This is a genomic window from Variovorax sp. KBW07 (assembly GCF_003852515.1).
In the GTDB taxonomy this organism is placed as follows: domain Bacteria; phylum Pseudomonadota; class Gammaproteobacteria; order Burkholderiales; family Burkholderiaceae_C; genus Variovorax.
On sequence record NZ_QAJK01000143.1, the window covers coordinates 1 to 56,869 of the forward strand.

The 56,869-nt window shown below is 69.1% G+C and carries 44 protein-coding genes; 27 read left to right on the forward strand and 17 right to left on the reverse strand.

The window, feature by feature from the left end:
• Positions 1-165: 165 nt before the first annotated feature.
• Positions 166-798, reverse strand: a complete 633-nt coding sequence (locus DBV14_RS26180) for a cysteine hydrolase family protein (protein WP_124463637.1) — start codon at positions 796-798, stop codon at positions 166-168.
• A 111-nt stretch (positions 799-909) separates the two neighbouring features.
• Between DBV14_RS26180 and DBV14_RS26185 the strand changes: the two genes are divergently transcribed.
• A complete protein-coding gene (locus tag DBV14_RS26185; RefSeq protein ID WP_124463639.1) occupies positions 910-1,911 on the forward strand; it encodes a GlxA family transcriptional regulator in 1,002 nt (333 codons plus the stop codon).
• Between the two features lie 45 nt (positions 1,912-1,956).
• Here DBV14_RS26185 and DBV14_RS26190 read toward each other — a convergent pair whose 3' ends face one another.
• From DBV14_RS26190 to DBV14_RS26200, 3 genes are all read right to left on the reverse strand, one after another.
• Positions 1,957-3,945: an ATP-binding protein gene (locus tag DBV14_RS26190; RefSeq protein ID WP_260397236.1), complete on the reverse strand. Its 1,989-nt coding sequence runs from the start codon at positions 3,943-3,945 to the stop codon at positions 1,957-1,959.
• Entirely contained in the window at positions 3,942-5,030 is a 1,089-nt protein-coding gene (locus DBV14_RS26195; RefSeq protein WP_260397237.1) for an ABC transporter substrate binding protein, read from the reverse strand. Before DBV14_RS26195 ends, DBV14_RS26190 begins: the two co-directional genes overlap by 4 nt.
• Positions 5,031-5,243: 213 nt before the next feature.
• Positions 5,244-7,145: a hybrid sensor histidine kinase/response regulator gene (locus tag DBV14_RS26200; RefSeq protein WP_124463641.1), complete on the reverse strand. Its 1,902-nt coding sequence runs from the start codon at positions 7,143-7,145 to the stop codon at positions 5,244-5,246.
• 161 nt (positions 7,146-7,306) lie between these two features.
• Here DBV14_RS26200 and phnD (DBV14_RS26205) point away from each other — a divergent pair, with 161 nt between their 5' ends.
• The 24 genes from phnD (DBV14_RS26205) to DBV14_RS26320 all read left to right on the forward strand — a co-directional run bounded on the left by phnD (DBV14_RS26205) (position 7,307) and on the right by DBV14_RS26320 (position 42,219).
• Complete coding sequence (phnD, locus tag DBV14_RS26205) at positions 7,307-8,359, forward strand: phosphate/phosphite/phosphonate ABC transporter substrate-binding protein (RefSeq protein WP_124463643.1); 1,053 nt, start codon at positions 7,307-7,309, stop codon at positions 8,357-8,359.
• Positions 8,360-8,572: 213 nt separating this feature from the next.
• Positions 8,573-9,625, forward strand: coding sequence for a phosphate/phosphite/phosphonate ABC transporter substrate-binding protein (gene phnD / locus DBV14_RS26210; protein WP_124463645.1), 1,053 nt, complete (start codon positions 8,573-8,575; stop codon positions 9,623-9,625).
• 154 nt (positions 9,626-9,779) lie between these two features.
• Positions 9,780-11,111 (forward strand): type VI secretion system baseplate subunit TssK, encoded by a 1,332-nt coding sequence (tssK, locus tag DBV14_RS26215; protein WP_124463647.1) that lies wholly within the window; start codon positions 9,780-9,782, stop codon positions 11,109-11,111.
• 35 nt (positions 11,112-11,146) lie between these two features.
• Entirely contained in the window at positions 11,147-12,523 is a 1,377-nt protein-coding gene (locus DBV14_RS26220; RefSeq protein ID WP_124463649.1) for a DotU family type VI secretion system protein, read from the forward strand.
• On the forward strand, positions 12,520-16,122 hold the full coding sequence (gene tssM / locus DBV14_RS26225) for a type VI secretion system membrane subunit TssM (RefSeq protein ID WP_124463651.1): 3,603 nt from the start codon (positions 12,520-12,522) through the stop codon (positions 16,120-16,122). Before DBV14_RS26220 ends, tssM begins: the two co-directional genes overlap by 4 nt.
• Positions 16,119-16,799, forward strand: a complete 681-nt coding sequence (tagF, locus tag DBV14_RS26230; RefSeq protein WP_124463653.1) for a type VI secretion system-associated protein TagF — start codon at positions 16,119-16,121, stop codon at positions 16,797-16,799. The genes tssM and tagF overlap by 4 nt, the downstream gene beginning before the upstream one ends.
• On the forward strand, positions 16,796-18,832 hold the full coding sequence (locus tag DBV14_RS26235; RefSeq protein ID WP_124463655.1) for a serine/threonine-protein kinase: 2,037 nt from the start codon (positions 16,796-16,798) through the stop codon (positions 18,830-18,832). The genes tagF and DBV14_RS26235 overlap by 4 nt, the downstream gene beginning before the upstream one ends.
• A gap of 55 nt (positions 18,833-18,887) precedes the next feature.
• Positions 18,888-20,474, forward strand: coding sequence for a murein transglycosylase A (locus tag DBV14_RS26240; RefSeq protein ID WP_124463657.1), 1,587 nt, complete (start codon positions 18,888-18,890; stop codon positions 20,472-20,474).
• A 31-nt stretch (positions 20,475-20,505) separates the two neighbouring features.
• Positions 20,506-21,255, forward strand: coding sequence for a hypothetical protein (locus DBV14_RS26245; RefSeq protein WP_124463659.1), 750 nt, complete (start codon positions 20,506-20,508; stop codon positions 21,253-21,255).
• 27 nt (positions 21,256-21,282) lie between these two features.
• On the forward strand, positions 21,283-22,458 hold the full coding sequence (locus tag DBV14_RS26250; protein WP_124463661.1) for a hypothetical protein: 1,176 nt from the start codon (positions 21,283-21,285) through the stop codon (positions 22,456-22,458).
• A gap of 128 nt (positions 22,459-22,586) precedes the next feature.
• Complete coding sequence (locus DBV14_RS26255) at positions 22,587-24,635, forward strand: caspase family protein (protein WP_260397238.1); 2,049 nt, start codon at positions 22,587-22,589, stop codon at positions 24,633-24,635.
• 49 nt (positions 24,636-24,684) lie between these two features.
• Positions 24,685-25,242 carry a type VI secretion system tube protein Hcp gene (locus DBV14_RS26260; protein WP_124463665.1) on the forward strand — a complete coding sequence of 186 codons (558 nt, stop codon included), beginning with the start codon at positions 24,685-24,687 and terminating at the stop codon, positions 25,240-25,242.
• A gap of 18 nt (positions 25,243-25,260) precedes the next feature.
• On the forward strand, positions 25,261-26,067 hold the full coding sequence (locus tag DBV14_RS26265; protein ID WP_124463667.1) for a type VI secretion system accessory protein TagJ: 807 nt from the start codon (positions 25,261-25,263) through the stop codon (positions 26,065-26,067).
• Positions 26,060-26,575, forward strand: a complete 516-nt coding sequence (gene tssE, locus DBV14_RS26270; RefSeq protein WP_124463669.1) for a type VI secretion system baseplate subunit TssE — start codon at positions 26,060-26,062, stop codon at positions 26,573-26,575. The genes DBV14_RS26265 and tssE overlap by 8 nt, the downstream gene beginning before the upstream one ends.
• Before the next feature lie 7 nt (positions 26,576-26,582).
• The gene (tssF, locus tag DBV14_RS26275; RefSeq protein WP_124463672.1) at positions 26,583-28,475 is read left to right on the forward strand and encodes a type VI secretion system baseplate subunit TssF; all 1,893 of its coding nucleotides are present in this window, start codon (positions 26,583-26,585) and stop codon (positions 28,473-28,475) included.
• Positions 28,472-29,512: a type VI secretion system baseplate subunit TssG gene (gene tssG, locus DBV14_RS26280; protein ID WP_260397239.1), complete on the forward strand. Its 1,041-nt coding sequence runs from the start codon at positions 28,472-28,474 to the stop codon at positions 29,510-29,512. Before tssF ends, tssG begins: the two co-directional genes overlap by 4 nt.
• 78 nt (positions 29,513-29,590) lie before the next feature.
• Positions 29,591-32,338 (forward strand): type VI secretion system ATPase TssH, encoded by a 2,748-nt coding sequence (gene tssH / locus DBV14_RS26285; RefSeq protein WP_124463676.1) that lies wholly within the window; start codon positions 29,591-29,593, stop codon positions 32,336-32,338.
• 24 nt (positions 32,339-32,362) lie between these two features.
• Positions 32,363-34,735, forward strand: a complete 2,373-nt coding sequence (locus DBV14_RS26290; RefSeq protein WP_124463678.1) for a type VI secretion system Vgr family protein — start codon at positions 32,363-32,365, stop codon at positions 34,733-34,735.
• Between the two features lie 19 nt (positions 34,736-34,754).
• A complete protein-coding gene (locus DBV14_RS26295) occupies positions 34,755-37,397 on the forward strand; it encodes a DUF2169 domain-containing protein (protein WP_124463679.1) in 2,643 nt (880 codons plus the stop codon).
• Positions 37,398-37,422: 25 nt separating this feature from the next.
• Positions 37,423-38,487 (forward strand): pentapeptide repeat-containing protein, encoded by a 1,065-nt coding sequence (locus DBV14_RS26300; protein WP_185546132.1) that lies wholly within the window; start codon positions 37,423-37,425, stop codon positions 38,485-38,487.
• 27 nt (positions 38,488-38,514) lie between these two features.
• Complete coding sequence (locus DBV14_RS26305) at positions 38,515-39,150, forward strand: DUF3540 domain-containing protein (RefSeq protein WP_124463683.1); 636 nt, start codon at positions 38,515-38,517, stop codon at positions 39,148-39,150.
• Positions 39,151-39,187: 37 nt separating this feature from the next.
• Complete coding sequence (locus tag DBV14_RS26310) at positions 39,188-39,583, forward strand: DUF4150 domain-containing protein (RefSeq protein WP_124463685.1); 396 nt, start codon at positions 39,188-39,190, stop codon at positions 39,581-39,583.
• 152 nt (positions 39,584-39,735) lie between these two features.
• Complete coding sequence (gene tagH / locus DBV14_RS26315; RefSeq protein ID WP_124463687.1) at positions 39,736-41,424, forward strand: type VI secretion system-associated FHA domain protein TagH; 1,689 nt, start codon at positions 39,736-39,738, stop codon at positions 41,422-41,424.
• A 15-nt stretch (positions 41,425-41,439) separates the two neighbouring features.
• Positions 41,440-42,219: a PP2C family serine/threonine-protein phosphatase gene (locus DBV14_RS26320; protein ID WP_124463689.1), complete on the forward strand. Its 780-nt coding sequence runs from the start codon at positions 41,440-41,442 to the stop codon at positions 42,217-42,219.
• An 11-nt stretch (positions 42,220-42,230) separates the two neighbouring features.
• Here DBV14_RS26320 and DBV14_RS26325 read toward each other — a convergent pair whose 3' ends face one another.
• From DBV14_RS26325 to tssA, 5 genes are all read right to left on the reverse strand, one after another.
• On the reverse strand, positions 42,231-43,190 hold the full coding sequence (locus DBV14_RS26325) for a peptidoglycan-binding protein (protein WP_124463691.1): 960 nt from the start codon (positions 43,188-43,190) through the stop codon (positions 42,231-42,233).
• A 172-nt stretch (positions 43,191-43,362) separates the two neighbouring features.
• Positions 43,363-43,842: a type VI secretion system tube protein Hcp gene (locus DBV14_RS26330; RefSeq protein ID WP_124463693.1), complete on the reverse strand. Its 480-nt coding sequence runs from the start codon at positions 43,840-43,842 to the stop codon at positions 43,363-43,365.
• Between the two features lie 167 nt (positions 43,843-44,009).
• Positions 44,010-45,506: a type VI secretion system contractile sheath large subunit gene (tssC, locus tag DBV14_RS26335; RefSeq protein ID WP_124463695.1), complete on the reverse strand. Its 1,497-nt coding sequence runs from the start codon at positions 45,504-45,506 to the stop codon at positions 44,010-44,012.
• A 39-nt stretch (positions 45,507-45,545) separates the two neighbouring features.
• Positions 45,546-46,061 (reverse strand): type VI secretion system contractile sheath small subunit, encoded by a 516-nt coding sequence (gene tssB / locus DBV14_RS26340; RefSeq protein WP_124463697.1) that lies wholly within the window; start codon positions 46,059-46,061, stop codon positions 45,546-45,548.
• A gap of 51 nt (positions 46,062-46,112) precedes the next feature.
• Entirely contained in the window at positions 46,113-47,159 is a 1,047-nt protein-coding gene (gene tssA, locus DBV14_RS26345) for a type VI secretion system protein TssA (RefSeq protein WP_124463699.1), read from the reverse strand.
• A 71-nt stretch (positions 47,160-47,230) separates the two neighbouring features.
• Here tssA and tssJ point away from each other — a divergent pair, with 71 nt between their 5' ends.
• Positions 47,231-47,743: a type VI secretion system lipoprotein TssJ gene (gene tssJ, locus DBV14_RS26350; protein WP_124463701.1), complete on the forward strand. Its 513-nt coding sequence runs from the start codon at positions 47,231-47,233 to the stop codon at positions 47,741-47,743.
• A gap of 29 nt (positions 47,744-47,772) precedes the next feature.
• Here tssJ and DBV14_RS26355 read toward each other — a convergent pair whose 3' ends face one another.
• A complete protein-coding gene (locus DBV14_RS26355; protein WP_124463703.1) occupies positions 47,773-48,984 on the reverse strand; it encodes a type VI secretion system protein in 1,212 nt (403 codons plus the stop codon).
• Positions 48,981-50,306 carry a DotU family type IV/VI secretion system protein gene (locus DBV14_RS26360; protein WP_124463705.1) on the reverse strand — a complete coding sequence of 442 codons (1,326 nt, stop codon included), beginning with the start codon at positions 50,304-50,306 and terminating at the stop codon, positions 48,981-48,983. The genes DBV14_RS26355 and DBV14_RS26360 overlap by 4 nt, the downstream gene beginning before the upstream one ends.
• A gap of 239 nt (positions 50,307-50,545) precedes the next feature.
• Here DBV14_RS26360 and DBV14_RS26365 point away from each other — a divergent pair, with 239 nt between their 5' ends.
• Complete coding sequence (locus DBV14_RS26365; protein WP_124463707.1) at positions 50,546-51,226, forward strand: response regulator transcription factor; 681 nt, start codon at positions 50,546-50,548, stop codon at positions 51,224-51,226.
• A gap of 1 nt (position 51,227) precedes the next feature.
• On the opposite strand, the gene DBV14_RS26370 is transcribed toward DBV14_RS26365, so the two are convergent.
• The 6 genes from DBV14_RS26370 to DBV14_RS26395 all read right to left on the reverse strand — a co-directional run bounded on the left by DBV14_RS26370 (position 51,228) and on the right by DBV14_RS26395 (position 56,663).
• The gene (locus tag DBV14_RS26370; RefSeq protein ID WP_124463709.1) at positions 51,228-53,570 is read right to left on the reverse strand and encodes a TonB-dependent siderophore receptor; all 2,343 of its coding nucleotides are present in this window, start codon (positions 53,568-53,570) and stop codon (positions 51,228-51,230) included.
• A gap of 104 nt (positions 53,571-53,674) precedes the next feature.
• Positions 53,675-54,703 carry a FecR family protein gene (locus DBV14_RS26375; protein WP_124463711.1) on the reverse strand — a complete coding sequence of 343 codons (1,029 nt, stop codon included), beginning with the start codon at positions 54,701-54,703 and terminating at the stop codon, positions 53,675-53,677.
• Entirely contained in the window at positions 54,700-55,200 is a 501-nt protein-coding gene (locus DBV14_RS26380; protein ID WP_124463723.1) for a sigma-70 family RNA polymerase sigma factor, read from the reverse strand. The genes DBV14_RS26375 and DBV14_RS26380 overlap by 4 nt, the downstream gene beginning before the upstream one ends.
• A gap of 76 nt (positions 55,201-55,276) precedes the next feature.
• On the reverse strand, positions 55,277-55,621 hold the full coding sequence (locus DBV14_RS26385) for a hypothetical protein (RefSeq protein WP_124463713.1): 345 nt from the start codon (positions 55,619-55,621) through the stop codon (positions 55,277-55,279).
• 23 nt (positions 55,622-55,644) lie between these two features.
• Positions 55,645-56,298: a hypothetical protein gene (locus DBV14_RS26390; RefSeq protein WP_124463715.1), complete on the reverse strand. Its 654-nt coding sequence runs from the start codon at positions 56,296-56,298 to the stop codon at positions 55,645-55,647.
• Between the two features lie 92 nt (positions 56,299-56,390).
• The gene (locus DBV14_RS26395; RefSeq protein WP_124463717.1) at positions 56,391-56,663 is read right to left on the reverse strand and encodes a hypothetical protein; all 273 of its coding nucleotides are present in this window, start codon (positions 56,661-56,663) and stop codon (positions 56,391-56,393) included.
• Positions 56,664-56,869: the final 206 nt, after the last annotated feature.

Genomic DNA, 56,869 nt, shown 5'->3' on the forward strand with positions numbered 1-56,869 from the left:
TGGTGTACCGCTGATCAACGACCACTCTGATGACGCTCACGCGGATGGTGTGCTCTGCGCAGCGAAATAAAGGAGGAGCGAAGCGGGGGACATTCGCGGAGCAGAGCACACCGTCGGCGTGGGCGTCGCCCTGAACGTACCCCACTCAGACGGCGAACAGACGCCTCAAACGCCCCGAGCGCGCCGGTTGGACATGACCACGTTGTCCTTCGCAATGGTCAGGCCTTCCTGCATCGCAGTGATCCAGGCAGCCGTCGACGTCACCGCCGCGAAGTTGCTGTGGAACACCACGCTGAACACGCGATGGATTTCTTCCGCCGTCACCTTGCCCGCTGCGTTCTCGTACGGCAACGCACCACTCGCGTCAGACAGGAACTCCACGTTCAGCCCCCGGTGCATTGCCTCGAAGACAGTAGACGCGTCGCAGTTCTGCGTCATGTAGCCCACCACGCTCAACGTGTCGATCTCGTGGCGCGACAGCCACTCGGCGAAGTCGGTGCCCGTGAACACGCTCGGGAACGTCTTCGTGACCAGGTGGTCGCGCGGGCGCTTCGCGATCTCGGGGTGCAACTGGCCGTTGTGCGTGTCGGCCTGGAACACCGGAGCGCCCTTGGGGGCGTGGTGCTGGACCACCACCACCGGCGTTCCGGCTGCGCGGGCCGCGTCCATTGCCCTGGTCACGTTCGGCAGCGTGTCCAGGATGGGCGGGTATTCGATCGGCAGGCCGCCGCCTTCGAAGTATTCGTTCTGCACGTCGATCACGACGAGGGCGCGGCGCGGGGCGGGGGTGTTGCTCATGGTCTTCTGGCTCCTTCTTCTCTGGTTGTGTGGTGGGTATGGGCTCTATTCTTTGCTTTTCACCCATCCCTCGAAAGTGGCCCGATAGCCAATCATCGATAAGATCGGGCCATGGCCACTTCAGCTTCCATCTCCGCTTCCAATCCTGCTGCAGAAACCATCGCCGTCGTTGCCTTCGACGGCATCAGTCCCTTTCACCTGTCCGTGCCCTGCATGGTCTTCGGCGAAGACCGCACCGAGACGGGGGCGCCGCGTTTTCGCATGCGGGTGTGCGCGCCGGAGCCGGGGCCGCTGCAGACCAACGCGGGCTTCACGCTGGTGGTGCCGCATGGCCTGGAGGCGATCCGCCGGGCGCAGATCGTGGTGGTGCCCTCGTGGCGCGACGACGGACGGCCCGCGCCGCCGGCGCTGATCCGTGCGCTGCAGGCCGCGCACAAACGAGGCGCCACGGTGGTCGGGCTGTGCCTGGGCGCCTTCGTGCTGGCCGAGGCGGGGCTGCTCGACGGGCGACCGGCGACCACGCACTGGCACCTGGCACCGGCGTTCGCGAAGCAGTACCCGAAGGTGAAGCTGCAGCCCGAGGTCTTGTATGTCGACGACGGCGACGTGCTCACTTCAGCCGGCACGGCCGCGGGCATCGACTGCTGCCTGCACCTGCTGCGCGTGCGCTATGGCGCCGAGACGGCCAACCGCGCGGCGCGGCGCATGGTGGTCGCGCCGCACCGGCAGGGCGGGCAGGCGCAGTACATCCAGCAGCCGGTGCCCGCCACCGCCGAGCGCGATCGCCTCGCGCCGCTGCTGGAGTGGCTGGGCGAGCACCTCGACGTGCCGCACGAGCTCGATGGGCTGGCCCGGCGCGCGCTGATGAGCCGGCGCACCTTCACGCGGCGCTTTCGTGAATCGACGGGCACGACGGTCGGGCAGTGGATACAGAACCAGCGCCTGGCACTGGCGCAGCGGCTGCTGGAAACGACGGACCATCCGGTCGAGCGCGTGGCGACCGGCGCGGGCTTCGGCTCGGCGGTGTCGCTGCGCAAGCATTTCCTGTCGGCGTTCAAGGTGTCGCCCACCGTGTACCGCAGGCAGTTCTCGCGGGCCGAAGAAGTGGCCTGAAGCGCGCGTGCGCGGCGATGCGATGGCGCAAGCGGTGCGCGCGGATCAGGCCGCGTGCGCGTGCCGCCGCGTGGTCAGCAGCGCGCGCAGCTTGGCCGGTGCCACCGGCTTGGTCAGCAGCATCACGCCGCCGTGGCGCAGCCGCTGCAGCACTTCGGGCCCGGTGGCGCCCGACACCAGCACCGCCAGTGCATCGGGCTGCAGGCGCTTGGCGGCTTCGATCAGGTCGACACCATCGCCATCGCCCGCCAGTTGCAGGTCGCAGAGCACGGCGTCGTAGTGCAGGTCGCCGGTGCCCAGCCGCGCGATGGCCTCGGCGCCGGTGGTCACGCATTCGACCTGGCAGCCCCATTGCTCCAGCAGCGAGCGGCTGCCGTCGAGGATGGCCGGGTCGTCGTCCACCACCAGGCAGCGCAGGCCGGCCAGCGGCGCGGGCGCCAGCGGCGGCACTTCGGGCGGCGCGGTGTCGGTGGTGCGCGCGGCGGGCAGCGTGAAGGCGAAGGTGCTGCCGGCCTGCAGCGCCGAGCGCACGGTGATGCGGGTGCCCAGCAGGGTCGCGATGCGCGCGCAGATCGCCAGGCCCAGGCCGAAGCCGCGGCGCCGGTCGCGCTCGGTGTTGGCCACCTGGTAGAACTCTTCGAAGATGCGGCCCTGGTGAATGGGCGCGATGCCCACGCCGTTGTCGCGCACCTCGATGCGCACGCCGGCCGGGCTGCGCCGCGCGGCCACCAGCACGGTGCCGCCATCGGGTGCATGGCGCAGCGCATTGGCCACCAGGTTGCCGACGATGCGCTGCAGCATGGCCGCGTCGGTGCGCACGGCCAGGCCGCGGTCGCTCCAGCGCAGGCGGATGCGCGCCTCGATGGCGCTGGCGGCATGCTGCGCATCGAGCTGGTCGAACAGCGCCGCGAGCGGCACCTTGGTGATGGCCGGCGTCAGCACCTGCGCATCGAGCCGCGAAATCTCGAGCAGATCGTCGAGCAGCACGCCCATGAACTCGGTGCTTTCCTGCAGCCGCAGCACGGCCGGGCGCTGCGTGGCCGAGGCACCCGGCAGCAGCCCGTCGATGAACAGGCCCATGGCATGCAGCGGTTGCCGCAGGTCGTGGCTCGCGGCCGCCAGAAAACGCGCGCGCGACAGCGCGGCCTGCTCGGCCTCGGCCATGCGCTGCAGCGCCACGGCGGTGGCTTCGCGCACGCGCTCTTCGCTGATCTGGCGGTTGCGCTGCAGGCGTTCGGCCAGGCGGTCGATGTCGTGCGCCAGCACCGCCAGTTCGTGCTTGCCGCGCGTGCCGCCCGCCACCACGTCGCAACGCATCTCGAAGTGCCCGGCCTCCAGCGCGGCCACCGTGCGCGACACGCGCCGCAGCGGCCGTGCCACGGTGCGCGCCATGTGGCGCACCGAGGCCCAGGCGGCCAGCAACGCGACCAGCGCGATGCCGATGCCCGCAATGAGCGAGCGGCTGCGCTCGCGCGTGTAGGCCGTGGTGTCGCGGAAGGTCTGCACCAGTCCGATGGGCGTGTCGCCCGCCGCGGTGGAGCCCGCGGGCGCGAAGGCGCTGGCGCGCGAGGCCTCGCGCAGCGTGACCGGCGAAGTGAACATGCGCAGCTGCGCGAGCGATGCGGTCTTGGGCCCGGCCGTGACGTACACGCCGGCGCTGTTGCTGATCTCCACGCGCGTCACCTGGCCGCCGCGCAATGCCGCGTTGGCCACGTTCTGCAACGCGGGCAGGTCGCCGGCATACAGGCTCAGGTCGGACATGGCCGCCACCTGGCGCGCAACGGCCTGGCCTTCGGCGTCGAAGGCGGCTTCGAGCGTTTGCAGCCGGCTGTGCGTGAACCACCCCGTGAGCGCGAGCGCCACTGCGGCGCACGGCACCACGCCCAGGCGGAACAGGTCGCGCTGCAGGTTGCCGCGCATGACCAGCGTGTGGGTCGAGGGGTTGCCGCGCGCCTGCGCATCGGGCGGCATGGGCGCATGGTCGCCCGCGGCCCCGGCGCGTGCCGGGTCTGGGGGGGCGAGTTCGGTGTTCATCGCGGTGCCGCGAGTCGTTCGGTCAGTTCCCGTTCTTCCGGCAGGCGCAGGCCGAGTCCGCGTGCCACGGTGGCGTTGACGCGCACGGTGGCCGGCGTGGCGGCCTCCACCAGCGGTGCGCCGTTGCTGCCGCCAGCGGCTGTACTGGCACTGGCACTGGCACTGGCGACCTTCTGCCCCAGCAGGCGGGCCTGCTGCGCGAGCTGCGACGGCGTGGACACCGCGGCGGCCAGGCCGCCCGAGCGCACCAACCCTTCGCTGGCGCCGAACACCGGCAGGCCGGCACCCGCGCCGGCGCGCAGCACCGACAGCGTGGCCGCCTGGTTGTCCCCGATGAGGTCGGGCAGCACCATCAGCGCATCGCTTTGCGGCACCACGACGCGCAGCGCGGCGGCGAGCGAGCGCGCATCGGGTGCGTATTCCACGCGCACGTCCCAGGCCGGGTTGGCGCCTTGCGCCGCGCGCTGCAACTCGCGCACCAGCGGTTCCGATTCAGGCGTGGCGACCACGCCGATGCGGTGCTTCTGCGGCAGCACCGCGTTGATGAGCGCCAGCTGGTCGGCCATGGCCGGGTCGCGCAGCAGCACGCCCACGCGCCGGTCGCCACGCCGCAGCGCGGGGCTGCCGGCCTTGAGGGCTTCGTAGTCGAGCCGGCTCAGCATGGCCAGCACCAGCGGTTCCTGGCCCGGCCGTTCGACGGCGGCGCGCGCGGCGGCCGGGCCCACCGCCATGGTGAGGCCCGCATCGGCCGTGCGCAGGCTGCGCGTGCGCACGCCGGCATTGGCCGCGCGCTCGGCCTCGGTGCCGGCTGCGGTGCTTGCGCTGTCCGCCGACAGCGGCGGCTCGGTGCCGCCGGGCGAGAGCCGGACCAGCTCGAAGCGGCTGCCCGGTTCCTGGTCCGCGCGCAGCTGCTGCACGAACTCCGACGACGCCGCGATGTCGTCGCCCATCAGCACCGTGAGGCTGGCCGCCGATGCGGCGTGGCCGGCCAGCGTCAGACCCAGGCACAGCCCAAGGCACTGCAGGGCCCGTGCCACCGGGCGAGGGCACGCGCGTGCGCTGACGAACGGAAAAGGGTGTTTCAAGGCAACGAACATCGACTGCTTTCGCAGCAAGGGGCAATGATCCAATGTAAGGACGGGCCCTGCTTCGCGCGATAAGGCGGAGGGCTTATGTCAGCCGCCGCGACGGCCTGCCCGCGTGACGGAATACGCACCCCGGCGGCCGCTCGGCCTATGTCCGATGGACTACCCGGACACCTACCCCGAGCTGTTGCTTGGCCTGCTTCCCGGCCCGCTTCAACCGGCCTCGCCGGCCAGTTGCAGCGCGGCCAAGCGCTGTGCCTGTATGGCCTGGCGCAGCACGCGCGGCGACACCGGCTTGTAGAGCACGGTAATGCCCGCGCTGGCCACTTCGCGCAGGCGGTCGGGCTTGGTCTCGCCCGTGACCAGCAGGCGCGCGGTGCCGGGGCCGATGCCGCGCGGATGCCGCTCCAGCGCGGCGATGACCTCCAGCCCGTTGTCGCCGCCCTGCAGCAGCAAGTCGCTCACCACCACGTCCGGCGGCTCCGCCCAGGTGTCGGCCAGCGCCAGTGCTTCGGCGCGGGTCTGCGCGGCCATCACCTGCGCGCCCCAGTTGGCGAGCACCACGGACAGGCCTTCGAGAATGGTGCGCTCGTCGTCGATCACCAGAATGCGCAGGTTCGCGAGGCTGGTTTCTTCTTCCTCGATGCCGGCGGCCGAGGCGGGCGTGCTCGCCGGCGCGGGCAGGGCGGCCGGCGCCGAGCGCACCAGCACCCGCACGCAGGTGCCCTTGTGCAGCCTGGATGTGAGCTCGACCCGCGTGTTGAGCAGCTCGGCCAGCCGCTGCACCGTGGCCAGGCCCAGCCCCATGCCGCGTGCGCCGCGCGCCGCCTGCCGGCCCGTGGGCTCCACCTGGTAGAACTCTTCGAACACCCGCGCCTGATGCTGCAGCGCGATGCCCACGCCGGTGTCGAGCACGTCGATGCGCACGCCACGGCCGCGCCGCCGCGCGCCGATCAGCACGCCGCCTTCGATGGTGTGGCGCAGCGAATTCGACACCAGGTTGTTCAGGATGCGCGAGAGCATCACGTAGTCGCAGCGCACCCACACGTCGGTCTTGCGAACCACCAGCCGCAAGCCCTGCTGCTCGGCCACCGGGCGGAAGTTGCGGCTAATTTCATCGAACAGCCGGTCGAGCGGAAAGTCGGCCCACTGCGGCTGCAGCACGCCCGCGTCGAGCTGCGACAGGTTGAGCAGCTCCGAGAACAACCGGTCCAGCGAGTCCACGCATTCGCGGATGTGGCCGATGCGCTGCAGCTTCACCGGGTCGGTCTCGCCGTTGGCCAGCCCGTCCGAGAACAGCGTCAGCGCGTGCAGCGGCTGGCGCAGGTCGTGGCTGGCGGCGGCCAGCAGGCGGGTCTTGGCCTGGCTCGCCACCTCGAGCTGCGCGTTCTTGCGCGCCAGCTCGGTCGTCGCCTCGTTGATGCGGCTTTGCAGCAGGCTGCGGCTTTCGGCCAGCGCGCGCGCCGCCTGGTTGAAGCCGTGTTGCAGGTGCCGCACTTCCGAGGTGCCCTCGATGGTCACCCGCGCGTCTTCGCCCGCGCCCAGCCGGTCGACCGCCTTGCCGAGCGCGCGGATCGGCGCGCTGATGCGCCGTGCCGCCCACCAGCCCGCCAGGCCCACGCCGATGAGGCTGATGGCCAGCACCAGCACCACGTTGAGCCACACCGAGCGCCGGGCCTTCTGCACCGCGCCGAGGCCGATCTCGACCATCACCTTGCCGTTGTGGCGGCCGTCGTCGCTGACGATCGGCACCACCACCTGCAGGCCTTCGCCGCGCACGCGGTCGACGGTTTCGGAGTTGGCCACGATCTCGCCGTCTTCGGTCCAGATCTGCACCTGCTGCACATGCGGCTGGTACGTGCCCGACTGGGCCGTGCGAGCCAGCGCACGCCGGTCCATGCGCGCCAGCGGCGCCTGCGCCACCGTGGCCACCTGCATCGCCACCGTCTGCGCATTGGCGCGCATCAGCTCGGTGAGGTTGCCCAGGTGCTGCCGCGTCAGCACGGCAATGGCGGCCAGCGTGGCCAGCGTGGCCGGCACCAGCGCCAGCAGGATCAGCTGCTGGGCAAAGGTCAGGCGGGCAAGCCCGCGGAGGACGCGGAAGTTCCAGTTCATGAGGGCCAGGCACGCATGGAGGCCGAGCTTAGGGGCCCCGGCCAGAACATGGAAGGCTGGAAAAACATCACAAGAAATACTCGCATTTGATATTTAATGGCGTCCGCAAGCCCATGTTAGACCCGCTGTTCCGCGGCGGCCCCATGTCTTCCGGTACCACTATGCAGGTTTTCTTGCGCCGATTTGCCGATGTCCAGGGTGCCCTTCGAATGGCAGCGCTGGCCTTGCTCATGGGCCTGCCGCTGGTGGCCGCGGCCCAGGGCAGCGGCAGCAACACCACCGGCCCGCAAGAGGCGCCGGTGCGCTTCGGCATCCTGCCGCTCGGCGGCGCCTTCGAGTCGCGCAGCGACTGGGACCCGCTGCTGGCCGAACTCAGCCGCGCCATCAACCGCCCGGTGAGCGTGCTGTCGGTCAACTCGTACGAGGCGCTGGAGCAGGCGATCCAGCGCGATGAGGTCGACATGGCGTTCCTGTCGGGAAAAATGGCGCTCGACGCCGTGACCCAGCGCCGCATGAAGGTGGTGGCGCAGGTGGTGCGGCACGACGGCCTGCCCGGTTACCGCGCGCTGCTGCTGGCGCGCAAGACGCCGCCTTTCAACACGCTGAAAGACCTGCTGGCCCAGCCCGAGCGCTGGCGCCTGGCGCGCGGCGAAAAGCAGTCGGTGTCGGGTTTCATCGTGCCGCAGCTGCAGCTCTTTCTGCCGAACCACATCGTGATGGAGACGCGCTTTCTGAGCGAGACCGTGGGCACGCACCAGACGAACGCATTGGCCGTGGCGAACAGCGAGGCGGACGTGGCCACCAACAACTCGGCCGATTTCGAGCGCTTCAAGCAGCGCTTTCCGGCGGAGACGCAGCGGCTGCAGATCCTGTGGGAGTCGGACCTGATTCCGCATGCGCAGATCGTGGTGCGGCGCGAGTACCCGGCGGCGTTGCGCACCCGTGTGCAAACCTTCCTGGTCAACTACGGCCGAAGCAAGGGGCCGCGCGGCGACGCGGAGCGGATGGTGCTGAAGTCGCTGCACGACCTGGCGGGCTTCGTGGCGGCCGACAACACGTCGCTGCAACCTGCCGCCAAGCTGGCCTACCAACTGGCACGCCAGAACGCGATGACGGCCCAGTGGGTGAACGACGCCGCGCGTGAGGCGCGGCTGCAGCGCATCGACAGTGGCTATGCCGAGCAGGTCGGTGTGCTGAAAGACGTTACGCCTTGAGCCTTGTGATGAACGCGCTTGCTGTCCGTTGCGTTGTTCCTTTGGTGCGTGACTTGCGTTGTTCAGGGCGACGCCCGCGCCGACGGTGTGCTCTGCTCCGCGAATGTCCCCCGCTTCGCTCCTCCTTTATTTCGCTGCGCAGAGCACNNCATTCGCACGCGCCCCGAATGTTTCTGCCCCGAGCAGCCGCAGCGCCAGAACAGAGCCACTGAAATGCCCCCAAGACTCAAACGATTGCTGGCAGCAACATTGCTCTTCAGCGCAGCCGTTGCAGGACTGCTTTCACCGGCCTCGGCACAAACTGCAGCAACAGCACCCGAGAAGAACCAGCAAGCCATCCGCTCCATCCGCTTCGGCGTGCTCCCCCTCGGAGGTACCGTTGAATCCCGGGCTTTGTGGACCCCGCTCATGGCCGACATGAGCCGTGCTCTCGGCATTCCCGTCAGTTCCTATTCCGTCCCGACCTACGAAGAGCTCGACCGTGCCATCGGCCGCGACGAGATCGACATGGCTTTTCTCTCCGCCAAGATGGCGCTCGACGCCGTCATGCAGCGGCGCATGAAAGTCGTCGCGCAGATCGCGCGGCGCGCCGGCATGCCCGAGCACCGGGCCGTGCTGCTGGCCCGCAAGACAGGGCCCTTCAACACCCTCGAAGGCATGCTCGCCCAGCCCGAGAAATGGCGCCTTGCGCGTGGCGACAGCCGCTCCGTGACCGGCTTCGTCGTGCCGCAGAGCCAGCTCTTCCTGCCCAACAACATCGAGATGGAAACGCGCTTTCGCAGCGAATTCGTCGGCACCCACCAGGCCACCGCGCTCGCCGTGGCCAATGGCGATGCCGACGTGGCCACCAACAACACCACCGACTTCGAGCGCTTCAGGCAGCAGTTTCCCGTCGAGGCCGAAAGACTGCAGGTCATCTGGGAATCGGAGCCGCCGCCCGGCGCGCCCATGGTCGTGCGGCGCGACTACCCGCCCGAGTTCCAGGCGCGGCTGCAGAACTTCCTGACCAGCTACGGGCAAGGCAAGGGCGCGCGCGCCGATGCAGAGCGCGAAGTGCTGAAGTCGCTGCGTGCGGCCTACGGCTACGTCGCGGCCGACGACAGCGCGCTGCTGCCCGAGGCCAGGCTCGAATACCAGCTGGGCAAGCAGCGCGCCATGGCCGCCTCGTGGGTCAACGAGGCCGCGCGGACGCAGCGGCTGCAGCGCATCGAGAAGACCTACAACGAGCAGGTCGAGACCTTGCGGGCACTGGCCGCGGGGCGCTGAGCGCCCAGCGGCGGCCGTTGCCAGGCCCCGCGTCTACTCCCTTCGCCGTACCTCCAAACCCCTCCGTCTAGACCATTAGGCGGATTTGCCATCCGCCCTGCGCGCCGGAAACTTCGTGTTTCTTTCAGGCACCCTTGCCGTTGACGGAGTGCGGATGAGTTGGCGAACAAAAGTGGTCTGGAGCGAGGGGATGCTGTTGCAGCCTCAGCACCTGCAGCAAAGCGAGCGCCATGCCGATCATGCGCGGCATGTGCTGTTGCGCATGACCACCCCCTACGCCTGGGGCTTTGCCGAGCTTGAAATCGACGCGGCCGCGCTCACGCTCGGCAAGCTGGCGCTGGTGCGCGCGGTCGGGGTGTTCGGCGACGGCACGGTGTTCGACATGCCGGCGGTCGATCCGCTGCCCGAGCCCATCGACATTCCTTCCTCGATGCGCGACGAAGCGGTGGTGCTGGCGCTGCCGCTGCGCCGCGCCGGTGCGCGCGAAGCCGATGCGGAAGACTATGAAGAGCTGGTGCGCCACCGCGTGCTCGAATCCGAAGTGCCCGACTCCAACACCGCCGGCGAGCGCACGGCGATGCTGCAGCTGGGGCAACTCCACACGCGCCTGATGCGCGCCAGCGAAGCCACCGACGCATGGACCACGCTGGGCGTGGCCCGCGTGGTCGAGCGCCGCGTCGACAACCAGGTGCAGCTCGATCGCGCCATGCTGCCGCCGCTGCTCGACGTGGCCGGCCATGCCGTCATTCGCGCCTGGCTCGACGAACTGCTGGGCCTGCTGCGCCAGCGCGGCGAGGCGCTTGCGGGGCGCATGACGCAGGGCGGCACCGGCGGCGTGGCCGAGATTGCCGACTTCATGCTGCTGCAGGCGGTCAATCGCAACGAGGCCCTCTTTGCGCACCTCGCCAAGAGCGCGATGCTGCACCCGCAACACTTCTTCGAGCATGCGCTCGGGCTGGCCGGCGACCTTGCGAGCTTTCGCGATTCGCGCCGCGTGGCGCACTTCGGTCCCTATATTCATGACGACCTGGCACTGAGTTTTCGCCCGGTGATGGACGACCTGCGCCGCAGCCTGTCGATGGTGTTCGAGCAGTCGGCCATTCGCATCGAGCTGCACGACCGCAAGCATGGCGTGCGCGTGGCGGTGGTGACCGACGTGGAGCTGCAGCGCAAGGCGACCTTCGTGCTGGCGGTGAACGCGAACATGCCGAGCGAAGCCCTGCGCGCGCGCTTCCCCACGCAAGTGAAGATCGGTCCGGTCGAGCGCATTCGCGACCTCGTCAACCTGGCATTGCCGGGCGTCACGCTGACGCCGATGCCGGTGGCGCCGCGGCAGATTCCGTTTCACACGGGCGCGAATTATTTCGAACTCGAAACGCGCAACAGCGACCTGTGGCGGCAGCTGGAGCAATCGGGCGGCATCGCGATGCACATCGCCGGCGACTTTCCCGGCCTGGACCTCGCGTTCTGGGCCATTCGTTCCTAGCAGCCCCGCGCGGCCGACGGAAACGGAACACCATCATGAGCACACCTCCCGACCCCTTCGCGGCCTTCGAGTCGGAGCGCACGGTCATCAAGCCCAAGCCGCGCACGCCGGGCGGCGCGCCGCCGGCGCCTGCACCCGCACCGTTCTTTGGCGGCCCTGATCCGACACCCGCGGCCGAGGTCGGCGAGCTGGGCCTGCTCAATCCGCTGGTGTCCGCCGCGGGCAAGCTGCTGGTGCTGATCGGCAAGCTGCGCAACCTGGCGCAGCCGCCGAACGTGCCGGCGCTGCGTGCCTCCACCGCCGATGCCGTGAACCAGTTCGATGCCAACGCGCGCCGCGCGGGCGTGAGCAATGAATCGGTGCTGGCTGCGCGCTACGTGCTGTGCACCGCGCTCGACGAAGCCGTGGCCAACACGCCGTGGGGTGTGCAGGCCGGCTGGAACAAGCAGAGCCTGCTGGTGCAGTTCCACAACGAGACCTGGGGCGGCGAGAAAGTGTTCCAACTGCTGGCCAAGCTCGCGCAGGACGTGCCCACGCACCGCCAGTTGCTGGAGCTCATCTACAGCGTGCTGGCGCTCGGCTTCGAAGGCCGCTACCGCGTGGTCGACAACGGCCGCGCGCAGCTCGACTCGGTGCGCCAGCGCCTTGCCGACCTGATCGCCAAAGACCGTCCGCCACTCGAAGCCGAGCTGTCGCCGCACTGGCGCGGGCAGGGCGCGGGCACGGTGCGGCTGCGCGAGTCGCTGCCGCTGTGGGTGTTCGCGGCGGGCTTTGCGCTGCTGCTGGCGCTGGCGTGGTTCGGCCTGCGGCTCACGCTCAACTACCGCTCCGACACCACCTACTCGGCGGTGTCTGGCCTGCGCGTGCCCAACCTGCAGATCGCGCCGCCCGCCGCGCCGGCCAAGTCGCCGCGTCTGGCGCGCTTTCTCGAACCGGAGATCAAGCAGGGCCTGGTCACGGTGACCGACGAGGCCGACCGCAGCGTGGTGCGGCTGCGCGGCGATTCGTTCTTCGGCTCCGGCAGCGCCGAGCCGATGGCGTCGTCGCTGCCGGTGCTGCGCCGCATCGGCCAGGCGCTGGCCGAGGTGAAGGGCGACGTGCTCATCACCGGCCACTCCGACAACCAGCCGATCCGCTCGCTGCGCTATCCGTCGAACTGGCACCTGTCGGCCGCGCGCGCCGACGCGGTGAAGGGCGCGCTCACCACGCTGGTCGACCCAGCGCGCATGCGCGCCGACGGCAAGGCCGACGCCGAGCCGGTGGCCGCCAACGACACGCCGGCCAATCGCGCGCGCAACCGCCGCGTCGACATCGTGTTGCTCACCGAACCCGACCGGCTCGTTGCGGCGGCGCCGGTGGCTCCCACTGCCCCGGCTGCTCCCGTCGTTCCCGGTACAGGAGCGAAGAAATGATCAAGAAAATCTTCGGCTTCCTGTTCAGCCCGTTGCTGTTGACGCTGTTGGCGCTGATCGTCGTCGCGCTGCTGATCTGGTGGGTCGGCCCGCTGGTGAAGGTCGGTGCGCTGGCACCGCTCGAAAGCGAAATGGTGCGCGCCATCGTCATCGGCGTGATCGTGCTCGTGGTGCTGCTGCGCGCGCTGTATCGCCGCTGGCGCGCGCGCCGTGCGAGCCAGCACCTGACCGACGGGCTCATGAAGGCGCCAGCCGCCAAGTCCGATGCGCCAGTCAACGGAGAGCAGAAGATCCTCGACACGCGCTTCAGCGAAGCCGTCGCCACGCTCAAGCAGATGCGCCTGCATGCCGCCGGCAAGAAGCCCGGCTGGCGCGACTGGATGTCGATCTCGGGCGGCAGCTACCTGTACGACCTGCCGTGGTACGTGTTCATCGGCGCGCCGGGCGCGGGCAAGACGACCGCGCTGGTCAACTCGGGCCTGAGCTTTCCGCTGGCCGAAAAGTTCGGCCCCGGCGCCATTCGCGGCGTGGGCGGCACGCGCAACTGCGACTGGTGGTTCACCGACGAGGCCGTGCTCATCGACACCGCCGGCCGCTACACCACGCAAGACAGCCACCAGTCCGAAGACAAGAGCGCGTGGGAAGGCTTTCTCAACCTGCTGAAGAAGTCGCGCCCGCGCCGGCCGCTGAACGGCGTGTTCCTCACCGTCAGCGTGGCCGACCTGCTGAGCCAGGGGCCGGAGCAGCGCACGCAGCTTGCCGCGTCGATCCGCGCGCGCCTGCTCGAACTCGACGCGAAGCTCACCACGCGGCTGCCGGTGTACGTGCTCGTCACCAAGAGCGACCTGCTCTACGGCTTTACCGACTACTTCGACGACCTCGGCAAGGAGCAGCGCGCGCAGGTCTTCGGCTTCACGCTGCCGGCGGACGAGAACGTGCAGCTCGAAGAGAAGGGCCTGTCGAATGCCTTCGCGCGCGAATTCGCGCTGCTGCACACCCGCGTCAACGACGGGCTGATTCCGCGCATGCAGCGCGAGACCGATGGCACGCGGCGCGCGGCCATCTTCGGCTTTCCGGCGCAGTTCGGCTCCATCGGCTCGCTGCTGTCCGACCTGCTCGACCAGGTGTTCACCGGCTCGCGCTTTGCGCAGCCGCCGTGGGTGCGCGGCGTGTACTTCACCAGCGGCACGCAGGAGGGCAGCCCCATCGACCGCGTGATGGGCAGCCTGTCGCGCAGCTTCGGCATCGAACGCGCCATGCTCGCGCCGCAGAAGAGCAGCGGGCGCAGCTACTTCCTGACGTCGCTGCTGCGCGACGTGGTGTTTCCCGAGCAGCGCCTGGCGGGCGCCGACGTCAAGCTGGAGCGGCGCCGCCACACCTTGCGCGTCGTCGGCGTGACCGCGATGACGCTGCTCACCGTCGGCCTGCTCGCAGCCTGGGGCTACAGCACGCTGCAGAACATGAACTACCTGAAGTCGGTCGAGGCCCGCGTCGCGCCCGCGCAGCAGACCCTGGCCGCGCTGCCCGCGCGCGTGCAGAACCTGGTCGAGGTCGCGCCCGTGCTGCAGGGCCTGCGCGACATCTGGAAGACGCCCGACAACCGCCAGGGCGACGAGCCGCTGTCGATGACGCTGGGCCTGTACCAGGGCGACAAGCTCGACGCCGCCGCCATGCTCACGCACCAGCGCGCGCTCAACGACGCCTTTCTTCCGCAGATCGCCAAGCGCATCGAAGACCAGCTGCGCACCGCGCAGAAAGACAACCTCGAGTACACCTACGAGGCGCTGAAGAGCTACCTCATGCTCTACCAGCCCGAGCACTTCGATGCGGAAGCACTCAAGGCCTGGATCACGCTCGACTGGGCCCGCAGCCTCGACCGCGGCATTCCCGAAGACCAGCGCAAGGCGCTCGAAGACCAGCTCGACGTGCTCATCGCACAAGGCCCGCCGCGCTCGCCGCTGAAGATGGACGAGAACCTGGTGCGCAGCGTGCGCGCCGTGCTGGCCAGCTATCCGCTGGAGCAGCGCGTGTTCAGCCGCCTGAAGCGCCAGCGCGCCACCAAGGACATTCCGGCCTTCAGCGTGGCCACCGCCACCGGGCCGTCGGGGCCGCTGGTGTTCGAGCGCATCAGCGGCAAGCCGCTGACCGAAGGCGTGCCCGGCATGTTCACCTACGACGGTTATCACAAGCGCTTCCAGAACGAAGTGACGGTGCTCACCGGCCTGCTGGCGGCGGAAGACCCGTGGGTGCTGGGGCAAGACCGCAACACCGCCGACCGCCTGCGCGACGTGGCCGCGCTCGGCGTGCTCACCGACCGCGTGCGCCGCCTGTACCTGGAGGAATACGTCAAGCAGTGGGAAGCGCTGCTGGCCGACGTGCGGTTGATTCGCGCCAACGGCCTGGAGAAGAACATCGAGACCGCGCGCATCCTCTCGGGCGTGGGCTCGCCGCTGGCCAACTTCTTGCGCGCGGTGGTGAAAGAGACCACGCTGATCCCGCAGGGCGACACCGGCAAGGACGTGGTCAGCAAGGCCACGGAAACCGTGCGCAACACGCGCAAGGGCCTGGAAGACCTGTTCGGCGGCGACCCCGGCAAGCAGGTAGCGCCGGGCAAGCGCATCGAGAGCATCGTGGACGACCGCTTCGAGCCGCTGCGCCGCCTGGTTACCGCGTCGGCGCCCAACCAGCCCGCGCCCATCGACGACGCGCTGAAGCTCTTCAACGAGGTGTACGTGTACCTCAACGCGGTCGACACGGCCGTCAAGGGCCGCACCTCGCCGCCGCCCGGAGACGTGGCGGGCAAGCTCAAGTCCGACGCCGGCCGCCTGCCCGAGCCGGTGCGCACCATGGTCGAGAACCTCAGCCAGTCGGGCGCGGCGCAGGCCCAGGTGGCCGAGCGCGGCAACCTGAGCCAGGACCTGCGGCCCGTGACCGAGTTCTGCGCGCGCGCCATTGCGGGCCGCTACCCGTTCTCGCCCACCAGCAAGCGCGATGTGCTGCCCGAAGACTTCGGCCAGATGTTCGGCGCCGGTGGCCTGATGGACGACTTTTTCCAGAAGCGGCTGGCCACGCTGGTCGACACCAGCACGCGGCCGTGGCGCTACAAGCCGGTGGCCGAGCGCGGCGCCGTCACCACGCAGGCGCTGGCGCAGTTCGAGCGCGCCGCGCGCATCAAGGACATCTTCTTTCGCGCGGGCGGCCGTGGCCCGTCGATGCGGCTGGACTTCAAGCCGGTGGAAATGGACGCGGGCATTACCCAGTTCATCCTCGACGTCGATGGCCAGCTGGTGAAGTACGCGCACGGCCCCGTGGTGCCGATGGCCGTGCAGTGGCCGGGCCCGAAGGGCAGCAACCAGGTGCGCATCCAGGTCAGCCCGCCGTCGGCCACCGGCAGTTCGGGTTCGGCGGTCGATGGGCCGTGGGCGCTGTTCCGCGCGCTCGACGACGGCCAGCTCGAAGCCGGCGACGCGCCCGAGAAGTTCTTCATCACCTTCCAGATCGGCGCGCGCAAGACGCGCTTCGAGGTCACGACGAACAGCGTGCAGCACCCCATCCGTTTGCGCGAGCTGCGGGAGTTTTCCTGTCCGGAGGGGTTGTGAGCCCGGCCTCTTCTTCTCCTCCTTCCTTTTCGGCGTCGCTGTTTGTCTCGGCCGAATTGCCCGGATGGTTCGGCAAGCTGCCGGGCATGGGGGACTTTGCGCACCGGCGCCTGCCCGAGTCGTTCCGCGCGGTGTGGGACCCGTGGCTGCAACGCGGACTGGCGCGGCTGCGCGACCGGCACGCGGACTGGACTTCGCACTACCTCGAAGCGCCGATCTGGTGCTTTGCGCTGGGGCCGAAGGTGGCGGGCGAGCGCGCATGGATCGGCGTGCTGATGCCATCGGTCGATGGGGTGGGGCGGTACTTTCCGTTCACGCTGGCGGTCGAGCTCGATGCCGACGTGGCGGACAGCCTCGATGGCGAGGCGCTGGCGGCCGCGCTGCACTGGTGGTCGCTGGCGACGCAGGCCGCGCTCGAAGGGCTCGATGGCGATCTGGATGCATTGCGCTTTGACGCGGTGCTGGCGCGCCTGTTCGCCGTGGTGGCAACCGCCGCTGTTGCCGAGATCGCCGCCGATGGCGAAGCTGCATTCGGCGTCGGGTCGCTGCAACTGCCGGGGCCGGGCGCATCGCTGTGGATGGGCGACCCGGCCGTCGAAGGCGCGGTCCGCATGCTGGCGACCGGCTTGCCCCGGGACGCGCAGTTCGACGCCTTGTTTCTCGGGGGTGGGGAATGACCGACGCGCCGGCCGGCACACCGCCGCCTGAAGACGACCGCACGCGCGTCGTGGCGCGGCCGGTGCAACCCGCGCAGCCCACCCAGCTCACCCAACCTACAGGTGGTGGCGACACGGGCGCGACGGTCATCACCGCCGGCACATCTGGCACGGCGAGCATGCCCGGAGCATCCGGTACATCAGCAACGCCGGTGACCAGTCCCGCCACCGGCTCAGGACCGCACGAAGCGGGCCTGCTGCCCGTCGGCGGCCGCCTCGCCGAATTCGAGATCACGCGGATCATCGGCCAGGGCGGCTTCGGCGTCGTCTACGAAGCCTGGGACCACGACCTCGAACGCGTGGTCGCCATCAAGGAATATTTGCCCACGTCGCTGTCGACCCGCCAGCACGACGGCACGGTGGTCCCGCTGTCGGAGCGGCACCGCGAAACCTTCGACCTGGGCATGCGCAGCTTCATCAACGAAGCCCGCCTGCTGGCCCAGTTCGACCATCCGTCGCTGCTCAAGGTCTACAGGTTCTGGCAGGAGCGCGGCACCACCTACATGGTGATGCCCTTCTACAGGGGCGACACGCTCAGGGAGGCGCTGGTGGCCATTCCCGCGGGCGTGGACGAGGCCTGGCTGATCCGCATCATGGACGGCGTCACGCAGGCGCTGGCGGTCATGCACCAGGCCAACTGCTACCACCGCGACATCGCGCCCGACAACATCATCCTGCTCGAAGGCTCGGGCCGGCCGGTGGTGCTCGACTTCGGTGCCGCGCGCCGCGTGATCACCGACAAGACGCAGGCGATCACCGTCATCCTCAAGCCCGGCTACGCGCCCATCGAGCAGTACGCCGAAATGCCCGACATGTCGCAGGGCGCGTGGACCGACGTGTATGCGCTGGCCGCCGTGATGCACGTGGCCGTGTGCGGCCGCGCGCCGCCGCCGTCGGTGGCGCGGCTGCTGTCCGACAGCTATGTGCCGCTCGCGGGCAACGACATCCTGCGCAAGCGCTACAGCTTGCGGCTGTTGCAGGCCATCGATGCGGGCCTGGGCGTGCGGCCCGAGCAGCGGCCGCAGTCGATGGCCGAGCTGCGCGCGGCGCTCGACCTGGAGGTGGGCCACAGCATTGCGCCGACGCCGCGCACGCAGCCGCCTTCGGGCGCGCGCAGCGGCAGCAATGCGAATGCCGATGCGGCCACCGTCATCGGGAACCCCGGCAATGCCGGCAACACCGGCGGCAGGAAAGCGCCGTCGACCGCGTCCGCACCGAAAGCGCCTGCCGATGCGGGCAAAGGCGCGGGCGGCGGAAAAGCCGTTGCAGCACTGGCGTCTCTCGCGGTCGTCGCGGCGGTGGCCGGCGGCGGCTGGTGGTGGTGGCAGGGCCGCGCGGCCGGCGACGACACGTCGGGCGCGGGCAAGCAATCCAGTACAGCTGGCACGGCGACCCCCACCACGCCGCCTTCGCAACCCGAGGCCAAGGTGGCCGAGGCGCCGCCCGCGCCCCCACCACCGCCGCCTCCTCCTCCCGCGCCGCGCACACCCACCGATTCGCTGCAATCGCTGGCGGCCGGCGCCGCGCCGGGCTTCGATGTCACGGCCGCGCCGAAGAAGGCCGAGGTCGCCATCGGCAAGGACCGGCTCGCCTTCGAGGTGCGCAGCAAGCGCGAGGGCTTCGTCTACGTGTTCCTGCTGTCGAGCGGCGGCGAGATGTTCCTGCTGTTCCCCAACCTGCTCGACAAGTACAACAAGATCACCGCCGGCGGCACGCTCGCGCTGCCGCGCGCCTCGTGGCCGATGGACGCGGGCGGCCCGGCCGGCACCGACCAGTTCGCGGTGCTCGTGAGCGAGCACGAGCGCGACTTCAGCGCCGCCGGCGTGCAGAACGACGGCGTGTTCCCGGTGTTTCCGCTGCCGGTGCTGGCCGCGCTCGAGGCCACGCGCGGCACGGGCCCATCCCCGCTGCTGGGCAAGCCCGTCTGCACGCCCGCCGGTGCCCCATGCAACGACGTCTATGGCGTCGCGAATTTCAAAATCGTCGAGAAGTAATCGTCTGTAGAGCGTTGGCCCCACGGGCTGCCCATTTCCGGACAAGGAGACTTTCATGAACACTTCGCAGCCGCCACGCCTCACCTCCCTTTCGCTTGCGCTGCTTCGCTGGGCAGCGGCCGCCGCCGTGGCCTCGCTGGCGGGCTGTGCCGCGCCACCGCCGGCATCGACCGCCTCCGACACATCCACCGCCGACACATCGGCCTCGCGTCCACCGCCGACCGGCGCCAGCGTGGCCGGCCAGGCGCGCACTTTCTCGACCCAGCTCGCCACCTACACCTCGGTCGGCTTCGACGCGGTGCCGGGCTGGTCGCGCGACGATTTCTCCGAAAGCTGGCCCGCCTTCCTGGGCAGTTGCAAGGTGCTGACCGGCCGCGGCGCCGAATGGAAAGAGGTGTGCGACCGCGCATTGAAGATCGACGGCAAGAGCAACACCGCGATTCGCGGCTTCTTCGAAAGCGGCTTCTCGGCCTACCAGATCCGCGACGACGACCGCAAGCCCGATGGCGTGGTCACCGGCTACTTCGAGCCCGAGATCGCGGGCGCCCGCCAGTACGGCGCGCCCTTCATCTACCCGGTGTACGGCCAGCCCGACGACATGCTGTTCGCCGACGCACGCAAGCTGCCCGCGGGCAACGGCACCGTGGCGGCCCGCGTCGAAGGGCGCAACGTGGTGGTGCAGACCGGCCTGAGCACGCGCGACATGGGCGCGCCCGGCCTGTATGCGCTCGACCTTTCGGGCGTTTCGCGCGACACGCTTGACCGCAAGGTGCGCCTGCGCGTCGAGGGCAAGCAACTTTTGCCGTACTACACGCGCGAAGAAATCGAGACCAAGGGCGCGCCCAATGCCAAGGTGCTGGCCTTCGTGAGCAGCGCCACCGCGCTGTACGAAATGCAGATCCAGGGCTCGGGCCGCATCAAGCTGGCCAGCGGCGAAGTCATTCGCGTGGCCTACGCCGAGCAGAACGGCCAGCCTTTCCGCCCGACGCTGGCGCAGGCCGCCAACGGCAAGCCGCGCAGCGCGGTGAAGGTGCGCGGCTCGTCCATCGAGCTGCAACTGGACGACGGCGATGACGACGACGACACCGGCGCCGTCGCGGCCGGCACCATCCGCACGCGCGGCTTCACGCTGGCACGGCCTGTCGCCAGCGGCCCGGTGGTGGTGCCGGGGCGGCGCACGGCCGGCGCGGTCACCGGCTCGGGCATCAAGGACCCGAGCTACGTGTTCTTCAAGGAAGCCACTTCGCCCGTGGGCGGGCCGGTGGGCGCCTTCGGCGTGCCGCTGTCGGCGGGGCGTTCGATTGCCGTCGATCCGCGCAGCACGCCGCTGGGCTACCCGGTGTTCGTCTCGACCCGCACGCCCGGCAGCGGCGCGCCGATGCAGCGCCTGACCATCGCGCAGGACACCGGCGGCGCCATCCGCGGCGCGGTGCGGGCCGACTACTTTTTCGGCAACGGCCAGCAGGCCGCGACCAACGCGCGCCGCATGAAGGAGCGCGGCCAGCTGTGGATTCTTCTGCCGCGCGGCCTGGCCGTGGCGCAGGCCGCGGTGTCGGGCGCCATCCGCACGCGCGGCGGGCCGGTGGGCGCCAACCTGCCGCAGTGCCTGGTGCCCACTGAAGGCGTGTGCGTCGACGACTGACTGATTGATCGACCGACCCCCTTGGCCCTCCATGCAAGAGACCCTCTCGTCCGCGGAAAGCACTGAGCTCGTCCGCCTCTGGCGGCGCCGGCAGACGCTGTCCTCGAACGAGATGGGCGCCATGTACCGCATCGTGGGCGATGCGCTGGTGGCCTGCAATCCGCCCGAGCTGCAGGTGCTGGGCGAAGGGCGGCAGGAGCTGGTGGCGCAGTTCATCTACGTCAAGGTGCTGCGGCTCGATGCCGACCCCGATGAATCGGAAGAGCGCGCGGGCCACAGCGCGCCCTCTACCGCCTTTGCGCTGTGCGCTTACTTCCGGCGCTACCTGATCGACTGCACGCGCGCCAGTTCGTTCCGCCGCAAGCTGTCCATCGGCGAGCAGATCACCGAGGCGCAGCTCGAAGACGAGATCGGCGCGGGCGAAGACCTTGAAGGCTGCCTGGCCGAGCACGGCCTGAGCGCCCGCGCGGTGCAGCAGGCCGCGCGCGCCTTCATTGCCGAATTGCCCGAGCCCGAGCGCCTGCTGCTGTGCGAAGGCTTCGGCAAGGAGGCCGAAGGCGGGCTGTCGGGCATTGCCTCGCGCCACGCCATTGCCTCGTACCACTACCGCGCGGGCCGGCTCGGCCTGGTGCACAAGCGCGAGGGGCTGACCGCGGACTACGCCAAGACCCGCCTCGGCGGCTGGCTCCAGCAGACGCTGGGCATTGCCATCGAGGCCGAGAACATGGCGGCGATCCTGCAGGTTTTCAAAATCCTCGGTGCTGAAGCGTCTTATGCCTGAAGACATAGCCATTCAGGAACAGACGCCATGAACAACGAACTCTGGCCCCCGCTCAGCGTGATCCGCAACGCGTTGGAAACCGGCGCGGCCGCACGCACGCCCGCTCCCGGCGACGACGCGCACGCCGGTGCCATCGCCACCGTGGCCATGCCGGGTTCGACGCCCGGAACGGGGGCCGAACCCGCGCCATCGGCGCCCCTGTCCGACCTGCTGCTTCCCCTCACCGAATTGGCCCGGCGCCGAGAGGCTGTCGCCCAGCGTGCCTTCAGCGCCCGCTGGGCGCCGGGCCGCCTCGTCAGCGTCGTGCATGAAGGGCGCCTGCTGGGCGTGCTGCTCGACCGCCGTATCCACGGCGAGCTGTGGCAGGGCTGGATGGCCGCGGGCGAAGCCGATTGGGCTTGCGCATTCGACGTGCTGCTGGAGCCCGACGACGAGCCTTTCGAGCCGATGTTCGGCGTGGTCCAGGCCTGGAACGTGCTCACGCTCGAGGCCAGCCCGCAGCTGTGCGCGCGCGTGCTCGGCGAGGTGTCGGCCACGCGGCTGGCGGCCATTCGCGCGGTGCACGACGAATGGGCCTCGCATGCGGCGCTGCCCATCGCGCCGGAGCCGGGGCGCATTGCACTGCGCACCGTGGGCGGTGTGTTTTCGGTGCTGTCCGGCACGCCGCTCGGCCCGCAAGACCCGCGCGCCGACTACCAGTTGCTGTACCGCGACGCGGGGCTGCAACTGGGCGCATCGCTGGCGCGGTCGCGTGGTGGCGAGACGCCCGCCCCCTCCGAACCGTCTGCGCGCGCCGTGCCGCAACCCCGGCCCGAGGGCGGCTGGTGGGGCAGCATCCGGCGCTGGTTCGGCGCGGACGGATGGACGCGCCCGGCCTTCGCGGTGCTGGCCCTGTGCGTGGTGGTGCAGAACATCGGTCTTCTCAGTGGCCCGGCCGTGGAAGACGACGAAGTGCGTTACCGCGCCGTGCCGGCCGCACCCGCTGCAGCACCGGTGCGTGCCGACGTGTTCGTGCGCTGGAACGACGGCGTGCGCATGGACGAGGCCGACCGGCTGCTGCAGTCCATCTCGGCCGAAGTGGTGGGCGGGCCTGGGGTCAGCGGCACGTGGCGGCTGCGCGTGCCGGACCCGGTCGAAGGGCTGGCGGTGCTGGCGGCATCGCCGCTGGTTGCGGCGGCAGGGCCGGCGTCGGAGCGGCCATGACGCTAGCCGCATTGCTCTTTTCTTTCTCCCTCCCCTTCCGGGGGAGGGCCGGGGTGGGGGCAAGCGGCGTATCCATCGGGCGCTCTGGCTGCCCCCATCCCGGCCTTCCCCCAAAGGGGGAAGGAGCAATGCGGTTGCGGCTGCTGCTTTTGGTGTGGCTGCTGTGCGCTTCATGCAGCGCCTTCGCCACCCAGCGTGCCTTGCTCGTCGGCGTGTCCGAGCTCGTCAACCAGCCGCAGGCGCTCTGGCTGCAGGCCCCGCGCAACGACGTCATGCTGATGCGCGATGCGCTGCTCAAGCAGGGTTTCAGCGCGCCCGACATCACGGTGCTCGCCGATGGCGTGAACGGCGCGGCGCTGCCCGAGGCGCAGGCCATCCACGCGGCACTGGCCCGCCTGCTCGCGCAATCGAAGAGCGGCGACTTCGTGCTGCTCTATTTCTCCGGCCACGGCACCCGCCTGCGTGACACCGCCAAGCGCTACCAGGAGCCCGATGGCCTGTCGGAAAACTTTCTGGCGCGCGATGTGCGCGGCACGCTCGGCAGCGACACGGTGCTGACCGGCGACCTGCGCGATACCGAGTTCGACGGCTGGATCCAGGCCTTCCTGGCCCGCAACGTGTTCGTCGCCTCGGTGTTCGATACGTGCGCCGCCAACTCCATGACCCGCGGCACGGCCGATGCGCCCGCCATCGCCGAAGGGCCGGCTGAAGACGAAGTGCGCTGGCGCGGCCTGCGCGCGGCACAGCTGCTCGGCGGCAGTGCGCCGGCGCGCGCGGCGGCACCGCCCGCGCCGCCACCGGCCGAAGCCGTGGCGCGCGCACGCTACGTCGCCTTCTTCGCCTCCGAGAGCCACCAGATCACGCCCGAGCTGCGCCTGCCGCGCAAGACCCGCAATGCGCGTCCGCAGGGCCTGCTCACCTGGGCCGTGGTCGAGGCGCTGTCGCGCAGGCCGGCCACCTGGCGCGACCTGTTCGATGGCGTGCTGGCGCTGTACCCGCCCGTCATCGACGAACTCGCGCAGCGCTTTCCCACGCGCGAGCTGCCGTCGCCGGTGGCCGAAGGCAACCTCGACGCGCCGCTGTTCGCCAACAGCGGCGCGCCCGCGTCCACGCGCCCGGTGTGGCGCGCGCAGCGCAGCGGCGACAGCCTGGCGCTCAAGGCCGGCCTGCTCGACGGCCTGGTGCCGCAGCAGGAGGTGCGCCTCCTCGCGACGCTGGAAGACGGCAGCGTGCGCAGCGCGCCGGCCAGCATCGCGCAGATCAGACTGGGCGGTGCGTGGCTCGCGGTGCCGGCCGCGCTGAAAGACGTGTCGGGCGGCGCCTTCTGGAGCGTCACGCCGATGAGCGAGCCGTCGGCAACCGCCTTGCGCGTGCGCACCGACAAGCCCTTGCCCGCCGGCCTGAGCCTCGACTATCCCGCGGCGATCCGCGCGGTGAACGATGACAGCAACAGCACCGGCAACAACGCGGCGGCCGACGTGCGCTGGACCGACCTCGGCCCCGCCGGCCAGCGCCTCGAACTGCTTGCGCCATTGCTCGGCGCCACCGTCTCCACCCTCGTGCTGCCCGACACCGCCGCGCTGCGCCGCCGCCTGCAGGCACTGGCGCAGCTCAAGTGGCTCGCGCAACTGCAGGCCTACGGCAAGGACGGCCAGCTCGACGGCTTCGATGCCGCGCTCGAGGTCTGGAGCGCCGACAAGCTGCTGCGCAGCGTGCCCGTGGCGCAGGCCGCCAGCGCGTTGCCGTCGCTTCGCGCGGGCGAGCGCGTGCGGCTGAGCGTGCGCAACACCAGCGGCCGTTCGCTCGACCTCGTCATCGCGGGCATCGACGCGCGCGGCGCCTTGCAGCCGGTCTACCCCGACGAGCTGGGCGAAACCAACCGCTTCAAGCGCGGCACGCCCGAGCAGCCGGCCGTCAAGCGCTTCGAGCTGCCCTGGCTCGACGCCGCCGGCGATGCGCGCCTGCTGGTCATGGCCGTGCCCGCCACGCCGTACAGCGCGCCGCGGCTGTTCGGCGTGGCCTACGCGCAGGCCGATGTGTCCGAGGTGCGCGTGCGCGGCGGGCAACTGCCCGCCGAAAGCGGCGAGCGCCAGGTGTTCGCCGCGTTGCTGCGCAGGAGCGGCGCCATGGAGGGCGGTGGCGGCAATGGCGGCAACGGTGGCGGTGCCCGGCCCTGACGCGGGCCACGGAATTTCGGTTCGGTTCTCTTTGATTCCTGGAGGTGATATGGCATTTATCGAAGACGGCTCCTGGAGCCCTGAAGACGCCCGGCAGTTCTACGAGCTGGTCGCAACCGGCTCGGCCGATACCGACCTGGTCATGCTGATCGAGAGCAAGGGCGCGCCCGTCGTGGGTGAGCTCGAGCGCCCGTTCGAAGACGGCAAGGCGCGCCTGAGCATCGGCGGCTACCACTGGTCGGTGCAGGTGCCCGAGTCTTCGAGCCAGCACCAGGTCGTGCCCAACAACCTGATCGTCGCGCGCCGCAGCGACGCGGCCACGGCCGTCATCGCCAGCCTGCTGCGCACGCAGGAGAAAGACCTGAAGGTCGTCATCAGCGCCTTCAAGGCGGGCGGCGACTCGCGCGCGCAAGAGGCGCAGGCCGCCTTCGAGCTGGTGCTGGACAAGGCCCGCATCTGCCGGCTGGTACTCAACTCCGGCGGTGCCTGGGGCGCGCCCTCGGAGCTGATCTCCATTGCGTACCGCTCGCTGAAGGTCAAGTCGGCGCCGCAGAAGGAAACCGGCCTGCGCGGCGCGGTGCGCGAATGCGAGTTCACCCGCAACTGACCCTCAGGAACACACACCATGAATGCCGCCGAACACCTCAAGGCCGCCGACCCCGTGGCCGCCCTCAAGGCCCTGAGCGACGACGTGCGCGCCAAACCCGCCGACAGCAAGCACCGGGTCTTCATGGCGCAGCTGCTGTGCGTGCTCGGGCAATGGGAGCGCGCGCTCAACCAGCTCACCGTGGCGGCCGAACTCGACGCGCTCGCCGTGCCCATGAAGCAGGTGTATGGCGATGCCGTGCGCTGCGAGGGCCTGCGTGCCGAAGTGTTTGCCGGCACCCGCACGCCGATGATCTTCGGCCAGCCCGACGAGTGGCTGGCGCTGCTCATCGAGTCGCTGCTGCGCCAGGGGCGCGGCGAACCGGAGCTGGCCGAAGACCTGCGCCAGCGTGCCTTCGACAGTGCGCCGGCCATCGCGGGCACCATCGACGGCGCGCCCTTCGCGTGGCTGGCCGATGCCGACATGCGGCTGGGCCCGGTGCTCGAAGCCTTCGTCAACGGCAAGTACTACTGGATTCCGTACGCGCGGCTGGCGCACATCAAGATCGATCCGCCCGAAGACCTGCGCGACTGCGTGTGGATGCCCGCGCACCTGCAGTTCGAGAACGGCGGCGAGACGCTGGCGCTGATTCCCACCCGCTACGAAGGCACCGAGAAAACCGAGGACGGCGAGCTGCGGCTCGCGCGCAAGACCGAGTGGCGCGAGCTGCGGCCCGAGGTGTGGGCCGGCTACGGCCAGCGCGTGCTGGGCAGCGACGCGGGCGAGTACGCGCTGATGGACGTGCGCGAAATACTGTTCACGCCCGAAGGCGCTGTCGATGGCTGAACTCACCGCGCAGGAGCGGCTGCAGCCTTCGCTGCTCGACCGCCTCGTCGACCACGCCCCCGACGAAAAGCGCGAGGGCGACGAGAAGCGCACGCTGACCAAGCAGGCGCTGCGCCAGGCCGTGCTGCGCGACCTGGGCTGGCTCTTCAACGCCACCGGCCATGGCCTCTCGATGGACGACAGGCAGTACCCCAACGTGGCGCGCTCTGTCCTCAACTACGGATTGCCTATGCTGTCTGGCCAGTTCACCTCGTCGGTGCAGCGTGTCAGCATGGAACAGGCTTTGAAGAACGCAATCCTGCAGTTCGAGCCGCGCATTTTGTCCCGCACTCTCGAAGTGGAACTTGTCATGGAAGGCCCGGCACTGGACTCCCACAACAGCATCGGCCTGCAGATACGCGGCATGCTGTGGGCGCAGCCCGTGCCGCTCGAGTTCCTGATGCGAAGCCGAGTTGATCTCGAAGAAGGCCGCATAGAGATTGTCGACATGGCGCAAAACGCAAGGTAAGTCCGGCATGGACCCTCGGCTGCTGAGCCTCTACGAGCAGGAACTGCGCTACTTCCGCGAAAGCGCCGCCGAGTTTGCGCGCGCGTTTCCGAAGATCGCGCAGCGCCTGGGCATCGAGGGGCAGGAAGTGGCCGACCCGTATGTGGAGCGGCTGATCGAGGCCACGGCATTCCTTTCGGCGCGCGTCGGCCTGAAGCTCGATGCCGAGTACCCGCGCTTCACCGGCCACCTGCTCGACATCGTCTATCCGAATTTCCTGGCGCCCACGCCGGCGATGATGGTGCTGTCTTTCGTGCCCGACCCCGACGACGCCAATCTTGCGACCGGCCCGACGCTGCCGCGCGGCAGCGGCCTGCGCGCGCGACAGGCCGTGGGGCAGAACACGCACTGCGAGTTCCGCACCGCGAGCGCGCTGCGCATCTGGCCCATCGAGGTGCAACGCGCCCAGTACTTCACCTACGCGCCCGACCTGCCGCTGAACACGCACCCGCAGTCGCGCGCCATTCGCGGCGGGCTGCGCATCGGGCTGCGCGCCACGGCCGGCCTGAGCTTCAGCCGCATCGCACTCGACGAACTGGTGCTGCATTTCGGCGGTGCCGAAGACGTGGCCTGGCAGTTGCACGAATGCGCACTGGGCCAGCCCGTGGGCGTGCTGGTGCGGCCGCTGTCGCCCGGCGGCGCATTGCAGGGCACGGCGCAGAGCCTGCCGGGCAGCGCCATCGGTGCCGTCGGCTTCGAGGAAGACGAGGCGCTGCTGCCCACCACCGCCACCGGCTTCTCGGGCTTCAGGCTGCTGCAGGAGTACTTCGCGTTTCCGCAGCGTTTCCAGTTCGCGCGCATCGGCGGACTGAAGCCGCTGCTGGCGACCATGGACGTGGCCGAGGTCGAGATCGTGCTGCTGTTCTCGCGCGGCGACGCGGCGCTCGAGAAACTGGTAAGCGCCGACAACGTGCAGCTGCATTGCGTGCCGGCCGTCAACCTCTTCGCCAAGCGGCTCGACCGCGTGCCTGTGAACGAGGGCGTGAGCCAGTTCCACCTGGTGCCCGACCGCACGCGGCCGCAGGACTTCGAGGTGCACACCGTCACCGAGGTCATCGGCCATGGCGCGCCCGGTGCCGGCGCGGCGGCGGCCGAGCAGCCGTTCCGGCCTTTCTATTCGGCCTTCCACGACAGCCGGCTCAGCCACCCGGCGTACTTCACGACCACGCGCGAGCCGCGCATGCTGTCGGTGCGCCAGCGGACCGAGGGCAACCGCAGCAGCCACATCGGCTCCGAGGTCTACATGCAGATCGTCGATCCGCAGCAGGCGCCTTACGCGGCCACGCTGCGGCAGCTCGCGGTGACGGCGCTGTGCACCAACCGCGACCTGCCGCTGCTGATGCCGCTGGGCCGCGACAACGATTTCGATTGCATCGACTCCTTTCCGGTGCAGCGCGTGCGCATGGTGCGCGGGCCGTCCCGGCCGGTGTCGCCGGTGGTGAGCCAGGGGCTGGGCTGGCGCGTGGTCGACCACCTGGCGCTCAACTACCTGTCGCTGTCGGACAGCTCGCCCGAGCAGGGCGCCGCCGCGCTGCGCGAGACGCTGATGCTCTATGCCGTGCATGCCGACGAAATGCGCCAGGGCCAGGTGCGCGGCCTGCTGTCGGTCAGGAACAAGCCGGTGGCGCGCCGGCTGCCGCTCAAAGGCCCGATCGCCTTCGGGCGCGGGCTCGAGGTCACGCTCGAAGTCGACAAGGACGCCTTTCATGGCCACAGCGTGTTCCTGTTCGGCGCCGTGCTGGCGCGCTACCTGGCGCGCCATGTCGAGGTGAACCATTTCGTCGAGACCGTGCTGCGCGTGTCGGGCAAGGGCGAGACCATGCGCTGGAGGCCGCTGTGCGGGACACGGCAGATTCTGTGAGCGCCCGCGTCGATGCCACATTGAATGCGTGGTCGGCGCAGCCGTGGTCCTTCGATTACTTCGCGGTGATGCGCCGGCTGGAGTCGGTCGCCGGCACCACGCCGCGCTGGGGCCGTGCGCTGCTGCCCAGCGCGGAGCCGGTGCGCGTGGGGCAGGAGCCTTCGCTCTCGTTCGCGCCGGCCAGCTTCAGCCGCTTCGAGCCGGCCACCGCGCATTCGCCGCCGCGCCTGCGCCAGCAGTTCTTCGGCTACATCGGACCCAACGGGCCGTTGCCGGTGCACATGAGCGACTTCATTCGCGAGCGCAGCCTGAACCACGGCGACCCGACCTGGCTGGCTTTTCTCGACACCTTCCTGCATCGCTTCTCGCTGCATTTCTACCGGGCCTGGGCGCAGTCGCGGCCGGCCGTGGCACTGGACCGTCCGGGCGAAGACCGCTTCAGGCTGCAGATCGGTGCGCTGGTGGGCATCGGTGCGCCGGGCCGCACGGCGCGCGACGAGATCCACGACGACGCGCGGCTGCATTTTTCGGGCTGGCTCGCGCGCCGCGTGCACAACGTCGAGAGCGTGGAGTCGGTGTTGTGCAGCTACTTCGGCGTGCCGGTGACGCTGGAGCGCTGGGTCGGCCACTGGATGAGCCTGCCGGCCGGCGAGTTCACGCGGCTGGGGCAGGGCGAGAGCTCGCGTTCGATGGGCATGGGCGCCATGCTCGGCACGCGCGCCTGGGACCGGCAGCACCGCGTGCGGCTGCACCTGGGGCCGCTCACGCTCGAGCAGTACCGCATGTTCCTGCCGACGCGCGAGGTGGGCACTGCGCAGCCGGTGCTGCAGCGCTGGATGCAGCAGCTGCTGGGCGACGAGCTCGAATGGGACGCCGAGCTGGTGCTCGAAAAAGTGCAGGTTCCCACCACGCGCCTGGGCCAGGCCAGGGGCAATGCGCCGCGGTTGGGCTGGGTCTCGTGGCTCGGCGAGCGCACGCGCACCCGCGACGCGGCCGACGTGCGCATCGCCAACCGGCAACCTTCGGGAGCGCATTGATGCGGCTCCGCCTTTCAAGACCTTCAAGACTTTCAATTTGTCCAGCCTCATTCGTCCAGACGAGATACGGAGTCCTCCATGAGTGAAATCAGCCGCACCGCCCTTTTCGGCAAACTCAACTCGCTGGCCTACAAGGCCATCGAAGGCGCCACGGTGTTCTGCAAGATGCGCGGCAACCCGTACGTGGAGCTGGAGCACTGGTTCGCCCAGTTGCTGCAGGCGCAGGACTCCGACCTGCACCGCGTGATCCAGCACTACGGGCTCGACGTGTCGGTCATCGCGAAAGACATGACGGCCGCGCTCGACCGCCTGCCGCGCGGCGCCACCGCCATCAGCGATTTTTCTCCGCACATCGAGAACGCCATCGAACGTGCGTGGACCTATGCCACGCTGCAGTTCGGCGAGGCGCAGGTGCGCACCGGCTACATCCTGGTCGGCATGCTGAAGACGCAGAGCCTGCGCAATCCGCTGTTCGGTTTGTCGAAGCAGTTCGAGAAGATCAAGGTCGAAGACCTGGCCGACAACTTTCCGAAGATCTGCGACGCCTCGCCCGAAGCGCAGATGCGCGCTCAGGACGGCACCGGCATGGGCAGCGGCGCACCGGGCGAAGACTCGGGCGCCATGGCGCCGGCCGCCATGGGCAAGGGCGATGCGCTGAAGAAGTTCGCGGTCGATCTCACCGAGAAGGCCAAGAAGGGCGAGATGGACCCGGTGACCGGGCGCGACGAAGAGATCCGACAGATCGTCGACATCCTCATGCGGCGCCGGCAGAACAACCCGCTGCTCACCGGCGAGGCCGGCGTGGGCAAGACGGCGGTGGTCGAAGGCTTCGCGCAGCGCCTGGCGCGCGGCGACGTGCCGCCGCAGCTGAAAGACGTGAAGCTGCTCACGCTCGACATCGGCCTGCTGCAGGCCGGCGCGAGCATGAAGGGCGAGTTCGAGCAGCGCCTGCGCCAGGTCATCGACGAGGTGCAGAGCTCGCCCACGCCGATCATCTTGTTCATCGACGAGATCCACACGCTGGTGGGCGCGGGTGGCGCGGCCGGCACCGGCGACGCGGCCAACCTGCTCAAGCCCGCGCTGGCCCGCGGCAACCTGCGCACCATCGGCGCCACCACCTGGGCCGAGTACAAGAAGTACATCGAGAAAGACCCGGCGCTCACGCGGCGCTTCCAGGTCGTGCAGGTGCCCGAGCCCGACGAGACCAAGGCGATCCTGATGCTGCGCGGCGTGGCCAGCGTGCTCGAAAAACACCACCGCGTGCAACTGCTCGACGAAGCCATCGAGGCGGCCGTGAAGCTGAGCCACCGCTACATTCCCGCGCGCCAGTTGCCGGACAAGGCCGTGAGCCTGCTCGATACGGCCTGCGCGCGCGTGGCCGTGTCGCAGCACGCCACGCCGCCCGAGGTGGAAGACTGCATGCGCCGCATCGAAGGGCTCACGGTCGAGCAGGAGATCATCGGCCGCGAGGAAGCCATCGGCATCGACGTGACCAAGCGTGCGGCGCAGGTCGCGGCGCTGCTGGCCGAATCGAAGGTACAGCTCGATGCGTTGAATGCGCGCTGGCAGGAAGAGAAGGGGCTGGTCGACCGGCTGCTGGAACTGCGAAGCAAGTTGCGCGCGGGGAACAAGCCTGTGGATGCTTCGCAGGCCGAGGGCAACGCGAAGGCCGCCGTGCCCCCACCCCAACCCTCCCCCGGAAGGGGAGGGGGAGAGACGGGTGCAGGGAGCGAAGACAGGGCGGTGCTGCTTGCGGAGTTGCATGAACTGCAGGCAAAGATCCATGCGGTGCAGGGCGAGTCGCCGCTCATTCTTCCTTCGGTCGATGAGCAGGCCGTGGCCTCCGTGGTCGCGGACTGGACCGGCATTCCCGTCGGCCGCATGGTCAAGAACGAAGTCGAGGCGGTGCTCAAGCTGGCCGACACGCTCAACCAGCGCGTCATCGGCCAGAAGCACGGGCTGGAAATGATCGCGCGCCGCATCCAGACTTCGCGCGCGCGGCTGGACAACCCGCAGAAGCCCATCGGCGTGTTCATGCTCTGCGGCACCTCGGGTGTCGGCAAGACCGAGACCGCATTGGCGCTGGCCGAGGCGCTGTACGGCGGCGAGCAGAACATCATCACCATCAACATGAGCGAGTTCCAGGAGGCGCACACCGTCTCCACGCTCAAGGGCGCGCCGCCGGGCTACGTGGGCTACGGCGAAGGCGGCATCCTGACCGAGGCGGTGCGCCGCCGCCCTTACAGCGTGGTGCTGCTGGACGAAGTGGAAAAGGCCCACCCCGACGTGCACGAAATTTTCTTCCAGGTCTTCGACAAGGGCTGGATGGAAGACGGCGAGGGCCGCATGATCGATTTCAAGAACACGATCATCCTGCTGACCACCAACGCCGGCAGCGAACTGGTCATGAGCATGTGCCGCGACCCCGAGCTGCTGCCCGAGCCCAACAGCCTGGCCGATGCGCTGAAGGCGCCGCTGATGAAGGTGTTCCCGCCCGCGCTGCTGGGCCGCATCGTCACCATTCCCTATTACCCGCTGTCGCCCGACATGATGAAGAAGATCGTGCGGCTGCAGTTGGGCCGCATCAAGAAGCGCGTGGAGGCCAACCATGGCGTGCCCTTCGACTACAGCGAGGCGGTGGTCGAGCAGGTGGTGGCGCGTTGCCAGGACCCGGAGTCGGGCGGCCGCGTGATCGATGCAATCTTGACGAACACCGTGCTGCCGACCATTTCCGTCGAGTACCTGCAGCGCCTGGCCTCGGGCGGAGAAATCCGCCGCGTCGCGCTGGACGTGAAGGACGCCGACTTCACTTACGCCTTCGATTGACAGACATCACCAGGAAGCGGCGCCATGACTTCAGACGAGTATCGAATCGACACGGAATCGCCCGCGGGCCCGGACCTGATGTTCTGGACCGTGGTGGGCCATGAAGCCCTGAGCCAGCCGTCGACCTACGAGATGCGGGTGCTGTCCAAGCGCAACGACATCGCGCCCAAGGAAATACTGGGGCATGCCTTCGACCTGGTGCTGGGCTTCGACGATGCCGACGGCGGCACGCACGAGCGGCACTGCAAGGGGCACGCCGTGCGCTTTTCGCGCCGTGGTGCCGTGGGACGCTACTTCGAGTATTCGATCAGCCTGCGGTCGTGGTTCTGGCTGCTCGAGAAGCGCGTCAACTCGCGCATCTTCCAGGGGCAGACCGTGCTGCAGGCGATGGACGCCGTCATCGAGGACGGGCCCATCCGGCAGCTGAAGAAGGTCAAGCCCGACGGCGTGATCGGCGAGCACAAGAAGCGGCCCTACTGCGTGCAGCACCAGGAGAGCGACTTCCAGTTCATTTCGCGGCTGCTCGAAGAAGAAGGCATCTACTACTGGTTCGATGCCCACGACGCGCCCGGCACCATGTACCTGTCGGATGCCAGCGACCTGGCGCACCAGCCCCTGCCCGCGGCCGCGTCGATCGGCCAGCTGGGCCCCGGCGTGTCGGAGCCGCGCTTCAACGAGTTTCGCCAATTGATCGATGCGTCGCTGTATGCCTCGGGCAAGTACGCGTCGCACGACATCGACTTCAAGGCCATCCGCAAGCCGCTGCGCGGCAGCAATGCCGATGCGGCGGAGCACGAGCTGTCCGACCTGGAGGTGTTCGAGTATCCGGGCGGCTACTTCCGCGATGCCGACTCCGACAAGGCCGCGAAGGTCCGCATGGAAGAGCTGGCCGCGCGCCGCAAGCTCTACTGGGCCATCACGCCGTGGGCCGATGTGGCGGTGGGGCGGCGCACCAAGTTCCATTCGATTTCGTCGGCGGACGATATCGGCACCGAGCAGCTCATCGTGAGCTGCCTGTTCGTGGTCACGCATCCCGGCTACGAGGGCACCGACACGTCGAGTGCGCAGAACCTGCTGCCCATCCTGCAGGGCCTGCTCGAAGACGACCGGCCGAACGCCGAGCACCTGCAGCAGCTCACGCAGATCATTGGCCAGTCGGCGGCGTTTACCGCGGCGCAGTGGGGTTCGCGCGAGTTCCTCATTACCTCGGTGCCGATCTCCACGCCCTTCCGGCCGCCGCGCGTCACGCCGCGCGTGCGCATGCCGGGGCCGCAGACGGCCATCGTGGTGGGCCCCGAGGGCAAGGAAATCTACGCCGACGACCTGGGCCGCGTGAAGGTCCACTTTCCGTGGGACCGCTACGACCACAGCAATGAAAAGTCCACCTGCTGGGTGCGCGTCTCGCAGCCGTGGGCCGGCAAGGGCTGGGGCGGTTATTTCATTCCGCGCGTCGGGCAGGAGGTGATCGTCGATTTTCTCAACGGCGACCCCGACCGGCCCATCATCGTCGGGCGCATGTACAACGACGACCAGCCCATTCCGTTCAAGTCGCACACGCAAAGCGGCTTTCGCACGCGCTCCACGCCCAAGGGCAATGCGTCGAACTTCAACGAGTTCCGCTTCGACGACGAGAAGGGCAAGGAGCAGGTCTTCCTGCACGCCGAGAAAAACCAGGACATCGAGGTCGAGGCGGACGAAACGCATTGGGTCGGGCACGACCGCAAGAAGACCATCGACAACGACGAGAACGTCGAGGTCAAGAACAATCGCACCGAAAAGGTCGGCGTGGACGAGAAGATCACCATCGGCAGCAACCGCACCGAGCAGGTCGGTGCCAACGAGAAAATCACCATTGGCAGCAACCGCACCGAATCGGTGGGCGTCAACGAGACCGTGACCATCGGCGCCAACCGCGACCTGACCGTGGCCGCCAACGAAACCATCACCGTCGGCGCCAACCGCACCGACACCGTGGGCGCCGGCGTGACGCAGACGGTGGGTGCCGCGATGACGCAGAGCATTGGCGCCGGGCTCACGCAGACCATCGGCGCGGCGTGGTCGCTGACGGCAGGCGGCCCCGTGACCATCACCGCGCCGGCGGGCTTCACGCTGGTGGCGCCGGGCGGCACCAACATCGTCGACTTCCAGCTGTGCCAGGTGGGCGGCACCATCAAGGAAGGCTATGCCAGCAAGCTCGATTTCAACGTGCTCGCCATGGAAGCCAACGCCGCGAAGATCGAGGCCACGGGCTCGTCGAACGCGTTGATAGGCTTCAAGTTCGAACGCGTGGGTGCCGACGTTCTTTCCAAGGGCATGAGCGTCGCGCAGATGGACGCGCTGGCCGCGCTTTCGTGCGCGACCAACATCGAGATGGACACGCTCAAGCTCATTTTGTAGCTGCCGTGCATTGCCCGCCATGAAGGTCTTCAAGCCCACCACCGCCTCGCTGATCGCGCGCAACTTCGAGTTCCGCGGGAAGAAGTGGTTCGGCGTGTCGGTGCTGATGTTCATCGAGCTGGGCGGCGAGCGGCCCTTGCGCCAGGAAATGGACCTGTGGAAGTTCTGGGCCACGCGCCCGGAAGCCAAGGGCATCCTCGAAGAAGGATGCGTGCGCGGGCGCTCGGAATACCTGGTGTCGGGGTCGGCCTATCCGCTCGACGCGAAGGACGACACCGGCTGCGCGGTCGAGGCCCAGGTGGGCGGCCTGCGCAAGGCGCTGCTGGTGCGCGGACGGCGCCACTGGGACGGCGCGCACGCCTCGCCGCCGCAGGGCTTTGCCGCCATGCCGCTGGACTGGGCGCATGCCTATGGCGGCGCGGAGTTTGCCGAGAACCCGCTGGGGCTGGGCGCCGCGCCCGTCGACACGCCGGCGGGGCGCGTGCACTGGCTGCCGAACATCGAAGATCCGCGCGCGCCGCTGGCGGCTCCTGCAGACCGCGCAACGCCCGTAGGCTTCGGGCCCATCGACCAGATGTGGCCGCAGCGCGCGGCGCAGCGCGGCACGTATGACGAGGCCTGGCTCAAGCAGGACTTTCCGGGCATTGCCAACGACACCGACTGGGGCTTCTTCAACATCGCGTCGGTGGACCAGCAACAGGTGGCGCCTTTCACCGGCGATGAGCCCTATTCGTTCCGCAACATGCATCCCGCCGTGGCCCGGCTCGAAGGCCGCCTGCCGGGGCTGAAGGCCCGCGCCTTCGTCACGCACCGCACGGGTGGCGAAGACAAGTTCAAGGAGCTGCGGCTGCAGCTGCGCACCGCCTGGTTCTTCCCGGATGCCGAGCGCGCCATCCTGATCTCGCAGGGCATGCACGAGGTGGCCGAGGACGACGGCGCCGACATCGTTCATCTGATGGCGGCGGTGGAGCGGCTGGACCAGCCGCGCGAGGCGCTCCACTACCTGGCCGTGCGAGACAAACGGCTGGACCGTAAGAACGGCACGCTGGAGTCGCTGCGCGAAGAAGACCTGATGCCGGCGGACCTGGTGGTGCCGCTGTTCGACCCCGCGGCTTTTTCGAACCGCGCACTCGACCGGTCGCTGCAGCGCGCCGAGGCCGACCGCGCGCAGGCGCGTGCCGACGTGGCGGCGCTCGGGCTCGATGCCGACGAACACGCGCCACCCGTCAAGGGACCGCCCACGCCCGAGGTGCGCACCATCGACGACCTGATCCGGCTGCAGGCCGAGATGGCGGACGAAGGCGCGAAGGCGCCCGCCCGCATGGCGGCCGAAAAGGCGGCCACCACCGAAGACGTGCGTGCCATCTTCGCGCGCGAGAAGCTCGACTTCGCGCCGATCGAACGCGAGATGGCGGGCCTGGAAACGCGTGGCCCGCCCAAGCCTTTCGCCGAAGACCTGAAGCGCGAGTTCATCCGGCAGATCGCGCACGGCAAGGCCCTGGGCAGCGACGTCTCGGAGTTCGAGGACATGCTCGGCGACAGCAAGCGCATGGCGCAATGGGCCGAGGGCGATGCGCAGCAGCTGGCGGGCTATCGCATGGCCGCGCACATGCAGCCGGCGGTCGATCGGTTGCCGAACGATGCCGCCGAGGCCCTGCGCGTGCGCGTGCGGGCGCACCACGCCAAGGGCCTGCCGTTCACCGGTTGGGACCTGAGCGGCGCCAACCTGGCTGGGCTCGACCTGAAGGGCGCGCAGCTGGGCGAGGCGCTGCTGGAAAACGCAAACCTCACCGGCACCGAACTGGGCGGCGCCGACCTGCACGGCGCCGTGCTGGCGCATGCCACGCTGCAATCGACGCAGCTGGACGGCGCCAACCTGCAGGGCGCCAACCTGGGTGGCGCGCGCCTGTCGAAGGTCAACTTCGCGGGCGCCGACCTGGGGGGCGCCACCTTCGACGACGCACGCCTGAGCGACATCGACATGCGCGGCGCACGGCTGGACGGCATCCGGCTCGGCCAGGCGCAACTGGGCGGCGTCGATTGCTCCGGCGCGGTGTGCGATGCGTTGCTGGTGTTCGTCAAGAACGACCTGCGTGGCTGCCGGTTCACGGGCGCGCGCTTCAAGCAGTGCGCCTTCGTCGAATGCGATCTCTCGGGCGTGGACTTCAGCGACGCGGTGTTCGGGAAGTGCGGCTTCGTCGGCATCGTGGCGCCCGGCGCCGGCTTCAGGGGCCTGCGGATTGCCTCGGGCTGCTTTGCGCAGGGCTGCGTGCTGACGGGTGCCGACTTCGGCGCGGCCCAGTTGCCCAGCATGAACTTCCGCGGCGCCGAGCTTTCCGGCGCGCACTTCGGCAATGCCTTGCTCAACGGCAGCGACTTCAGCGAGTGCACGCTGCAGCGCGCGGACTTTCGCAGTGCCCAGCTGCGTGAAGCGCGCTTCGTGCGGGCCGACATGCGGCATGCGAACTTCGGCGCGGCCAACCTGTGGGGTGCGGTGCTGCAGCACGCAACGCTGGAAGAAACCGACTTTCGGCGTGCCAACCTTTTTCGCGCCGACCTGGCCCGCGTGAAGGTGGGCTTCAATGTGCGCTTCGACGAGGCGCTGGCCACGCGCATGCGCACCTACCCGCGCCACCGCCCTGCTGCGGCAGCAGCGGCCTGAAGCGGGCGAGCCGAGGCGGACGACCATGGACAAGGCCGAACTCCTGCGTTGCGCCCAGCGGGCCGAGCCCGTGATCGGGCAGGACCTCTCGGGCCTGGTGCTGGACGATGCCGACCTGTCGGGCACGCTGTTCGATGGCTGCCGCTTCGACCGCACGACGATGCACCGCGCCGACCTCACGCAGAGCCAGTTCCGTCAATGCAGCTTCTCGAAGGTGCAGGCGCAAGATTGCCTGCTGGCCGACGCGGCCTTTGTCGAATCGGGTTTCGAGCGCGTGGTGATGACCGGCGCCACCGTGCGCAACACCACCTTCGCGCAGTGCCGCATCGACGGCCTGGCGCTGAGCGCCGCGCAGCTTGACTTCGCGGTGTTCACCGGTTGCGCATTGAACATGCTGCTGCTGAAGGAGGCCCGGCTGGTGAAGGCGATCTTCACCGACTGCCAGGTGGGCGAGGTCGATTTTTCCGGTGCGCACCTGGAGCGCACGGTGCTGCTCGAATGCGATCTGCGCAAGGCCCGCTTCGGTGGTGCCGCGTTCGACACCGTGGTGTTCATCAAGGCCAACCTGGCGGGCAAGTCCTTTGCGGGGCAACAGCTGTTGAACGCACAGTTCATGAACGCCGACCTGACGGGCTGCGACTTTTCGCAAGCCCGCATCGCGCAGGCGAACTTCCAGGGCGCGCAGCTGGCCGGTGCCAACTTCGATGGGGCGCACGCATCCAACGCCATCTTCATGGAGGCCGACATCTCGGCCGCGCGCTTCCACAAGGCCGTGCTGACGCAGGCGCTGTTCGTCGGCGCGAAGGCGCAGGGCGCGCAGTTCGTCGCGGCCGACCTTTACCAGACCAACTGGGCCGGCGCGTTGCTGGAAGGCGCGCGCATGACCGATTGCGAACTGACCTACGCCGACTTCTCGCATGCCGACCTGAGCCGCGCCGACCTGCGGGGCGCCACGATGTTCCGCGCCAACCTGCATGCGGTCACCGATGCCGACGCGCAGTTTTCCGACCGGGCGCGCGCGCTCGAAAGCGAGCCGGAGCTGGTGGCCGCCGAAGGCTGGCGGGCGCAGCCGGTTGCTTCTTCAACCTGAACTGACAACGAACGACAAGGAGCCGACATGGGCAGCCCCGAAAAGAAACTGATGCAGTTGTGCGCCGCGCCGATGCACGGCGTCGGAACGGTGCTTGCCGTGGACGGCGACGGCAGCTGCCGCGTGGCCACCGCGCAGGGCGAGCTGCGCGTGTCGCTGGCGGCAAGCTGCCTGCTGGCGCCCGAGGCCGGCAACGTGGTCTGGCTGGCCGGCGACCTTGCGCAGGGCATGTACGTCACCGCGGTCCTGGAGCGTGGCGAGGCCCCCGCGAGCAGCCGCGTCGTGCTGCCGGCCGGCGCCGTGCTCGAGTCCGCCGACGGCGCGATGACGCTGAAGGCACAGCGCCTCACGCTCGCCGGCGAGCAACTGGCGGTGCAGGGCAAGCGCGCGGCCTTTGCCATCGACAAGGTCACCGGCGTCGGCCGCGAAGTGACGTGGTCGTTCGGCCGCGTCAAGCTCATCGCCGACATGCTGGAGTCTTTTGCGGACCGCGTGAGCCAGTTCTCGCGGTGGAGCCAGCGCACGGTGGCGGGCATGGACCAGGTGCGCGCCACGCAGGTCGACTATCGGGCCGAACAGATGATGCAGCTGCATGCGGGCAACCTGGTGGCCGATGCGCAGAACCTGGTGAAGCTCGACGGCGAGCAGATCCACATGGGCTGAGCACAGCAGGTCACAGCAAGCCGAAACGGAGCACGCCATGTTCGCCAACTGCCAACTCATGGGAACCGACACTGCGTTCCCCGATGTCTGCCTGACGCCCAGCCCGGCCGGTCCGGTGCCCATTCCCTATCCCAACATCGCGATGGGCCCGATGGCCATTCCCAACTGCCCGACCATTCTTTTCGTGGGCGCGCCGGCGCACAACCTGGGCACCACCATTCCCCAGACCAACGGCGACAACCCCGGGCTGGCGACCGGCGTGGCGTCGGGCATGGTGATGGGGCCGAGCCGGCACCTGACGGGTGCCTTCACGGTGCTGCTGAAGGGCATGCCGGCGTCGCGCATGACCAGCGTGTCGCTGCAGAACAGCACCAACGCACCCGGCTGCAGGCTGGTGCCGAGCCAGCCCAAGATACTGCTGCTGGCGGCCTGAACGATGCCAGCCGCGCGGCGTGGATCGCATCGCCATCGGCGGCATACCTCTTAAGGCGAGATTGCCAAGGTGCCCTACGGAATGAATACTTCCTTCGAGTTTCCGCGCTCGCGCGTGCGAGGGGTATTTGGGCGTCGCCCGGGGGCCGATTCATGATCCACATCGCTGTCATCACCCGGCAAGGCGCTCCGGCGGGGCCCGCCATCGCGGCCGACTTCGGACCCAACGGCGGCACCATCGGCCGCGCCGACACCAACACGCTGGTGCTGGACGACCCCGACCGCACGGTGTCGCGCGTGCATGCGCAGGTGCTGTGCCGCGACGGGCAGTACTTCGTGATCGACCGGGGCAGCAACCCGATGCAGTGCAACGGCGTGTCGCTGGGCGCGGGCAAGGAAGCCGCGCTGACCGACGGGGCGCAGCTGGTGGTCGGCAGCTTCGAGCTCAGCGTGCGCGTGGTGGCCACGGCCTCGCCTTCACTGGCGATACCCAATACCGTGATGTCGGGCGCACCGGCGTCGTCGAGCGATGATCCCTTTGCCGACCTGCTCGCGGGCCTGGGTGCACCGGCGCCCGCAACGCCCGCTGCCCCGCCGGCGCACGCAAAGGCAGCGCCCGCCGCCAGTGCCGATTCGCTGCTGTTCCCCGATCCGATGGAAAGCGGCTCGCGCAATGCGCAGGCCGCGCAGATCGATCCGTTCGCGGACCTGCTGGGGCCCACGCCATCGGCCGCGCCTGTCGCAGGCCTGGCCGCGCTCGACGATTTCTCGGACCTCGGCGCACCGCTCTCGCATGGCAAGGCGGCCAGCATCGACGACCTGTTCGGCGGAGTGGGCGGCGGTGGCGGCATCGGCGGCGACCCGCTCGCGCTGTCGCCACTGGCCGATCCGCTGCTGCAGCCCAACACCGCGTCCGCGGCCGATCCGCTGGCCGCGCTGCAACGCGCCGCGCCGGCCACGCCCGTGCCGCGTGCCGATCACCTGCCGATCGAGCAGTTCGGGTTCACGCCGCCGAAGGCCGTCACGCCCCCTGCGCAGGCATTCGCGCCGACGCCGGCGCAGTTCGACGACATGACGGGCCAGCCGATCCGCATCAGCGGACCGGAGGTTGCCGGCAAGCCCTACGAGCCACCGGTGGCCCCCATGCCGCCACCCGCGCCGGCCTATGCAGCGCCGCCGGTCCACAGGGCCTCGCTACCCGCCGAGCGCAGCGCCTCCGACGACGAGTTGCTCGCGGCCTTCCTGCGCGGCCTGGCCAGCACGCACCAGCCGCCCGAAATGCTCACGCCGGGCCTGATGGAGCGCATCGGATCGATGCTGCGCAGTGCCACCGAAGGCACGCTGCAGCTGCTGCTCACGCGCCAGGAGTTCAAGCGCGAGGTGCGCGCCGAGGTCACGATGATCGCGGCGCAGGCCAACAATCCGCTCAAGTTCTCGCCCACGGTCGAGGTGGCGCTGGCGCACCTGCTGGGCCCCGGCGTGCGCGGCTTCATGCCGCCCGAGGCCGCGATGCGCGACGCCTTCAACGACCTGCGTGCGCACCAGTTCGGCGTGATGGTGGGCATGCGCGCGGCGCTGGCCCACGTCATCGGGCGCTTCGAGCCGGCGGAGCTGGAAAAGAAGATCAGCGCCAGGACCGCGCTCGACGCGCTCTTCAGCGCCAACCGCAAGGCCAAGCTCTGGGACCAGTTCGTGTCGCTCTACGGCGGCATCGCGAGCGAGGCGGAAGACGACTTCCACAGCCTCTTCGGCAAGGCCTTCCTCGAAGCCTACGAAGAGCAGATGGCGCGCCTGAAGCAGAACGACATCAGCAACAACAACAGCAGCAACAACAACGGCTGAAGCGAGGCACCCCGCTTGGAAATCGAAATCGTCACGCTGTCCAGACAGGGCGGCCGCAGCTACAACGAAGACGTGCATGGGCACTGGCACGACGAGCGATTCGTCGCCTGCCTGGTGGCCGATGGCGCCGGTGGGCATGGCGGCGGCGACGTGGCGGCCGCCACCGCGCGCAGCAGCGTGCTGGGCGGCTTCTCGGCCGCGCCCGGCCTGGACGAAGACACGCTGCGCGGACTGGTGGTGCAGGCCAACCTCGACGTGGTGGCGCGACAGGCCGAGGGCGGCAAGCTCGCGGGCATGCGCTCGACCATCGTCTTCGCGGCCATCGACCTGGAGAGCCAGGCGCTGGCCTGGGTGCACAGCGGCGACAGCCGGGCCTACCTGTTTCGCGGCGGCGCCATCGTGGCGCGCACCACCGATCACAGCCTGGTGCAGCAGATGGTGGCCGGCGGCATGCTCGACGAAGAAGGCGCGCGGCTGCATCCGCAACGCAACATGCTGCTGTCGGCGCTGGGCTCGGTGGAAGAGCCGCCCGACATCGCCGTGTCGGACCGCATGCGGCTGCTGCCCGGCGACGTGCTGCTGCTGTGCAGCGATGGCGTGTGGGAGCCCCTGGGCGATGGATGCCTGATCGACACGCTGCACGCGTCGCGCACACCCAGCCAATGGGCCGAACAGCTGGAGACCCAGGTCCAGGCGAACGCCAAGCCGGGGTACGACAACTACACGGCGCTCATGCTGTGGGTGATGCAGGAAGACAGCGACGAAACGCGCCTGCTGCCGGACATCGCGCCCTGAAGCCCCGGCGCCTAGAACGGACGCCCTTCGCCCAGTCCGAAACGCTGCGCGCGCGGCCGGTCTTCCCTGGCATCGATGTGGGCGGCGAAGGTCGCGAAGGCGCTCGGGTTGTGGCGCGCGTTGGTGGCGTTCTGCGTCTCGTAGGCCGTGGTGAATTCCGAGATGTGCGTGGTGGTGTCGTTGCCCGACAGGCTGTCGATGACGTGGGTGGCCTCGTGCATCATCATGGCCGCCAGCGAGTTGGGCCCGGTCTTGTCGATGTTGGTCACATCCACCGGGTCGAACTTGAAATCCGAGTAGGGCGGGCCGAAGGAAACCGGTCCCCCGAAAGGCGCCTCGGCGGCGACGTCTAAGCCCAGCGAGCAGACCGTGTGTCGGATCATGTGGCTGTTGGACAGCGTGCGCTGGATGCCGCGGAAGTTGGCGATCAGCGGGTCGATGGTCGACAGTGAAATGAAGGCCTCGCGGTCGAGCTTGGTGCCGCCGGGAGGAACCAGCTTGAAGTGGGTTTTCAGGGCCGTCATCGTGACGCCGTCGGCGGTCACGAAGTCGAACTTGCCGAAGCTCAGCATGGTCCGCACGTCGGCCAGTGCACCGAGCGCCGCGCCGATCTTGCGTTGCGCCAGCGGAAGAATCGTCGTGGCGATGAGGCCGCCCCAATGCGCGCCGGGCGGTGGCTTCCAGCCGCGCAACGACAGGTCGAGCGCGCCGATCACCTCGCGGCCGGCCGAGCCCGGATCGACGGTGAACCCGAAATGCTTTTCCGCCGCGACGACCGCGCTGGCGGTCTGCGGCCCGAACGCGCCATCGGCGCCGGCGGCCATGGGGAAGCCCGAACGGATGAGCGCCTCCTGGAGCAGCTTCACGGCGGCACGGTCGGGTTCGTGCTGGCGCATCGGCGTGTTGTTGTTGGCGGCGCGCTGGATGCGCGCATTCCCCGCCCAGTGCGGTGAGAGAAGAACGACTGTCATTTTTTGAACCTCCGCGATTCGGGGGGAGCGCCATCCACAGTGAAATGCGTGCAGGCGCAAGGTCCGGGGACCTCGCGTTCGCGCGGGGCGCGCGAACGTTTTTTCTTCAGCCGGGCCGGCCGCAAGGCGCGCCGCGCGCCGCGCGGCGGCCCCGGTCAGCCGGCCTTCGTGCTCAGAAGTCGCTCTTGGCGACGTCCCACTTGAATTCCGTTCCAGGCTTGACGGCGCCGGTCTTGTTGTCCTGGATCTTGTATTCGATCTTGAACTTCTTGAAGGCGATGGAGGTGGTGCTCGAGGTCTGGCCGCCCCCCGCGCCGCCGGTGTGGACGCCGGTCACGAAGGCGTCGTTCAGCGTGATGATCAGGTAGTCCTCCTGGCCGCCGGCCGACTTGCGTGCCGACAGCTTCACTTCTTCGAGATGCTCGCCCTTCGCGCACATCTTGATCAGGTTGGACGTGGCCTTGCTCATGGGCGCGCTGAAGGAGATGTCGGTGGGCGCGGCCTTGCCCAGGCCGGAGCCGCCGCCGACGCTGGCGCTGGAGGCATTGGCGACGCCCCACGACCAGGACTCGATCTCGATCTCGTCCTTGTGGCCGTTCTTGTCGGATTCGCCTTCGGCGCCCTTGATCTTGACGAAATAGTCGGAACTCATTTGAATGCTCCTTGGAAAAGCCCGCCATGCGGGCACGTGGTTGAAAAGTCAAAGCACCGGCTCCGTGCCGGCGTCTTGCGGACATGGCGTTCGGAGGTATTGAAAGAACGAACGAGCCCTCGGTCTTTCAAAGGGAACATCGCGAAATTTCGGACTCCCTCTGCCTGTTACGCGGCGGCCTTGCCGGAGGGCAGCTTGGAGACCAGCCGCAACGACACCGTGAGGCCTTCGAGCTGGTAGTGCGGGCGCAGGAAGAACTTCGAGGTGTAGTAGCCCGGATTGCCCTCGACCTCTTCGACCACGACTTCCGCGGCGGCCAGCGGCTTGCGCGCCTTGGTTTCCTCGGACGAGTTGGCCGGGTCGCCGTCGACGTAGTTCATGATCCATTTGTTGAGCCAGCGCTGCATGTCCTCGCGCTCCTTGAAGCTGCCGACCTTGTCGCGCACGATGCACTTGAGGTAGTGCGCAAAGCGGTTGCAGGCAAAGAGATACGGCAGGCGCGCGGCCAGGTTCGCATTGGCCGTGGCGTCGGGGTCGTCGTACTCGGCGGGCTTGTTGAGCGACTGCGCGCCGATGAAGGCCGCGAAGTCGGAGTTCTTGCGGTGAATGAGCGAGAGCAGGCCGGCCTTGGACAGCTCGGCTTCGCGCCGGTCGCTGATGGCGATCTCGGTGGGGCACTTCTGGTCCACGCCGCCGTCGTCGCTGGGGAAGGTGTGCAGCGGCAGGTTTTCCACCGCGCCGCCTGACTCGATGCCGCGAATGCGCGAGCCCCAGCCGTACAGCTTGTACGAGCGGTTGATGTTGGTGGCCATGGCGTAGGCCGCATTGGCCCAGGCGTACTTGCCGTGGTCGGCGCCTGCGGTGTCTTCCTCGAAGTCGAACTCTTCCACCGGGTTGGTGTTGGCGCCGTAGGGCGTGCGCGCCAGAAAGCGCGGCATGCACAGGCCCAGGTACTTGGAGTCGTCCGATTCGCGCAGCGAGCGCCAGCCGGCGTACTCGGGCGTGAGGAAGATCTTGGTCAGGTCGCGCGGGTTGGCCAGCTCCTGCCACGACTCCATCTGCATCAGGTTGGGGCTGGCGCCGGTGATGAAGGGGGCGTGCGCCGAGGCCGCGATCTTGGCCATTTCGCCGAGCAGCTCGACGTCGGGCGGGCTCTGGTCGAAGTGGTAGTCGCCCACCAGCGCGCCGAAGGGTTCGCCGCCGAACTGGCCGTACTCCTGCTCGTAGATCTTCTTGAAGATCGGGCTCTGGTCCCAGGCCGCGCCCTTGAACTTCTTCAGGTTCTTGGCCAGCTCCGCCTTGGAGATGTCCATGACCCGGATCTTCAGGTGCTCGTCGGTCTCGGTGTTGTTCACCATGTAGTGCAGGCCGCGCCACGCACTCTCGAGCTTCTGGTAGTCGGGGTGGTGGATGATCTTGTTCACCTGGTCGGTGAGCTTGGCGTCGATGGCGGCGATCATGGCCTGGATCGACTTGGTGACGTCCTTGCCGATGACGGTGCTGTTGCTCAGCGCCTGCTGCGCGAGCGTGAGCACGGCGGCTTCGACGGCGCTCTTGGCTTCGTCGCTGCGCGGCTTGAATTCCTTTTGCAGGAGCGAAGAAAAATCGCTGCCCGCGTAGGCTACGTCTTTCAGTGCGCTCTGCTGTTCGAGTGCGTCGGCCATGGTGAATTACTCCTCGTTGTCTGGGGTGTTCAGGCGTGTTCAGGCGGCCGGCGTGGCGCCGTCGTCGGGCTTCTTGCTGGCGGCCAGCGTCTGCAGCAGGGCCGGGTCTTCGAGCACCTTGGCCAGCAGGTCTTCGGCGCCGCCCTTGCCGTCCATGTAGGTCACCAGGTTCGACAGCTGGGTGCGAGCCTCGAGCAGCTTGTTGAGCGCGCCGACCTTGCGGGCCACGGCGGCGGGAGAAAAGTCTTCCATGTTCTCGAAGGTGAGCTCCACCTTCAGGTCGCCCTCGCCGGTGAGCGAGTTCTCTACCGCGAAAGCGGCGCGCGGCTTCATGGCCTTCATGCGCGAATCGAAGTTGTCGACGTCGATCTCCAGGAACTTGCGGTCGCCCACCGCGGCGAGCGGGTCGGCCGGCTTGCCCGACAGGTCGGCCAGCACGCCCATCACGAAGGGCAGCTGCACCTTCTTCTCGGCGCCGTACAGCTCCACGTCGTATTCGATCTGGACCCGGGGCGCCCGGTTGCGGGCGATGAATTTCTGACTGCTCTTGGCCATGGAGATGCTCCTTGCGGGTGTGAATGGGGTGCGGGGCGGATGCTTGCCGGGTTACTCGGAGGGGCGCCTGCCCGTCACGGTTTCGATGGTGTCCATCGCGTTGGGCGCGAGGTTGGCCATGATTTCGAGGAAGCTCACGCCGATGAGCTTCTTGGCGCGTTCGATCAGCAGCGGCGCGGGGTTGCCGGGCTCGGCCTGCTCCAGGTAGCGGATGACGCGGTCGAGCATCTGCACGGCGTCCTGCCGGTTCTGGATCTCGCCGCGCAGGCCGCCGCCGGAGCGGGCCGCGCCGTTGCCGCCTGCCTGCGCATCGCCGTCCGCGGCATCGCCCGCCGCGTCGGTTGCGGTGTCGTTCGCCGTGCCGCTGGCGGCCGCGCAGGCCTTCTGCAGCACGCGGGCAATGGCGCGCAGCGGGTCGAGGTCGAGCGCTCCGGTGCGGCCGGTGCGCTCGGCAATGAGCTTCTGCAGCCGGTCGACCTGGGCGAAAAGGCCGATGGCGGCTTGTATCGCTTCGGGGCGATCGGCCTGGATGGCTTCGAGGCCGCCCTGCAGCTGCGCCATCGAGTAGGCGGCTTCGCCACCGACGGCCGTGAGTGCGTTGTGCGCAATGGCGATGTCGCGCACCCGGATCGGGCCGACGCCGCGCGCCATGCCGACCTGTGCGTCGTAGAGATCGCGCAGGCCCATGTTCTCGTCGGTCAGCGGCGCGAGTGCGTTCAGGCGCATCGTCGGGTCGTTGTCGTCGTCGGCATCCAGCTTTGGATGTATGCCGTCCCAGAAGGTGTCGAGCAGTCCGTTGAGCAACTGGAGGCCGGCGGCGAAACCGGTCACGCCCTGCAAGCGCGTGGAAGCGCGCAGCAGCAGCATGGCGGCGCGCACGTCTTTGCTGCGGCGAAGAATCGCATCGGCCTGTTCGGCCACTTCGCGCCATTCGGGTTCGACCGCGGCGATGACGGTGTCGCCGAACTGCTGCTCGGGCTTGCCCTGCGCGGCGGTGACGAGCGCGGTGAAGTCCGCGTCGTACTCCAGGTCGTCGCCGCATGGCGAGGCCTCGCCGATGGGCGAGAGCAGTGCATCGACAAGTTCGTGAGTCAGCATGTTGCCTGTTGGAGTTCGCTGGTGATAATCAAAGATGCGTCAGGACCGGTCAATGCAACGAAGGGAATAGCATGCGCACGCTCGGTACACACCATTCGTCCTATGAGGGCCTTTTTGCTTTCGCATCGCGGCGCCGTATCGCGGCCTTTGGCCTTGCTGCAGCGGGTCTCTTGATCGCGGGCTGCGCGAGCAAGCCGGTGGTGACGCCGGTGTCGATCACGCTCGCGGCCGGTGCCGACGCCAACCCCGATGCGCGCGGACGCGCCTCTCCGCTCACGGTGCGCGTGTATGCGCTCAAGTCGCCGGGGCCGTTCGAGGGCGCCGATTTCTTCTCGCTGTTCGAGAAAGACCAGGCCACGCTCGGCGCCGAGCTGGTGCAGCGCGAAGAAGTGCTGCTGCGGCCCGGCGAAACCAGGAAGCTCGACCTCACGCTGCCGGCGGATGCGAAGGCCATCGCGGTGATGGCCGCATTTCGCGACCTCGACCGTGCGCGCTGGCGCGAAGTGCGCGCGGTGACGCCGGGGCAGGCGCAGACGCTCAACGTGACGTTCGGCGCCCGCCAGATTCGCATCGACGCGAAGTAAGCGAAGCAGACGCACAGGCAGGGCCGCGTTCACAGCGCGCCCATCGAGGTGTTGCTCGGCGATGCCGACGGCCGTCCCGGCCGTACCAGCGGTTGGTCCGCGGGCAGGAAGCGCGCGAACAGGTCGCCGACGAAGGCACTGCCCGCTGCCTGCGAGGCCGCGGCGGTGAAGTAGAGGCCGCGCCAGCGCGGCGCGCGCGAGCCCTTGCCGTGGTTCTCGAACAGCACCTGCGCGAACACGCGCAAGCCCGGTTGCAGCGCGCGCATCGTTTCCACGAATTCATGAACCGCAAGGCGGCCCGCGGGCCCCACCTGTTCGCGCAGCAGTGCCATGCGCAGGCTGTGCAGGCGCTGCGCGATGGGGTCGAACACGGCATCGAGCCGCTCGCCGGCCGGCGTGGCGATGAAGGGCGATGGATCGGTCAGGCGGTGGCCCAGTACCTGCGCCAGCACTTCGGGCGCCAGCGCGCCGCGCAGCGTCGGGTAGCCCGGAAGCTGCTCGAGCCCGGTCACGACGAGGTAGGTGGGCAACTGCAGCCGCAAGGTGTCGCTGGCCTCGTCGAGCACGCGGCGCATCCGGGCGGCCAGGGGCTGCAGTTCGGTGGTGGTGTCCGCTTGCAGCAGGTCGGTGGCGGCAACGCAGGCGACGAGGCCGTTGAGCGGCAGGCGCTCGCGCCGCTGCGCCAGCACAAGAAGCGAGCGCAGCCACAGTGCGCGCAATGGCGGCGTGCCGGCGGCGTCGCCGACCGCATCGGGGTGCACTTCGATGGCCACTGCCGCGCCGGTGAGCCACCAGTGCCACCAGGTGGCGCCGGAAGCTTCGCTGCCCGACGCGGGCATGGCGGTGGGTGCGCGTTCGCCCTGCGCCGCCGCGAGCAGGCCGGGCAGGTTGGCGGCGGTGTCGCCGAAGAAAAGAAACCACGGCACGGGCGCGGCCGCGGCCGTGTGGGGCCGTGGCACGCGGCGCAGGGCCTGCAGCGCCTGCGACATGCCTTCTTCGAGCGCTTCGGAGGCTGCCTCGCCGTCTTTGTCGCGTTGTTCGCTCTCGCCGGCCTTGCCGATCTCGCCGACTTCATTGGACTTGCTGGCAGGCGCGCCAAGCGCTTCGATGCGCTGGCGCAGCGCGCGGCGGCTCGCGCCACGGCCGGCGTTGCGCACCCCCACGTACAGCAGCGCAAAGCCGGCCGCGCACAGCGCCAGCAGGAGCCAGAAGCGAGGGTGGAGCGAGAGCAGGGCGTTCATCGCGAGATGGTTTCGAGGAACACGAAATCGGCGATGAGCCGTTCGCTGTTCTTGCTGGCGGCGAGCGCCTCGCGCAGCCGCAGCAGGTAGGCGGAGGCCAGTTCGTAGGGCGGCCGGTCGGCGGTTTCGCCGAGCGGCGTCGGCGCCGAGAGCACGGTGACCAGCACGCTGCCGAAGGGCGGGCTCACGAGCCAGCTGGAGGGAATGTCGCGGCCCAGTTCCATCGTTTCGCCGGCATGCAGTGGCGTGGGCACCTGGCCGGCGTTCAGGTGCATGACCGAGCCGTCGGCGGTGTAGTAGTCGACCCAGATGTAGCTGTCGTGGCGCGGCGCCACCACCTGCACGCGCACGTTGTCGCCTTCGCGCAGCTTGCCGTCGCGGGCCGAGGGCGCCGTCACGTCGAGCCCGTAGGCCTTCTCGGTGTTGCGGGCCTGGTAGGGCTTGAGGAGGGCGAACACCTCGCAGTGCGGCCACACGCGCAGGCCGATGTCGAAGCGCGGCGCCTTGACGCCGGGCAGGGTGCTCACTTCGCGCTCGACCCTGGGCAGGTCGTCGGGCAGCGAGACGAAACCGGTCACGTGCGTGTGCCCTTCCTTGTCGAGCGAGGCCGTGAGGTCGGCGCAGGCAAAGCTCTGCAGATGCTGCTCGATGCGCTGCGTGAGTGCGGTGTCGGCGGCCGGCGGTCCGGCGGACCCGATCCACAGCAGGTACAGCAGCGGCAGCAGCAGAGCGAGCGCCCCGCCGGCGCGCAGCAGCGCCCGTTCGCGCCTGCGTGCGCTGCCGGCGCCGCGCGGATCGGGCACGCCATAGGGCTGCGGCGTGATGTGGTCCTGCGCCAGGCTGCCGGTGGTCAGCGGCGGCAGTTGCAGTTGGCGGCCATGCAGGTCTTTCAGCTTGCCGAGCTCGCCCTGGTCGCCGTCCTCGAAGTAGTACTGGCCCTTGAAGCCGAGCACCATGGCGTGCCAGTAGACCTCGCGCACGGCGTCGTCCTGCGCGGTCAGTGCCGACAGGTGATGGAAGAACTCGCTGTGCGCGTTGCTGGAGTTGAAGAGCTGCGCCTGCAGCGGCGGCGCGCCGCCGGCCGCGCCCGGATGGCGCGCAAGAATCTCGTCGATCCACGCGACCATGGCAAAGGCTGCCGATTCGACCTGCGGCGCTGGCGTGCCCGCGGCGTCGGCGTGGTGGCGTGCCGCATCGAGCAGCCGCAGGGCCTGCTGCTGCGCCGCGTCGTGCGAAAGGGTGGGGCGGCCGTCGGCTGTCGCTGCGTCGAGGGCGAGTCCGAATGCGATGAACGCCGAGAAGCCGTCGAACAGGCGGGCCATGGGGTGCCCGCTCAGTCGTGCATTGCGAAGGATGCCTTGTACCGGCGTCTGCAGCGATGGCACATGCCCATGTCCCCGGTTCCTTCGAGTGGGCGTTCATTGTTTCAAAGGGGGCGCGGCCGGCCCATACCGCTTGGGGTCTATGCCGTTGGTGGGGCCGGTGGCCTTGCTGCGCGGGGCAATCGCCGGTATCTTCAGCATCCGCCAGTTCAACGCATGCTGGGACACGGGAAAAAGCCATGAAAATCCTGATCGCCGACGACCACCGGCTCGTCATCGAGGCGGTCAAAGCCAAGTTGTCGGAGCTGGAACCCGGTATCGAATTCGTCCTTGCGATGAGCGTCGACGAATTGCTTGCCGGGGCCACCGACGACCTCGACCTGGCCCTGATCGACCTCAACATGCCCGGCGCCGACGGCCAGGCCCACATCGACCAGATCCGCAAGCGCCATCCGGCGGTGCCGGTGATAGTGCTGTCGGGCTACGAAGACCCGGCCATCATGCGCAGCGCGCTCGAGCGCGGCGTGCTCGGATTCATTCCCAAGGCCTACTCGCCCGAGGTCATGCTGTCGGCCGTGCGGCTGGTGCTGGCCGGTGGCGTGTACGTGCCGCCGATGATGCTCACGGCACTGCCGCCCGGCATCGTCGCGGGCGTGGCGCCGCAGTCGAATGGCGAGTCGCCGGCGCGCGGCGGCAACCAGACGCTGGAGCACCTGCGCAGCGTGCTGACCGAGCGGCAGGTCGAGGTGCTGCAGCTGCTGTCGCAGGGCAAGCCCAACAAGCTGATCGGGCGCAGCCTGGGCATCAGCGAGGGCACGGTGAAAATCCACCTGGCCGCGATCTTTCGCGCGCTGAACGTGCGCAACCGCACCGAGGCGGTGGTGGCGGCGCAGGCGCTCACCGAAGCGCAGCAGGCCTGAGCTACCAGCGCACGGTGGCCTTCGCCTGCAGCGTGCGCCGCTGGCCGAAGAACTGGCCGTAGCCCGCGACATAGGTCTTGTCGAACAGGTTGGTCGCGTTCACCGAGAACGCGTAGGGCCCTCGTTCGTAGCGAACGGCTGCATCGAACAGCGTGTAGGCCGGGTTGTACAGGCTGTTGTCCACGCGGGCCGGCACCTTGCCGACGTGGCGCACGCCGCCGCCGATGCTCCAGCCACGCAGCTCCGGGCTGCCGAAGCGGTAGTCGAGCCACATCGACGCCGTGTTGCGCGCGGTCTGCATGGGTTGCTTGCCTATTTCGGCGGGGTTGAAGCTGCGGGTGACCTTGGCATCGAGAAAGGTGTAGCTGGCCACCAGCTTGAGCTGCTTCGTGAGCGCGGCCCTGGCTTCGAGCTCCGGCCCGCGCGTGCGCACTTCGCTGGTCTGCGTCGGCAGGCCGAACTGATAAGGGTTGAAGGTGAGGGCGTTGGACTTGCGCAGGTCGAAGGTCGAGAGCGTGAACAGCGCGTCCATGCCGGGGGGACGGTACTTCAGCCCCATTTCGAACTGGCGGCCGAGTTCGGGCTTGAAGGGCGAACCGTCCGCCAGGGCGCCGGGCAGCGGCGTGAAAGAGGTGGAGTAGCTGGCATAGGGTGCCAGGCCGCTGGGCGACAGGTACAGCAGGCCCGCGTTGTAGGTGGTCTTGGTATCGGGAGTGGCCCGCCCCGGCAGGAACGCGTTGTAGAGGTTCCTGGACCTGTCTTGCCGCACGGCCAGCCCCAGCGACCACGGGCCCGCGCGCATCTGGTCCTGCGCGTAGATGCCGCGCTGCGTGACGCCGTCGGTCGTGACGATGGTTGCGAACTGCGGCGTGAACGACGGCACGGTCACGGGCGCGCCGTACACCGGCGCAAAGGCATCGATGGGCTGCGCGGGAGCCCCGGCGCTTTTCTTGTCGCTCACGTAGCGCTGGTAGTCCAGGCCCAGCAGCAGCGTGTGCGCGATGGGGCCGGTGGTGAAGCGTCCCTCGACCTGCGTGTCGAGCGTGGCGGCGCGGCTCCTGTCGAGCAGGCGCATCACGGCGCGGTCGAGCGTGCGCATGTCGCTCCGGAAGGCCGCGCCGTAGACCTGCTGGTAGTCGATGTCCAGCGTGGCGTAGCGCGCGTTCTGGCGCAAGGTCCAGTTGTCGTCCAGGCGGTGTTCCAGCAGGTAGGTCAGCGACGCCGCGTTGCGGTTGTAGTGGTCGATGCCCGGCTCCCCGATGAAGCGGTCGCTGGGAATTCGGCCGTTGGGGTTCCGCATGACGAGTGCGCCTTCGGGCCATGCGCTTTGCGGCGTCATGCGGTCGCGCGTGACCTCGGCCAGCAGCGTGACCTTGGTGCGCGCCGAGGGCCGCCATGTCAGGGCCGGCGCGATGAAGCTGCGGTCGTCGCGCGAAAAGTCGGTCTGGCCATCGCTGTTGCGCAGCAGGCCGTTGAGCCGGAACATGAGGCTGCCGTCGGCATTCAACGCGCCGCCCAGGTCGAAGCTGGCCTGGTAGCGGTTGTTGTTGCCCACGGACAGGCCCACCTCGCGCACTGCTTCGGCCGTTGGGCGCTTGGACACCATGTTGATCACGCCGCCCGGTGCCGACGGGTCGTAGACGGCACCCGGCCCCTTCAGCAGTTCGACGCGCTCCAGGCCCTGCGGCTCCACGCTCCAGCCCGAGTAGCTGCTCGAGGTGTAGAGCTTGAAGCCATCGAGAAACTCGGCCGGCGCGAAGCCGCGCACCGTGAGCGACGAAAGGCGCGGGTCGTAGCCCTTGACTTCGGTCAGCACGCCGGCCGTGTAGCGCAGCGACTGCTCGACGGTGTGCACGGCCTGGTCGTCCATCTGCTCGCGCGTCACGACGGTGACGGCGCGCGGCGTTTCGATCAGCGGCGTGTCGGTGCGGGTGGCGGTGGCGCTGCGCTGCGCGACGTAGCCATGCACCGGGCCGTCGGCGTGCTCGGCCTCGGCGGTGACGGTGAGCGTGGGCAATGCGCTGCCGCCGGCAGCGGTGGTGGCCGTTTCCGCGCCCGTGGCCGTGGCCGGCTGTACCGAATAGGCACCGCTGTCGCCGCGCACCGCGGCCAGCCGGTGCGCCGAGAGCAGGGCGGCCAAGCCTTCGGCCACCGGGCGGCTGCCCGAGAGCGCATCGGCCTGCTTGCCGCGCACCAGGGCCGGATCGAAAGACAGCGTGATGCCGGCCTGCCGCGCGAACCGGTTGAGCGCGTCTTCGAGCGGGCCCGCGGGCACGTCGAAGGAAGTGGCGCGCGTGTCACCCGCGGCCACACCTGCCTGTGCCCACGCAAATGTGACGGGCACGGCCGATCCCACCGCGGTGCCGAACAACAGCACCGAGTGAAGCAGGGTGGGCCTTGCCGCAAGGGACCGCCAGAACCCGTGAGGGCGGCCCTTGAAAAACAGTCTCAACGTTTCGAAACAGTCAACGTGTCCCCCGTGCCTTGTTCCAGCCGTACCGGCAGTGTGCGTACCAACGCTTCGAGCGCACGGCCGACAGGGTCGGGGCCGTTGAGCTGGAAGACGCCCGAAACCCGCAGCGAGGCCACGTCCGGGTGGCAGCGCAGCGGTGTGCCGCGGTAGCGCGCCAGCTCGGCCACGAAGGCATCGAGGCGCATCTGCTTGGCCACCAGCGCGCCGTCGGTCCAGGCATCGGACTCGAAGCTGCGGTCGACGATGCGCTGCGGCGCCTCGGCGGTGTCGGCGCGGATGATGTAGCCGTCGCCGGCCTGCGCGATCACCGGCGCCGCGTTGCCCGCGGCGTGAATGGCGACGCGGCCCTCGGTCATCGACAGCCGTGTTTCGTCGTCCGCCTGCCGCACGCCGAAACGCGTGCCCAGCGCTTCGAAACGCGCGTGCGGCGCCTCGACCCAGAAGGGGCGGTGGCCCAGCATCGCACCGCTGTCGGCACCGGTGCGCACGAACAATTCGCCGCGGCGCAGCACGATCAGGCGGCGGCGTGGCGAGAGCACCACCTGCACTTCGGAGCCGGTGTTGAGGTTCAGCTCGGTGCCGTCGGACAGCATCACGCGCTTGCGTTCGCCGATGGCGGTGGCGTAGTCGGTGCGCTGCACCCAGGGCGTTTCGCGCCACATGAAAAGGCCGAGCATGCCGCCCGTGGCCACGACGCCCGCAACACCCAGTGCGCCCAATGCGCGGCGCCGGCTTTGCTGTGCGCGCATGCGGCTGGCGGCCTGCAGCGCGCCATGGGCCAGCGCGCCGTTCAGCGGGGGCACCTGGCGAAAGGCGTCTTCCACCGCCTGCACCTGCTGCCAGGCTTGCTCGTGGGCAGGGTGCGCGGCGCGCCAGGCGTTGCAGGCTTCGTGCGCGCGGTCGTCGGCGGCGCCCGAGCCGAGCCGCACGGCCCAGGCGATGGCCTGGTCGAGCAGGTCGCGCGGGGTTTCAGCGCCGGGCGTGGAAGGGTTGGCGGTGTTCATCGCAGCGCGAGGCAATGGCGGATGGCGCCTGCCATGTATTTTTCGACCGAGCTCAGGCTCACGCCCAGGCGCTGCGCGATGTCCGGATAGCTCAGACCGTCGAGCCGCGACAGCAGGAAGGCGCTGCGTGCCTTGGGCGCCAGCCCGTCGAGCATGGTGTCGATGCGCACCAGTGCCTCGACCAGCAGCAACTGCGTTTCGGGCGAAGGCGCCTGCGGCTCGGGCAGGCCGGCGATGGCTTCGAGGCAGGCGCGCTCCAGCGTGCGGCGCCGGACGTGGTCGACCACCAGGCCATGCGCGATGGTGGTGAGCCAGGCCCGCGGCTCGCGCGCTTCGGTGGCTTCGCGCGGGCGGCCCAGCACGCGCAGGAAAGTGTCTTGTGCGAGGTCGGCCGCATCGCCGGCGTTGCCGAGCTTGCGGCGCAGCCAGCCCACCAGCCAGCCATGGTGGTCGCCGTAGAGGGTTTCCACGTTGCGTTCGGGAGGGCGGTCCGGCATGAAGGAAGGGTGCGGCAGGTCGTTGGGAAACGCAGCGAGTGTCGCGAGCATGGGGGATCTCACTGGGTTGAGATATTTAAACAGCGAATGCATCCGGTTTGGCGGATGTGGGCATCTTCGAAACCATGCGCAAGACCTTCGGCTTGGCGCAGCGCAGGCCTTGGCGGGGGACGCCGTCGCCTTCGCCCTTGCGCGGACCGGTCTGCATGATCGGCGCCAGCGTCGACTGGTTGGCGCCGGCGTGCGGCATGGCGCGGCTCGCGAAGATCGGGGGGCGCTTTTCAGGCTCGCAGGTGCCGAGGTTCAGCGAGACGGCCAGGCCGATGGCCGCGCAGCCGATGCAGCACCCGTCCCGCAGGCGAGCCAGCGCGGGCGAAAGCGTGCGGGGCGACGGGGTGTGGGTGTTGAAGCGCAGCGTCATGGCCATGCGGTGCATCGTCGGCATCAGTCGAAGGCCAACGCGTGCATCTCGTCGCGCCGGCCGTGCAGCGGAAACCGCACCGTGAGGCAGCCGTCGCCCAGCGGCGAGGGCGCGGCGTAGATGCGCGCGCCGTGCCGGGCCGCGATGGTCTGGCAGGCCAGCACGCGCTCGGCGGTGGTGCTGTCGGCCGTGGCGAATGCGTGCGAAAGGCGCGGCGCGCCCACGCTGCCGTCGCGCCAGTTGAGCACCGCGTGTTGCCCTTCGGCGCGGGCCAGCACGTGCAGCGTGGTGTCTTGCCGGAGCGCGCCAGCCGCCACGTCGAGGATGTGCGCGATGAGCTGCGACAGCTCGCCCGGCACGGCGGTGATGGTCAGCGCATCGTCGGGCAGGAACAGGTCGAGGTGAATCCCCCGTTGCGCCAGCATCGGCCCGTGGGCCTGCGACATGGCGCGCAGCGGCTGCCGCAGGTCGACGCGCTCGCGGGCGGCATCGGGTGTCGGCCGGGGAGCGCTGGGGTCCGGCGTGTTCGTCGTCGTTGTCCGCGCACGGGAATGCGCGCCGGTGCGCAGGCCGAATGCCTTGCCCGTCAGCCAGGCGGCGCCGAGCGCCAGGAGGGATGGCGTGGCGAGGCCGGTGGCGGCGCTGGTGGTGGTGATCGGGGCAATTTGGTGAGGCATGGCGAGGCGGTTCCTCTTGGGGTTTCCGGTGAATGCATCCGTATGCCGAACGGGAGCGCCAAAACCCGTAATGGCGGCGCGAAAAAATCGCTTCAGGGGGCTGCGTCCTGCTTCTTCTTGTTCGTATTTCCGGTGCCCAGGTCTTTCTTCGGCTCGGCAAAGAGCGCCACCAGCATCACGACGTGCAGCAGGAGCACCACCGCCGCGGAGCCGAGCATCAGCCAGCGCTCCGACGTATCCGTCGCCCAGGCGCCGAAGTTGTCGCGCCCGAAGAAGTACCAACCCACGAGACCCACGATGGGCATGGCGAGGGTGAGGGCGATCCAGAAGACCTGGGGGAGCGCGGACAGGGAGATGCCGCGCACGGGGCGTGTGCTCGGCGGCGCGATGCGGACATGTGGAGGGATTTCTGGGCACATGGCGGATGAGGTCCTCTGTCGGGTTCAGGCGAATTCATCCTGTTGCCGAACGGGGCTGTCGAAACCCGTAATGCCGTGGCCGAAAAAGCCGTTCGTTGCGGTGTTCGGTCGGTGGTGATTGGGCTGCTGTCTTGGTTCATTCAGGGCGACGC

Excerpts from the sequence above, each read along its gene's own strand:
- DBV14_RS26180 (WP_124463637.1), bottom strand. The coding sequence starts at position 798 with ATGAGCAACACCCCCGCCCCGCGCCGCGCCCTCGTCGTGATCGACGTG.
- DBV14_RS26185 (WP_124463639.1), top strand. The coding sequence starts at position 910 with ATGGCCACTTCAGCTTCCATCTCCGCTTCCAATCCTGCTGCAGAAACC.
- DBV14_RS26190 (WP_260397236.1), bottom strand. The coding sequence starts at position 3,945 with ATGAACACCGAACTCGCCCCCCCAGACCCGGCACGCGCCGGGGCCGCG.
- DBV14_RS26200 (WP_124463641.1), bottom strand. The coding sequence starts at position 7,145 with ATGAACTGGAACTTCCGCGTCCTCCGCGGGCTTGCCCGCCTGACCTTT.
- phnD (WP_124463643.1), top strand. The coding sequence starts at position 7,307 with ATGCAGGTTTTCTTGCGCCGATTTGCCGATGTCCAGGGTGCCCTTCGA.
- phnD (WP_124463645.1), top strand. The coding sequence starts at position 8,573 with ATGCCCCCAAGACTCAAACGATTGCTGGCAGCAACATTGCTCTTCAGC.
- tssK (WP_124463647.1), top strand. The coding sequence starts at position 9,780 with ATGAGTTGGCGAACAAAAGTGGTCTGGAGCGAGGGGATGCTGTTGCAG.
- DBV14_RS26220 (WP_124463649.1), top strand. The coding sequence starts at position 11,147 with ATGAGCACACCTCCCGACCCCTTCGCGGCCTTCGAGTCGGAGCGCACG.
- tssM (WP_124463651.1), top strand. The coding sequence starts at position 12,520 with ATGATCAAGAAAATCTTCGGCTTCCTGTTCAGCCCGTTGCTGTTGACG.
- DBV14_RS26235 (WP_124463655.1), top strand. The coding sequence starts at position 16,796 with ATGACCGACGCGCCGGCCGGCACACCGCCGCCTGAAGACGACCGCACG.
- DBV14_RS26240 (WP_124463657.1), top strand. The coding sequence starts at position 18,888 with ATGAACACTTCGCAGCCGCCACGCCTCACCTCCCTTTCGCTTGCGCTG.
- DBV14_RS26245 (WP_124463659.1), top strand. The coding sequence starts at position 20,506 with ATGCAAGAGACCCTCTCGTCCGCGGAAAGCACTGAGCTCGTCCGCCTC.
- DBV14_RS26250 (WP_124463661.1), top strand. The coding sequence starts at position 21,283 with ATGAACAACGAACTCTGGCCCCCGCTCAGCGTGATCCGCAACGCGTTG.
- DBV14_RS26255 (WP_260397238.1), top strand. The coding sequence starts at position 22,587 with ATGCGGTTGCGGCTGCTGCTTTTGGTGTGGCTGCTGTGCGCTTCATGC.
- DBV14_RS26260 (WP_124463665.1), top strand. The coding sequence starts at position 24,685 with ATGGCATTTATCGAAGACGGCTCCTGGAGCCCTGAAGACGCCCGGCAG.
- DBV14_RS26265 (WP_124463667.1), top strand. The coding sequence starts at position 25,261 with ATGAATGCCGCCGAACACCTCAAGGCCGCCGACCCCGTGGCCGCCCTC.
- tssE (WP_124463669.1), top strand. The coding sequence starts at position 26,060 with ATGGCTGAACTCACCGCGCAGGAGCGGCTGCAGCCTTCGCTGCTCGAC.
- tssF (WP_124463672.1), top strand. The coding sequence starts at position 26,583 with ATGGACCCTCGGCTGCTGAGCCTCTACGAGCAGGAACTGCGCTACTTC.
- tssH (WP_124463676.1), top strand. The coding sequence starts at position 29,591 with ATGAGTGAAATCAGCCGCACCGCCCTTTTCGGCAAACTCAACTCGCTG.
- DBV14_RS26290 (WP_124463678.1), top strand. The coding sequence starts at position 32,363 with ATGACTTCAGACGAGTATCGAATCGACACGGAATCGCCCGCGGGCCCG.
- DBV14_RS26295 (WP_124463679.1), top strand. The coding sequence starts at position 34,755 with ATGAAGGTCTTCAAGCCCACCACCGCCTCGCTGATCGCGCGCAACTTC.
- DBV14_RS26300 (WP_185546132.1), top strand. The coding sequence starts at position 37,423 with ATGGACAAGGCCGAACTCCTGCGTTGCGCCCAGCGGGCCGAGCCCGTG.
- DBV14_RS26305 (WP_124463683.1), top strand. The coding sequence starts at position 38,515 with ATGGGCAGCCCCGAAAAGAAACTGATGCAGTTGTGCGCCGCGCCGATG.
- DBV14_RS26310 (WP_124463685.1), top strand. The coding sequence starts at position 39,188 with ATGTTCGCCAACTGCCAACTCATGGGAACCGACACTGCGTTCCCCGAT.
- tagH (WP_124463687.1), top strand. The coding sequence starts at position 39,736 with ATGATCCACATCGCTGTCATCACCCGGCAAGGCGCTCCGGCGGGGCCC.
- DBV14_RS26325 (WP_124463691.1), bottom strand. The coding sequence starts at position 43,190 with ATGACAGTCGTTCTTCTCTCACCGCACTGGGCGGGGAATGCGCGCATC.
- DBV14_RS26330 (WP_124463693.1), bottom strand. The coding sequence starts at position 43,842 with ATGAGTTCCGACTATTTCGTCAAGATCAAGGGCGCCGAAGGCGAATCC.
- tssC (WP_124463695.1), bottom strand. The coding sequence starts at position 45,506 with ATGGCCGACGCACTCGAACAGCAGAGCGCACTGAAAGACGTAGCCTAC.
- tssB (WP_124463697.1), bottom strand. The coding sequence starts at position 46,061 with ATGGCCAAGAGCAGTCAGAAATTCATCGCCCGCAACCGGGCGCCCCGG.
- tssA (WP_124463699.1), bottom strand. The coding sequence starts at position 47,159 with ATGCTGACTCACGAACTTGTCGATGCACTGCTCTCGCCCATCGGCGAG.
- tssJ (WP_124463701.1), top strand. The coding sequence starts at position 47,231 with ATGCGCACGCTCGGTACACACCATTCGTCCTATGAGGGCCTTTTTGCT.
- DBV14_RS26355 (WP_124463703.1), bottom strand. The coding sequence starts at position 48,984 with ATGAACGCCCTGCTCTCGCTCCACCCTCGCTTCTGGCTCCTGCTGGCG.
- DBV14_RS26360 (WP_124463705.1), bottom strand. The coding sequence starts at position 50,306 with ATGGCCCGCCTGTTCGACGGCTTCTCGGCGTTCATCGCATTCGGACTC.
- DBV14_RS26365 (WP_124463707.1), top strand. The coding sequence starts at position 50,546 with ATGAAAATCCTGATCGCCGACGACCACCGGCTCGTCATCGAGGCGGTC.
- DBV14_RS26375 (WP_124463711.1), bottom strand. The coding sequence starts at position 54,703 with ATGAACACCGCCAACCCTTCCACGCCCGGCGCTGAAACCCCGCGCGAC.
- DBV14_RS26380 (WP_124463723.1), bottom strand. The coding sequence starts at position 55,200 with ATGCCGGACCGCCCTCCCGAACGCAACGTGGAAACCCTCTACGGCGAC.
- DBV14_RS26385 (WP_124463713.1), bottom strand. The coding sequence starts at position 55,621 with ATGACGCTGCGCTTCAACACCCACACCCCGTCGCCCCGCACGCTTTCG.
- DBV14_RS26390 (WP_124463715.1), bottom strand. The coding sequence starts at position 56,298 with ATGCCTCACCAAATTGCCCCGATCACCACCACCAGCGCCGCCACCGGC.